Origin of the sequence: Amycolatopsis iheyensis (assembly GCF_024703995.1) — a bacterium.
Taxonomy (GTDB): domain Bacteria; phylum Actinomycetota; class Actinomycetes; order Mycobacteriales; family Pseudonocardiaceae; genus Amycolatopsis; species Amycolatopsis iheyensis.
In genome coordinates, this window is record NZ_JAMXQV010000002.1 from 1 (window position 1) to 57671 (window position 57671).

Annotated in this window: 47 protein-coding genes, 1 pseudogene and 1 riboswitch (1 of these 49 running past the window's edge); of the genes and pseudogenes, 32 read left to right on the forward strand and 16 right to left on the reverse strand. The window is 72.3% G+C overall.

The annotated features are described in order from the left end of the window. The first annotated feature begins 286 nt into the window (after nt 1-286). Nucleotides 287-1282 (forward strand): L-glyceraldehyde 3-phosphate reductase, encoded by a 996-nt coding sequence (gene mgrA / locus M8542_RS03775; protein ID WP_257918574.1) that lies wholly within the window; start codon nt 287-289, stop codon nt 1280-1282. On the opposite strand, the gene M8542_RS03780 is transcribed toward mgrA, so the two are convergent. After that, the gene (locus tag M8542_RS03780; protein WP_257918575.1) at nt 1279-2409 is read right to left on the reverse strand and encodes a cellulose-binding domain-containing protein; all 1131 of its coding nucleotides are present in this window, start codon (nt 2407-2409) and stop codon (nt 1279-1281) included. The two genes, mgrA and M8542_RS03780, sit on opposite strands and share 4 nt — an antisense overlap. A gap of 420 nt (nt 2410-2829) precedes the next feature. On the opposite strand from M8542_RS03780, the gene M8542_RS03785 reads away from it, so the two are divergent. From M8542_RS03785 to M8542_RS03810, 6 genes are all read left to right on the forward strand, one after another. After that, entirely contained in the window at nt 2830-4326 is a 1497-nt protein-coding gene (locus M8542_RS03785) for a cellulase family glycosylhydrolase (protein ID WP_257918576.1), read from the forward strand. Between the two features lie 115 nt (nt 4327-4441). Further along, complete coding sequence (locus M8542_RS03790; RefSeq protein ID WP_257918577.1) at nt 4442-5905, forward strand: hypothetical protein; 1464 nt, start codon at nt 4442-4444, stop codon at nt 5903-5905. 29 nt (nt 5906-5934) lie between these two features. After that, nucleotides 5935-6720 (forward strand): AfsA-related hotdog domain-containing protein, encoded by a 786-nt coding sequence (locus M8542_RS03795; protein WP_257918578.1) that lies wholly within the window; start codon nt 5935-5937, stop codon nt 6718-6720. Between the two features lie 33 nt (nt 6721-6753). Next, on the forward strand, nt 6754-7560 hold the full coding sequence (locus M8542_RS03800) for a carboxymuconolactone decarboxylase family protein (RefSeq protein ID WP_257918579.1): 807 nt from the start codon (nt 6754-6756) through the stop codon (nt 7558-7560). Next, nucleotides 7557-8258: an HAD family hydrolase gene (locus M8542_RS03805; RefSeq protein ID WP_257918580.1), complete on the forward strand. Its 702-nt coding sequence runs from the start codon at nt 7557-7559 to the stop codon at nt 8256-8258. The genes M8542_RS03800 and M8542_RS03805 overlap by 4 nt, the downstream gene beginning before the upstream one ends. A gap of 26 nt (nt 8259-8284) precedes the next feature. Beyond that, nucleotides 8285-9286: a zinc-dependent alcohol dehydrogenase family protein gene (locus M8542_RS03810; protein WP_257918581.1), complete on the forward strand. Its 1002-nt coding sequence runs from the start codon at nt 8285-8287 to the stop codon at nt 9284-9286. Nucleotides 9287-9555: 269 nt separating this feature from the next. On the opposite strand, the gene M8542_RS03815 is transcribed toward M8542_RS03810, so the two are convergent. Next, complete coding sequence (locus tag M8542_RS03815) at nt 9556-12252, reverse strand: cellulose binding domain-containing protein (protein WP_308210236.1); 2697 nt, start codon at nt 12250-12252, stop codon at nt 9556-9558. Between the two features lie 243 nt (nt 12253-12495). Between M8542_RS03815 and M8542_RS03820 the strand changes: the two genes are divergently transcribed. Beyond that, nucleotides 12496-13881: a sugar porter family MFS transporter gene (locus tag M8542_RS03820; RefSeq protein WP_257918582.1), complete on the forward strand. Its 1386-nt coding sequence runs from the start codon at nt 12496-12498 to the stop codon at nt 13879-13881. 8 nt (nt 13882-13889) lie between these two features. On the opposite strand, the gene M8542_RS03825 is transcribed toward M8542_RS03820, so the two are convergent. After that, nucleotides 13890-14750: an LLM class F420-dependent oxidoreductase gene (locus tag M8542_RS03825; RefSeq protein WP_257918583.1), complete on the reverse strand. Its 861-nt coding sequence runs from the start codon at nt 14748-14750 to the stop codon at nt 13890-13892. A gap of 153 nt (nt 14751-14903) precedes the next feature. Next, nucleotides 14904-14981: riboswitch (S-adenosyl-L-homocysteine riboswitch) on the forward strand. A gap of 14 nt (nt 14982-14995) precedes the next feature. Here M8542_RS03825 and metH point away from each other — a divergent pair. Then, entirely contained in the window at nt 14996-18628 is a 3633-nt protein-coding gene (metH, locus tag M8542_RS03830; protein WP_257918584.1) for a methionine synthase, read from the forward strand. Here the strand turns inward: metH and M8542_RS03835 are convergent. After that, nucleotides 18610-19770, reverse strand: coding sequence for an FAD-dependent monooxygenase (locus M8542_RS03835; protein ID WP_257918585.1), 1161 nt, complete (start codon nt 19768-19770; stop codon nt 18610-18612). The genes metH and M8542_RS03835 overlap by 19 nt on opposite strands. 198 nt (nt 19771-19968) lie before the next feature. On the opposite strand from M8542_RS03835, the gene M8542_RS03840 reads away from it, so the two are divergent. After that, nucleotides 19969-21849 carry a hypothetical protein gene (locus M8542_RS03840; protein WP_257918586.1) on the forward strand — a complete coding sequence of 627 codons (1881 nt, stop codon included), beginning with the start codon at nt 19969-19971 and terminating at the stop codon, nt 21847-21849. A 1-nt stretch (nt 21850) separates the two neighbouring features. On the opposite strand, the gene M8542_RS03845 is transcribed toward M8542_RS03840, so the two are convergent. Then, nucleotides 21851-23251, reverse strand: coding sequence for a PI-PLC domain-containing protein (locus M8542_RS03845; protein WP_257918587.1), 1401 nt, complete (start codon nt 23249-23251; stop codon nt 21851-21853). A 142-nt stretch (nt 23252-23393) separates the two neighbouring features. On the opposite strand from M8542_RS03845, the gene M8542_RS03850 reads away from it, so the two are divergent. The 8 genes from M8542_RS03850 (at nt 23394) to M8542_RS03885 (ending at nt 34600) form a co-directional block, all read left to right on the forward strand. Then, nucleotides 23394-23825: an LppU/SCO3897 family protein gene (locus tag M8542_RS03850; protein ID WP_257918588.1), complete on the forward strand. Its 432-nt coding sequence runs from the start codon at nt 23394-23396 to the stop codon at nt 23823-23825. Beyond that, entirely contained in the window at nt 23825-24418 is a 594-nt protein-coding gene (locus tag M8542_RS03855) for a hypothetical protein (protein ID WP_257918589.1), read from the forward strand. Before M8542_RS03850 ends, M8542_RS03855 begins: the two co-directional genes overlap by 1 nt. Nucleotides 24419-24602: 184 nt before the next feature. Beyond that, complete coding sequence (locus tag M8542_RS03860) at nt 24603-27176, forward strand: AAA family ATPase (RefSeq protein WP_257918590.1); 2574 nt, start codon at nt 24603-24605, stop codon at nt 27174-27176. Between the two features lie 130 nt (nt 27177-27306). After that, on the forward strand, nt 27307-28467 hold the full coding sequence (locus M8542_RS49825) for a putative sodium/potassium/calcium exchanger (RefSeq protein WP_276585953.1): 1161 nt from the start codon (nt 27307-27309) through the stop codon (nt 28465-28467). A 25-nt stretch (nt 28468-28492) separates the two neighbouring features. Then, the gene (locus M8542_RS03870) at nt 28493-30334 is read left to right on the forward strand and encodes a dynamin family protein (protein ID WP_257918591.1); all 1842 of its coding nucleotides are present in this window, start codon (nt 28493-28495) and stop codon (nt 30332-30334) included. Then, entirely contained in the window at nt 30331-31806 is a 1476-nt protein-coding gene (locus M8542_RS03875) for a dynamin family protein (protein ID WP_257918592.1), read from the forward strand. The genes M8542_RS03870 and M8542_RS03875 overlap by 4 nt, the downstream gene beginning before the upstream one ends. Continuing rightward, a complete protein-coding gene (locus M8542_RS03880; RefSeq protein ID WP_257918593.1) occupies nt 31803-33026 on the forward strand; it encodes a hypothetical protein in 1224 nt (407 codons plus the stop codon). Before M8542_RS03875 ends, M8542_RS03880 begins: the two co-directional genes overlap by 4 nt. A 2-nt stretch (nt 33027-33028) precedes the next feature. Beyond that, nucleotides 33029-34600 carry an Hsp70 family protein gene (locus tag M8542_RS03885; protein WP_257918594.1) on the forward strand — a complete coding sequence of 524 codons (1572 nt, stop codon included), beginning with the start codon at nt 33029-33031 and terminating at the stop codon, nt 34598-34600. Nucleotides 34601-34637: 37 nt separating this feature from the next. Here M8542_RS03885 and M8542_RS03890 read toward each other — a convergent pair whose 3' ends face one another. The 7 genes from M8542_RS03890 to M8542_RS03920 all read right to left on the reverse strand — a co-directional run bounded on the left by M8542_RS03890 (nt 34638) and on the right by M8542_RS03920 (nt 39617). Further along, nucleotides 34638-35018, reverse strand: coding sequence for a response regulator (locus tag M8542_RS03890; protein WP_257918595.1), 381 nt, complete (start codon nt 35016-35018; stop codon nt 34638-34640). Beyond that, entirely contained in the window at nt 35015-36745 is a 1731-nt protein-coding gene (locus M8542_RS03895; protein WP_257918596.1) for a PAS domain-containing sensor histidine kinase, read from the reverse strand. The genes M8542_RS03890 and M8542_RS03895 overlap by 4 nt, the downstream gene beginning before the upstream one ends. Nucleotides 36746-36797: 52 nt before the next feature. After that, a complete protein-coding gene (locus tag M8542_RS03900; protein ID WP_257918597.1) occupies nt 36798-37196 on the reverse strand; it encodes an ATP-binding protein in 399 nt (132 codons plus the stop codon). A 233-nt stretch (nt 37197-37429) separates the two neighbouring features. Beyond that, nucleotides 37430-38077 (reverse strand): response regulator transcription factor, encoded by a 648-nt coding sequence (locus M8542_RS03905; RefSeq protein ID WP_257918598.1) that lies wholly within the window; start codon nt 38075-38077, stop codon nt 37430-37432. A 68-nt stretch (nt 38078-38145) separates the two neighbouring features. Further along, nucleotides 38146-38847, reverse strand: a complete 702-nt coding sequence (locus M8542_RS03910) for an RraA family protein (RefSeq protein ID WP_257918599.1) — start codon at nt 38845-38847, stop codon at nt 38146-38148. Between the two features lie 9 nt (nt 38848-38856). Further along, entirely contained in the window at nt 38857-39186 is a 330-nt protein-coding gene (cutA, locus tag M8542_RS03915) for a divalent-cation tolerance protein CutA (protein WP_257918600.1), read from the reverse strand. Nucleotides 39187-39224: 38 nt separating this feature from the next. Continuing rightward, nucleotides 39225-39617 (reverse strand): STAS domain-containing protein, encoded by a 393-nt coding sequence (locus M8542_RS03920; protein ID WP_257918601.1) that lies wholly within the window; start codon nt 39615-39617, stop codon nt 39225-39227. Between the two features lie 225 nt (nt 39618-39842). Here M8542_RS03920 and M8542_RS03925 point away from each other — a divergent pair, with 225 nt between their 5' ends. From M8542_RS03925 to M8542_RS03940, 4 genes are all read left to right on the forward strand, one after another. Beyond that, entirely contained in the window at nt 39843-40751 is a 909-nt protein-coding gene (locus M8542_RS03925; protein ID WP_257918602.1) for an aminoglycoside phosphotransferase family protein, read from the forward strand. Between the two features lie 43 nt (nt 40752-40794). Next, nucleotides 40795-41103 carry a DUF4326 domain-containing protein gene (locus tag M8542_RS03930; RefSeq protein WP_257918603.1) on the forward strand — a complete coding sequence of 103 codons (309 nt, stop codon included), beginning with the start codon at nt 40795-40797 and terminating at the stop codon, nt 41101-41103. 52 nt (nt 41104-41155) lie between these two features. After that, complete coding sequence (locus tag M8542_RS03935; RefSeq protein ID WP_257918604.1) at nt 41156-43714, forward strand: tetratricopeptide repeat protein; 2559 nt, start codon at nt 41156-41158, stop codon at nt 43712-43714. 126 nt (nt 43715-43840) lie between these two features. Next, on the forward strand, nt 43841-44248 hold the full coding sequence (locus tag M8542_RS03940; protein ID WP_257918605.1) for a hypothetical protein: 408 nt from the start codon (nt 43841-43843) through the stop codon (nt 44246-44248). Here M8542_RS03940 and M8542_RS03945 read toward each other — a convergent pair. Beyond that, on the reverse strand, nt 44243-45688 hold the full coding sequence (locus M8542_RS03945; RefSeq protein WP_257918606.1) for a phenylacetate--CoA ligase family protein: 1446 nt from the start codon (nt 45686-45688) through the stop codon (nt 44243-44245). The genes M8542_RS03940 and M8542_RS03945 overlap by 6 nt on opposite strands. Before the next feature lie 28 nt (nt 45689-45716). On the opposite strand from M8542_RS03945, the gene M8542_RS03950 reads away from it, so the two are divergent. The 9 genes and pseudogenes from M8542_RS03950 to M8542_RS03990 all read left to right on the forward strand — a co-directional run bounded on the left by M8542_RS03950 (nt 45717) and on the right by M8542_RS03990 (nt 54308). After that, entirely contained in the window at nt 45717-46202 is a 486-nt protein-coding gene (locus tag M8542_RS03950) for a MarR family winged helix-turn-helix transcriptional regulator (RefSeq protein ID WP_257918607.1), read from the forward strand. A gap of 182 nt (nt 46203-46384) precedes the next feature. Further along, a complete protein-coding gene (locus tag M8542_RS03955; protein WP_257918608.1) occupies nt 46385-47443 on the forward strand; it encodes a hypothetical protein in 1059 nt (352 codons plus the stop codon). Nucleotides 47444-47547: 104 nt separating this feature from the next. Then, a complete protein-coding gene (locus M8542_RS03960; RefSeq protein ID WP_257918609.1) occupies nt 47548-47853 on the forward strand; it encodes a DUF1883 domain-containing protein in 306 nt (101 codons plus the stop codon). 209 nt (nt 47854-48062) lie between these two features. Continuing rightward, nucleotides 48063-48533, forward strand: a pseudogene (locus tag M8542_RS03965) (MSMEG_6728 family protein); the annotation flags it as partial. A gap of 45 nt (nt 48534-48578) precedes the next feature. Further along, on the forward strand, nt 48579-51113 hold the full coding sequence (locus M8542_RS03970; protein WP_257918610.1) for a glutaminase domain-containing protein: 2535 nt from the start codon (nt 48579-48581) through the stop codon (nt 51111-51113). Between the two features lie 22 nt (nt 51114-51135). Next, nucleotides 51136-52284 carry a type III PLP-dependent enzyme gene (locus M8542_RS03975; RefSeq protein WP_257918611.1) on the forward strand — a complete coding sequence of 383 codons (1149 nt, stop codon included), beginning with the start codon at nt 51136-51138 and terminating at the stop codon, nt 52282-52284. Further along, nucleotides 52277-52636: an adenosylmethionine decarboxylase gene (speD, locus tag M8542_RS03980; RefSeq protein WP_257918612.1), complete on the forward strand. Its 360-nt coding sequence runs from the start codon at nt 52277-52279 to the stop codon at nt 52634-52636. The genes M8542_RS03975 and speD overlap by 8 nt, the downstream gene beginning before the upstream one ends. Beyond that, complete coding sequence (locus tag M8542_RS03985; protein WP_257918613.1) at nt 52636-53505, forward strand: spermidine synthase; 870 nt, start codon at nt 52636-52638, stop codon at nt 53503-53505. Before speD ends, M8542_RS03985 begins: the two co-directional genes overlap by 1 nt. Before the next feature lie 176 nt (nt 53506-53681). After that, nucleotides 53682-54308, forward strand: a complete 627-nt coding sequence (locus M8542_RS03990) for a DUF4360 domain-containing protein (protein ID WP_257918614.1) — start codon at nt 53682-53684, stop codon at nt 54306-54308. A 69-nt stretch (nt 54309-54377) separates the two neighbouring features. Here M8542_RS03990 and M8542_RS03995 read toward each other — a convergent pair whose 3' ends face one another. Both M8542_RS03995 and M8542_RS04000 read right to left on the reverse strand, forming a co-directional pair. Further along, the gene (locus M8542_RS03995) at nt 54378-54809 is read right to left on the reverse strand and encodes a hypothetical protein (RefSeq protein ID WP_257918615.1); all 432 of its coding nucleotides are present in this window, start codon (nt 54807-54809) and stop codon (nt 54378-54380) included. A gap of 269 nt (nt 54810-55078) precedes the next feature. After that, nucleotides 55079-55513 carry a MarR family winged helix-turn-helix transcriptional regulator gene (locus tag M8542_RS04000; RefSeq protein WP_257918616.1) on the reverse strand — a complete coding sequence of 145 codons (435 nt, stop codon included), beginning with the start codon at nt 55511-55513 and terminating at the stop codon, nt 55079-55081. 74 nt (nt 55514-55587) lie between these two features. Between M8542_RS04000 and M8542_RS04005 the strand changes: the two genes are divergently transcribed. Next, nucleotides 55588-57636, forward strand: a complete 2049-nt coding sequence (locus M8542_RS04005) for an MMPL family transporter (protein ID WP_257918617.1) — start codon at nt 55588-55590, stop codon at nt 57634-57636. Here M8542_RS04005 and M8542_RS04010 read toward each other — a convergent pair. Then, on the reverse strand, nt 57617-57671 hold the 3' portion of the coding sequence (locus M8542_RS04010; RefSeq protein WP_257918618.1) for a MerR family transcriptional regulator. 323 nt of this gene lie beyond the right edge of the window; 55 of the gene's 378 nt are visible here — the last part of the coding sequence; the start codon falls outside the window, past its right edge; its stop codon occupies nt 57617-57619. The genes M8542_RS04005 and M8542_RS04010 overlap by 20 nt on opposite strands.

The window sequence follows — 57671 nt, forward strand, 5'->3', positions numbered from 1 at the left end:
GCGCACGCGTGATGGAAGCCTTTGCCGACGTCGATGCCTACCCACATCTTGCCCACGGCCATCCGGCCGGTCCTCCTGTCTTCCCGGATCAACCCGTGGACGACCCGCCTGCATCTCCATAAACAGCGACCGAGCGCAGATTTCAATCAGCGGCCAGGGCGTCCAGAACGACAGGGCGGCCACTCCTCGTAAGCCACCTGACGGGGCAGAAAACCATCAGCCACACCCCATCGCCCTGGGCATCCAGAACATCCCGTCCTGAACACCAACAATCTTATGGAGAACCATGTCGCCTTACGCCGCCGCCGAAGACCGGTACGCGGGCATGCCCTACCGGCGGGCCGGGCGCAGCGGGCTGAAGCTGCCCGCCGTGTCGCTGGGCCTGTGGCACAACTTCGGGGACGACAAGCCCCTCGACGTCCAGCGCGCGGTGCTGCGGCGAGCGTTCGACCTCGGCGTGACGCACTTCGACCTGGCCAACAACTACGGCCCGCCGCCCGGCGCGGCCGAGGCCAACTTCGGCAAGCACTACGCCGCGGACTTCCGCCCGTACCGCGACGAGATCCTGGTGTCGTCGAAGGCCGGCTACCTGATGTGGGACGGCCCCTACGGCGAATGGGGCTCGCGCAAGAACCTCCTGGCCAGCCTGGACCAGAGCCTCGCACGCACCGGACTGGACCACTTCGACGTCTTCTACTCCCACCGCCCGGACCCGGAGACGCCGATCGAGGAGACCATGGGCGCCCTCGACACCGCCGTCCGCTCGGGGAAGGCGTTGTACGCGGGCATCTCGAACTACTCGCCCGAGCAGACGACGGCCGCGCTCGCCGCGCTGAAGGAGCTCGGCACGCCGCTGCTGATCCACCAGCCGTCGTACTCGATCCTGAACCGCTGGGTCGAGGACGGCCTGCAGGACACCCTCGACGAGCACGGCGTCGGCTCGATCGCGTACTCGCCGCTGAGCCAGGGCCTGCTGACCGACCGCTACCTCGACGGCGTCCCCGCCGACTCCCGGGCGGCCGGCGCGAGCCCGTTCCTCACCCGCGAGCGCCTCACCGAGGAGACGCTGGCGACCATCCGCGCGCTGAACGACGTCGCGAAGCGGCGCGGCCAGACGCTGGCGCAGCTGGCCATCGCGTGGGTGCTGCGACGTGGGCGTGTCACGTCCGCGCTGATCGGGGCCAGCAGCGTCGCGCAGCTCGAAAACACCGTCGCGGCGACGAAGAACCTGGAGTTCACCGACGACGAGCTGGCCGAGATCGACCGGATCGTCGCGCGCTAGCAGCCGATCCTCGCGGAGCCCACGGCCACGTCGTCGAACCAGAGCGTGTCGGCGTCGGCGCCGTAGCTCTCCCAGCCGAGGCGCAGGTCGGTCAGCGCCGGGTGCCAGGCCCGGGCGAGCCACTGCTGGTCGACGTCGGCGGTCGGGACGCCGTCGACGACCAGGCCGGGCACCGCTGCCGAACCGAGCCAGGTCCGCAGCGTCCCGGCGGCGCCGTCGATCGCGAACTCGAAGCACGACCACGTTCCGGTCGGCAGCGGGACGCTCTGCGCGACCCCGGCCGGGCTCTGTGCGGGCAGCGTCGCGTCGTCGGACTCGCGGTTCCACTGCAGGGCCCGGTTCTGACCGCCGGCGCGCAGGTCCCGGCCGCCGTCCGCGGTGTCGTGCGAGGCCAGGAACGTGACGTGCGCGGCGGGCAGCGCAGTCGTGTGCCGGACCCAGAACCGGCCGTAGAGCGGGCCCGACGTGGGCAGGCTCGTGCCGAAGAACGCGTGGTTGCAGTACCCGCCCTGGCCGGCGACCTTCACCGAGCGCGTGCCCGAATGCGCGACGGCGGTGTCGACGCTGACCGCGCCCGTGCCCGTGCAGTTCGCCGCGCCGACCGACCAGAGGCCGGCCGGAGTGGCGCCGGTCTGCTGTTCGAAGTCGTCGCAGAGGTCCGCGCTGCCGCACCCCGCGGGCGGCGGCGCGGAGGTCGTCGGGGTCGGCGAGGTCGTGGTCGCCGGGGGAGTGGTGTCCCCGCACGCGACGCCGTTGAGCGCGAAGTCCGTGGGGTCCGGGCCGGTCGAGGTGCCTTGGAGACCGAACGAGACGCTGCCGCCGGCGGGCAGCGAGGCGTTGTAGGGCAGGCTTTCGGCGGTGACCGCGGTGCCGGACTGGCGGACGGTCGCGTTCCAGGCGGACGTGACGGCCTGGGTCCCGGTGTAGTGCCAGGTGAGCGTCCAGGCCGGGAGCGCGGTGGCGCCGTTGGTCACGGTGATCTCGGCGGTGAACCCGGTCTGCCACTGGTTGACCCGGTAGCCGACCGAACAGGCCGGCGCGGCGGCGGCCGGCTCGGCGGCGACGGCCGCGGTCACGGCGGCGGCGGTGAGGCAAAGGGCGGCGAGGGCGCCGGCGAACCTGGTCACAGAGGGCCTCCCGGGACGCGGACAGGGGCGCCGTGGCGGGTGCCACGGCGCCCCTGGGGGTGGCCGCGTTCTGGCGAGGCGACCTGGCATGGGAGCGCTTCCAGCCGCCGGAAAGGTAACCCCGGGATGTCGTCGTTGTAAAGCGCGACCCGGACGCGGCGCCATCCGGTGGTCCGTTTTCCGGCCGGCTCGCGGCCCGGTCCCGCCACTGAACGCTCCTGAACGGCCGAACCCGTTGGGGCGCAGGGCAACAGGTGCTCGCCCTGCGCCACCGGAAGCGGCCGCCGGATGCCGCCGTTGGAGTGGAATCCGGGAAATCGGCCGGGGATCGCGGCGGGGTTTACAGCGCGCGGGACGCGAGGTACATTTCTGCGCTGCTGGGAGCGCTCTCATGATTCGTCCCGCACCAAGGAGAGATCGATGCGTTCCGGACCAGCACTCCTCGGCGCGCTCAGCGCGCTCGCCGTCGTCGGCGCCACCACGGCGTTCACCCTCGGCACGCCTTCGCCCGCCGCGGCGGCGACGGCCTGCGAAGTCGGCTACTCGGTGAACGACTGGGGCAGCGGGTTCACCGCCACCCTGACCCTGAAGAACCTCGGCACGGCCCCGCTGTCGGGCTGGCAGGTCAGCTACGCCTACACCGGCGACCAGCAGCTGCAGCAGGGCTGGAACGGCACGTGGGCGCAGTCGGGCCGGACCGTCACCCTCACCCCGGCGAGCTGGAACGGCACGATCGCCCCGAACTCCGCCGTGTCCGCCGGCGCGAACTTCGGTTACAGCGGCACGAACGCCGCGCCGACGTCGTTCAGCGTGAACGGCGCCCCGTGCGGCGGCAGCACGCCGACGACCACCCCCACGACCCCGACCACCCCGACGACCACCACGACCACGCCACCACCCGGCGACGCGCCCGCGGTGCACGTCTCCGGCAACCACCTGGCCGACACCGCGGGCGCCCGGGTGACGCTGCGTGGGGTCAACCGCTCCGGCGGCGAGTTCGCGTGCGTGCAGGGCAACGGCCTCTTCGACGGGCCGATGGACGCGGCCTCGGTGGCCGCGATCAAGAGCTGGCACGCCAACGTCGTGCGCGTGCCGTTCAACGAGGACTGCTGGCTGGGCCTGCCGAACGTGAAACCGGAGTACGCGGGCGCCACCTACCGCGCCGCCCTGAAGTCCTATGTGGACCTGCTGCACCGGAACGGCCTGATCGCGATCCTCGACCTGCACTGGACCCACGGCGTCTACACGGGCAGCTCTTCGGCGTGCAGTGACGTCAACGCCACCTGCCAGAAGCCGATGACCGGCACCGAGCACTCGGTGGACCTGTGGACCTCCGTCGCGAACACCTTCAAGGGCGACAACGCCACGATCCTCGACCTGTTCAACGAGCCCTACCTCGACCGCGCGGTCTCCGGCTCGGCGCAGGCCTGGACGTGCTGGCGGGACGGCGGCTCCGCGTGCCCCGGCATCGGCTACCCGGTCGCCGGTATGCAGACGCTGGTGAACGCGGTGCGCGCGACCGGCGCCACCAACGTGCTCATGCTCGGCGGGCTCGCCTACGCCAACGACCTGACCGGCTGGCTGCAGTACCAGCCGGCCGACCCGGCGGGCAACCTCGTCGCGTCCTGGCACTCCTACAACTTCAACACCTGCAGCTCGTCTTCGTGCTGGGACAGCCAGCTCGCGCCGGTCGCCGCCGCCGTGCCGCTGGTGGCCGGGGAGATCGGCGAGAACGACTGCGCGAGCGGGTACGTCACCGGCCTGATGGACTGGCTCGACCGGCACCAGGCGTCCTACCTCGGCTGGACCTGGAACACCTGGAACTGCGCCACCGGCCCGGCGCTCGTCTCGGCCTACGACGGGACGCCGACCGCGTTCGGCGCGGGCATCCGGGCGCACTTCCTCGCGGCCGGGTGAGCTCCGGCGGGTGCACCACCGGCGGCGTCCGGCCCGTGACGTCGCGGGCCCCCGCGGTAACGCTGCGGTACTGTCGTCGTGGTGCACCCGTACTCCGGAAGTCGTTGGATGAACGATGAGTCGACAGGTCAAGCCAGGGAGCAAGCCGTACCGTGCACAGCTGCGTGACCGGCTGGCCGCACTGGGCTTCCCCGAAGCGGCGATGCCGGCCAGGGTCGCGGAGAACCTGATCGTCGAGTGCCGGATCCCGCCGCGCACCGCGTGGCGGCTGGCGTCCGAGCTCTCGCTCGACGTCGCGGCGCACCACTACAACGCCGTCACCGGCGACCCCCGCGCGGGCATGCGCGGCACCCGCATCTGGGAGTACGAGCAGTGGCCCGAGCGCGGCGTCCGGCCGACGGTCGCGGCCCTGCGCGTGCTGGCCCAGGTGTACGGCACCGGCTGGAAGTCCCTGCTCGGCCTGCGTGACCTCGAGCAGCTGCCGGCCAAGGACCTCGCCGAGTACCACGCCGAGCCGGAGCAGGCGGCGGCCCCGGTGCTCGCCACGCCGGAACCGCCGTCGCGCCCGGCCCGCACCAGCCCCCGCGACGAAGGCCGGCCGGACGCGGACATCGGGGCCGGCGCCCTCGACGACGCCATCCTGCTGACCAAGACCAACGTCGACGACGTCCAGCTCGACGACCTGTGGTCCGACCTGGACTTCCTCGGCGGCGCCTACACCCGGACCGCCCCGGAGTCGATCCTCGGTCAGCTCGCCGTCATCGAGGAGCGGAGCTCGTCGCTGCTCAAGGGCCGGCAACGCCCGAAGCAGACGCAGGACCTGCTGCTCGTCGGGGCCAAGTGCAGCGCGATGATGGCCTGGATCGCCGGCGACCTCGGCCGGTACTGGCTTTCGCGCGAGCTGAACTCCGCCGCCTGGCTCTACACCCAGTACGCCGACGACTTCCTCGCCCGGCGCTGGGTGCGCACGTCGCAGGCGCGGGTGGCGTTCTGGTCCGGCAACGGCGTCGAGTCGGCGAAGCTGGCCGCCGACGGGCTCAACTACCATGTCGGCGGGCGGCTCACGGACGCGCCGCTGATCCTGGCCGAGGCCCGCGGCTGGTCGTCGGTGCAGGCCGAGCCGCAGGTGCTGGACGCGATCGCGCGCTGGACCAGCATCGAAGACCCGGAGCTCGGCGCCGGCGGCGAGGACCGGTTCTTCAACATCACGAAGGACCGCCGGCACTACATGGCCGGCACGTCGCTGCTTTCGGTCGGCCAGGCGTCCGCGGCCTTGCGCGAGTTCTCGACCGCGCGAGAGGCTTACGAAAAGCTGTCACTGGAAAGCCGCTGGGAGGCCATGGACCCGATGATCCGGATCGACACCGGCCGGGCGCACCTGCGGCTCGACGATCTCGACGGCGCCGCCGCCCAGGTGGAGCCGCTGCTGGCCACCGACGTCGCCAAGCAGCCGGAAATGGTGCGGGCCATGCTGAAAGTGCTGGCCGGCGAGCTGGCCGGGCCACGCTGGCGCGAAGCCGCCACGGCCCGCAACCTCGCGGAAGCCCTGCTGGACGCGCAATCCTCGGCGCGCCGGTGACCGAACCGACCCGGATGGAGGTGCCGAGCGTGGCACCGCACGGTTTCCCACGCCCGGACGCACCCCTCGAAGACCGGCCGCGGCGCCACGTCGTGGTGGTGGCCGACCGGTTCCGCCGGTTCGCCCGCGGCGAGCAGGTGTTCACGGTGTCCGGCCTGCTGGCGCTGCTCGCGACGCCGGGTGCGGAGGAGGCGGCCTGCCACTGGGTGATCCACCCCGGCCAGGGCGTCGACGCGACGGACGGCGACCTGCTCGAAGCCGCCGGCGAGAAGAGCGAGATCGCGGTGTGCCTGGCCGGCCTGGAGGCGTTCCGGCAGGCGCCGGAGCCCCCGTCGGTGGTCCACAAGCAGCGTGCGGAGAACGTCCTGCTGGCGGACGTGCACAGTCCTGCGGCCACGCACTGCCAGGCCGCCCTGCGCATCCACCGGGACAACGAGCTGATCCTCGACCACCACACCGGCGAGCACGTCCAGGGCATCGTGATCGTCGAGGCGATGCGCCAGATCTGCATCGCGCAGTTCGAGACCGCGGTCCGGCCCGGCCTGGGCCCGGCGGCCTACGCGGGGGTGTGGAAGCGGATCGACCTGTCCTTCCAGGACTTCCTGTTCCCGCTGCCGGCGACGGTCGAGTCACGCATCGAAGAGTCCGACTTCGCCCGCGAGAGCCACCTGAAGTTCCGCGCGACCACGGCGGTGCGCCAGCAGGGGTGCACGGTCGCCACCGCCGTCATCGAGTACTCGATGATCGCCCAGGGGCGCATCGACGCCCTCGAACGCCGCAAAGCCGACCAGGCCACCCGAGCCTGCCTCGGCTGAGCCGGCGACCACCGGAAGGGATACGAAACCACGATGTCCGACGAGCAGGACCGCTCCGCGTCCTTCGCCCAGGGACTCACCCTCATCCAGCAGCTCGGCGGCGCGGACCGGCCGGCCGTGCTGGACCTGTTCGAGAGCATCGGCGAAGCCGAGTTCGGGAAGGAGTGCGTCGGGTTCATCTACGGCGACGTCTACCACCGCCCCGGCCTCGCGCTCGCCGACCGGCAGCTGGCGACGGTCGGGGCGCTCATCGCGCTCGGCTACGCCGGCTCCCAGCTGCAGTTCCACGCCAAGGCCGCGCTCAACGTCGGCTGCACCCGGCGGCAGCTGGTGGAGACGGCCATCCAGATCAGCTCGTTCGCCGGGTTCCCCGCCACGCTCAACGCGCTGGGCGAGCTCAAGGCGCTGTTCGAGAGCCTGCCCGACGAGGAGCCGGCGGCGGAGGAGCCCGCCGACCTGCCGTGGGCCGGCATCGAGGACCGCTACGAGCGCGGCCTGGCCGCGATGAAGGCCGTCGACGGCGAGGCGGGGGAGAAGGTCGCCGCCGCGCTGCGGGACATCGCGCCGGACCTGGCCACCTACATCGTCGAGTTCACCTTCGGCGAGCTCTACACGCGGCCGCACCTGAGCCTGCGCCACCGCGAGATCGTCACGATCGCCGCCTGCGTCGCGCTCGGCACCGCGCTGCCGCAGCTGAAGGTGCACATCCACGGGCTGCTCAACGTCGGCGGCACCGAGAAGGAGGTCGTCGAGACCATCCTGCACCTGGCGTTCTACTGCGGCTTCCCGGCCGCGCTCAACGCCATCGGCGCCGCGCGGGAAGTGTTCGCGCAGCGGTGACGGCGCTGAAGAAGCTGCGCGTGGTCGCGCTCGACTGCGACGGCGTGCTCATCGACGACACCTACCTGGCCATGATCGCCCGGTTCGTCACCGACCACGGCGGGGTCTACGACGCCGCGGCCGAGCGGGACGTGATCGGGCTGCGCGACATCGTCGTCGCCGAGAAGGTCACCCGGCTCTGCGGCCTCGACCAGCCGGCCGAGGAGACCCTGAAGCAGCTGTGGGCCGCGCGGCAGGAGTACCTGGCGCAGCACCCCATCCGGGTCGCCGAAGGCGTGCGTGAGTGCCTCGAGGCGCTGGGCGAGCTGCCGGTCCGGCTGGTCTGCTACGGCGGGCGGACCCGCGAGCACACCTTCGACCGCCACCTCGGCGACCTCGTGGACCTGCTCGACCCCGAGGTCCCGTACGTGAGCATCAACGAGCACCGGCCCGGCGTCGAGCACATCACCCGGACCGTGCTCGGGGCCGGGTTCGACGAGATCGTCTTCGTCGACGACGTCAGCCGGGTCGCCGAAGACGCCTGCGCGCACGGCGCCGGGTTCATCGGCTTCCCGGCGAGCCCGGCACACGCGCGGCAGCGCGAGTTCATGGCCGGGTTCGGCGTCACGCACTTCGCGACGTCCCCGGCCGGACTGACGCCCGGACTTCTGGAGATCGTCGACGCGGAGCTGGCGACTTCGACACACTGGCCGGGTTGAGGAGTACCCGCACCCTTGGAGCCGCTGTGAAGAGTTTTTCCCTGCCCCGTCCCGGCGCCGGGCTCGTCCTGGGCGAGCGCGACACCCCCGAACCCGGCCCCGGCGAGGTCCTGGTCCGGCTGCGTGGGTGGGCGGTCAACGCGCGTGACCTGATGATCCTCAAGGGCTTCTACCCGAAGCCGGTCAAGCCCGACGTCGTCCCGCTCTCCGACGGCGCGGGCGAGGTCGTCGCGCTCGGCGACGGCGTGCGCGCGTGGTCGGTCGGCGACCGCGTGGCCGCGACGTACTTCCCGGACTGGCTGTCGGGGCCGGGCACGCCGGAGAAGACCGCGGACGACCTCGGGGGCACGCTCGACGGGGTGCTCGCCGAGTACGCCGTGTTCGCCGAAGACGCCCTGGTCGCCGTGCCCGCCCACCTCGACTACGCCGAGGCCGCGACGCTGCCCAGCGCCGGTGTCACCGCGTGGCGGGCGGTCGTCGAGGAGGGCCGGCTCGTCCCCGGCCAGAGCGTGCTCACCCTGGGCAGCGGCGGTCTGTCGACCTTCGCCCTGCAGTTCGCCGCGCTCGGCGGCGCCCACGTGATCTCGACGTCGAGTTCGGACGAGAAGCTCGCGAAGCTGCGTGAACTCGGCGCGGCCGAGACGCTCAACCACGCGAGCACCCCGGAGTGGGGCGCGGCGGTGGCCGAGCTGACCGGCGGCGGCGTCGACCACGTCGTCGACGTCGGCGGGGGCGGCACGATCGGGCAGTCGATGCTCGCCGCGCGCTACGGCGGGCACGTCAGCGTCGCCGGCGTCCTCACCCACGAGGGTGCCGCCGATCCGGTACTGGTGCTCGTCAAGCAGCTCACCCTGCGTGGGCTCACCAACGCCTCGCGCGAGACGTTCCAGGCGATGAACCGCGCCATCGAGCGATCGGGCCTGCGCCCGGTAATCGACCGCCGGTTCGCCTTCGAAGAGGTCGCCGACGCCCTCAAGCACCTGGAGTCGGGGACCCACATCGGCAAGGTCGTGCTGGAGTCGGCGTGACCGGCTGCCGCCCCCGGGTAACTTTTGCCACCCCGGCTGGGTAGATCCGGCACCCCGAAACGACGTTTTTCCTGTTCAGCAGGGGTGTGTCCAGCGGAAAAAGTCGCCTTTTCACAGGAATGGCGGCGACCGGGGCCCAACCGGGAGAGTGATAGTCAACGGGACATCGCCCGAGCAGGCTGCGGCTGCTCGGGTCGACGGCCCGCACTGGGGGCGCGGGGAGGGGGTTTCAACCGCCTGGGGGTGGGTTGAAACCCCCTTCGCCCGTCTCAAGCGGGCGAACAGGCCCGCCCGTTCAGCGCAACGGAAGCAGGCGCGTCGTTCGCCGCCCCGGCACTGCCGGTGAAGCCGAACTCCACGCTCCCGCCGGCCGCGATCGTGGCGTTCCAGCCCGCGTCCACCGCCGACACCGCCGCGCCGGTCTGCGTCACCCCCGCGTTCCACGCCTGCGTCACCCGCTGGCCGTTCGCGAAGGACCAGGTCACCGTCCAGCCCGTGACCGGCGCGCTCCCGGCGTTCCCGATCTTCACCGCGGCCTGGAAGCCGCCCTGCCACCGGCCGGTCACCGTGTACGCCGCCGTGCACGACGCCGAGGGCGCCGGAGTGGTCGTCGTGACCGGAGTGGTGGTTGTCGTGGTCGTGGGCGGCGGGGGAGTGCCGCCCGACTCGCCCACGATGACGCCCCGGCCGTTCGTGCCCACGTACACCCGGCCGTACACCCGCGGATCGCCGCTCAGCGCCGCCCCGATGTTCCCGTACTGGTGCCGGTCGTCGTTGATCCGCGTCCACGACCCGCCCGCGTCGTCCGACCGGAAGATCCCGCGCACCCCGCCGATCTTCGCGATCGTGTATAACGCCGCATACGCGCGGCCAGGGGCGGCTTTGCCGAACCCGATGTTGTCGGCCTCGGTCACGTTCGCCAGCTTCGTGAAGGACGCTCCGGAGTCGGTCGAATGCCAGAGGCCGTACGCCGTGCCGGAGCCGCCGGCCAGCCAGACGTCACCGGACGCGCCGGGCAGCGCCTTGAAGTGCGCCGAACCGCTCGGCAGCCCGGTGCCCGCGGTCGCGGTGAACGTCGCGCCGCCGTCGGTGCTGACGTAGAACCGGCCCGCCGCGAACCCGTAGAACCGCTTCGGGTCGACGCGGTCGGCCTCGACGACCGCGCCGGCCGGGATGCCGCTCGACGTCGTCCACGAGGAGCCGAAGCCCACGGAGTAGCTGACGGCGGCACCGTCCGGGCTCCACACGAACCGGCTGCCGTCCGCGGCCGCGGCGACCGTCCCGCCGCTCGCGCCGCCGGCGGGTTCCGCGCCCTGGAACCAGTTCTTGCCGCCGTCGGTGGAGAAAGCGACCCGGTTGTCGTTCGGCCGGGCGGAGCGGTCCAGCGTGCCGACACGCACGATCGTCGCCGGGTTCAGCTCGGCGTAGTCGAGGCTGGTGGTGGTCGTGAACACCGGCGAGGTGAACATCGTCGCCGGGACGGCGTCCAGGCTGTCGTGCCGGAACCCGCCGATGTCGCCGAGACCGGAGAGCAGCGGCGCGCCCGACGGCGGGCTGATCAGGTCCAGGACCGCGGTCTCCTCGAGGCCGCCGACGACCGGCTTGACGGTGATCTTCCCGCCGCTGTCCCACTTCGTGAGGTCCGAGGTGCCGTAGATCGTCGCACCGGTGCCGTAGAGCAGGTGGTTCGAGTCGAACGGGTCGATCTCGGCCGACTCGGTCATCCAGCCCAGCTTCGGCGACGGCACCGGGGGCGCGGCCTGGACGCCGAAGTCCAGCCACGGCACCGAGGAGATGTCCTGGGTGTAGCGCAGCGAACGGTCGGGGTAGCTCGTCCAGTCCCAGATCCGGGTCCAGGTGGCGCCGCCGTCGGTGCTGCGGAAGAAGATGACGTCCGGCCACCACGACACCTGCGTCGCCACCATCAGCGTGTCCGGGTGCTGCCGGTCGACGGTCAGGCCGCTGTAGCCGAAGTAGTCGTCGGCGGAGCCGGAGGGGATCGGGCTGATCCGCGTCCACGCGCCGGTCTTCGTCGCGTACTTCCAGACGTCGCCCTTCGCGCCGTCGTACGGGCCGCCGGTGTCGCTGGTCGCGAGGTAGAGGTAGCCGCCGACCGGGTCGAGGACGCCCTTGTGGGCCAGGAAGCCGGTGGGCTGGCCGGCCAGGCGCGCCCACGTCGTGCCGCCGTCGGTGCTGCGGTAGACGGTGTTCGCCTGGTCCGCGACACCGACGTAGATCGTCTGCGTGGTGCTGCCGCGGGTGCCGGTCGACGGGTCGAACGTCACCCAGGTGACGCCTTCGTTGTCGCTGGAATAGCCCGATGGGTCGCTCGGGTCGGGCGCGTACGTGCCCGGGTTGGGGAAGGCGGTCACCTTCGCCCAGGTGACGCCGGAGTCCGTGCTGCGCCAGAGCCCGTTGCCGCTCGGCGCGCCGAGGTAGAGGACGCTGTCGCGGTTGGGGTCGATCGCGAGCCGTTCGCCCATGCCGCGGCCGGGCATGTTGCCGCCGAGCTTGAACGGCAGCGCCGCGGCCTGCCAGGTGGCGCCGCGGTCGGCCGAGCGCAGGATCGCGCCGGTGTTCGGGTCCCAGCTGTTGGTGTACATCCCGGCCGCGGCGTAGACGCGGTCCGGGTCGACCGGGTCGGTGGCCAGGCTGACGACACCGTTGTGCCCCCAGTCGGCCCAGCCGACGGCGTCCAGCAGGGGGAGCCAGCGGCCGGTCGCGGGGTTCCAGCGGTACGCGCCGCCGATGTCGGTGCGCGCGTAGACGAGGCCGGGCTCGGTCTGGTTGAACACGATGCCCGGGACGAACCCGCCGCCGCCGATCTCCGCGTTGCGCCACGTGGTGGCCGCCGCGGCGGCGGGGGCCGCGGGTGCGTCGACGGTGACCGCGACGGCAAACGGCGCCACGAGGGCGAGGGTGCTCGCGAGCAGTCGTCTCGGTGAGCGGGAACGCGTGCTGCGCACGGTGGCCTCCACAGGTCGGTCTCGACGTTCTGGGAGCGCTTCCAGAGGCAACCTAATCCAGGGGTCGGACCAGGTCAAACACTTCGACGATTTCGCAAAACCGTTGTACGGCAAGCAGTGTCACATATGTGAACGTCAATCACGTTTCTGAATTGTTACCAACAACTGTCTTGCCCGGCTTTTTGCGGCGTGTGAGTGTGGTGCCGCTGGCTGGACTGGACCTACGAAAGAGGCGACCCGGCAATGACGCAGACAGCCCCGGCGCGGCACATCAGCCGGACCACCTTGTACTTCTTCGGCGCCCTCGGCGGAATCCTCTTCGGGTACGACCTCGGCGTGATTTCCGGGGTGCTCCCGTTCATCGGGAAACTGTGGGCGCTGACCAGCTGGGACAAGGGCGTGATCACCGCCAGCCTGTCGGTCGGCGCGATCGTCGGCGCCCTGTTGTCCAGTCGCACCAACGAAGCCCTCGGCCGCCGCCGCACCATCATGGTCGCCGCGGCCATCGTCATCGTGGGCACGCTCGCGGCGACGTTCTCGCCGACGTTCGCGCTGCTGGTCGTTTCGCGGCTGGTCATCGGCCTCGGCATCGGCCTTTCCTCCTCGACCGTGCCGACGTATTTGTCCGAACTGGCGCCGGCCCGGTTGCGCGGCGCGATGGGCGCGCTGAACCAGATCTTCATCGTGCTCGGCATCCTGATCGCGTTCCTGGTCAGCTACTGGCTCGGCCCGATCTCGGCGTGGCGCTGGATGTTCGCGGGCGCGATCGTCCCCGCGGTGGTCCTGCTGCTCGGGCTGGTGTTCCTGCCGGAGACGCCGCGCTGGCTGGTGAAGAACGGCCAGGAGGCGGAGGCCCGCCGGGTCCTGGCGAGCGCGCACGGTTCCAACGTCGACCTCGACGAAGAGATCGCGACGATCAACGAGGTCATCCGCCTGGACACCGAAGAGAAGCCGCGCATCCGCGACCTGTTCTCCGGCTTCGTGCGGCCGATGCTGGTGGTCGCGCTGCTGCTCGCGATCGGCCAGCAGTTCAGCGGCGTCAACGCGATCAACGCCTACTTCCCGACGATGCTGATCGGCCTCGGCTTCGCCACGCAGGCGGCGCTGCTGTCCGGCGTGCTGCTCGGGGTGACGAAGTTCCTGTTCACCGCGTGGGTCGTGTTCGTGGTGGACCGCTGGGGCCGCAAGCCGCTGCTGCTGATCGGCAACGTGATCATGGTGATCACGCTCGTGGCGGCCGGGCTCGTGGTGCTGAACGTCCACGACACCGGGCTGCGCGGCATCCTGATGCTGGTGATGATGGTGCTCTACCTGGTGGGCTACGAGCTCGGCTGGGGCGCGGTCGTCTGGGTGATGATGTCCGAGGTCTTCCCGCTGAAGTTCCGCGCGGCGGGCATGGGCGTCAGCAGCGTGGTGCTGTGGGCCGCGACGGGCATCGTGAGCGCGGTGTTCCCGATCATCTCCGACCCGAAGTCTCTGGGCATCGGCGGTTCGATGTTCCTGTTCGCCGGGATCAACGTGGTGCTGTTCGTGCTCACCAAGTGGCTGGTCCCGGAGACCAAGGGCCGTTCGCTGGAGCAGATCGAACTCGACCTGCGGGCCCGCCAGGGCGTCGCGGCCAAGGGCTGAGTCGCGGGTCAGTGGGCGGCTGCCGGGGCGAGGCCGACTTTCCCCGCCAGCCGCCCGATCCAGGCTTCGACTTCTTCCGGCGAGCGGTCCGGCAGCCCGAAGATCACCTCGGTCACGCCGAGGGAGTCCAGGTGGGCCAGCCGTTCCGGGTCCGGACGCTCGCCGAGTGCGCAGATCCGCGGCACGTCGATGCGGCCCTCGGCCCGCCAGATCTCCTTGAGCAGGGCGACATGCCCGTCGAGGTCGCTGTCGGCCGGGGTCGTGAGCCAGCCGTCGGTGTGCCGGGCGATCCAGCGGAACGTCTTCTCCGACGGGCCCGCGCCGAGCAGCACCGGGATGTGCGCCTGGACCGGCTTCGGCCACGCCCAGCTCGGCCCGAACGAGACGAACTCGCCGTCGTAGGAAGCTTCTTCGGATGTCCACAGTGCACTCATCGCTTCGAGGTACTCGCGCAGCGCGGTGCGGCGGCGGTTGCCGGGGACGCCGTGGTCGGTCAGCTCGTCGACGTTCCAGCCGAAGCCGGTGCCGAGGGTGACCCGGCCGCCGGAGAGGTGGTCGAGGCTCGCGATCGTCTTGGCGAGCGTGATCGGGTCGCTCTCGACCGGCAGGGCCACCGCCGTCGACAGCCGGATCCGCGAGGTGACTGCGGCCGCTGTGGCCAGCGCGACCCACGGGTCGAGCGTGCGGCTGTAGCGGTCGTCGGGCAGCGAGGCGTCGCCGGTCCGCGGGTGCGGGGACTCGCGCTTGACCGGGATGTGGGTGTGCTCGGGCACGTAGAAGGTGGCGAAGCCGGCCTCTTCGGCGGCCCGGGCCGCGGCCGCCGGGGTGATGCCGCGGTCGCTGGTGAAGAGCACGATTCCGTAGTCCACGCCGGGAGCGTATTAGAACGTGTTTCAGTATTCAAGCTCGCCGCCTGGTGACTCCGGGTAGTCAGTCCACAGTGGATAGAGGCGTCCCAGAATGTGGGAGGGGACGCCGGGGCGGGATGGTGGAGGGTGCCCGGTTTCCAGTACCCTTGACCACAGGTCGAGAGGCGCTGCAACGGACCGCCGGTCCGCCACGCTCGATCGGATCCATCAGACCAAGGGCGCCTCCCGGATGAGGGAGGCTGCCGATGAACCCCAGCGAGTCCGACGCGACCCAGCGCCTGCGCGCACTGCTCGACCAGCGCGTCGCGGTGCTCGACGGCGCCTGGGGCACCATGCTGCAGGGCGCCGGGCTGACCCCGGCCGACTACCGCGGCGACCGCTTCGGCGAGCACACCCACGACGTCACCGGCGACCCCGACCTGCTCAACCTCACCCGCCCCGACGTCATCCTCGACGTCCACCGCCAGTACCTCGCGGCCGGCGCGGACATCACCACCACCAACACCTTCACCGCCACGAGCATCGGCCAGGCCGACTACGGGCTGCAGGGCCACGTCCACGAGATGAACGTCCGCGGCGCGCAGCTCGCCCGCCAGGCCGCCGACGAGTTCGGCGACCGGTTCGTCGCCGGGTCCATCGGCCCGCTCAACGTCACCCTCAGCCTGTCGCCCAAGGTCGACGACCCCGCCTACCGCGCCGTCACGTTCGAGCAGGTCAAGGCGGCCTACGCGGAGCAGATCGCCGGCCTCGTCGAAGGCGGCGTCGACCTGCTGATGGTCGAGACGATCTTCGACACGCTCAACTGCAAGGCCGCCATCGCCGCCGCGCGGGACGTCGCCCCGCAGCTGCCGCTGTGGATCTCCGTCACCATCGTCGACCTGAGTGGCCGGACGCTCTCGGGCCAGACGGTCGAGGCGTTCTGGAGCTCGATCGAGCACGCGAAGCCGCTGGTCGTCGGCGTGAACTGCTCGCTGGGTGCGGAAGAGATGCGCCCGCACGTCGAGGAGCTCTCCCGGATTGCGAATTCCTACGTCGCCTGTCACCCGAACGCCGGCCTGCCGAACGCTTTCGGCGGCTACGACCAGACCCCGGACGAGACCGCCGGGCTGATCGGCGGGTTCGCCCGCGAAGGCCTGGTCAACCTGGTCGGCGGCTGCTGCGGCACCAGCCCGGCGCACATCGAGAAGATCGCCGCCGCCGCGAAGGGCGTCACTCCCCGTGAGGTGCCCGCGCCGCGCACCCACACCCGGTTCAGCGGGCTCGAGCCGTTCGGCATCGGCGCCGACACCGGGTTCGTGATGATCGGCGAGCGCACCAACGTCACCGGCTCCAAGCGGTTCCGCCGGCTCATCGAGTCCGGCGACCACCAGGGCGCCGTCGACGTCGCGCTGGAGCAGGTCCGCGGCGGGGCCAACCTGCTCGACGTCAACATGGACGCCGACCTGCTGGAGTCCGAGGAGGCGATGACGACCTTCCTCAACCTCATCGCCACCGAGCCCGAGGTGGCCCGGATCCCGGTGATGGTCGACAGCTCCAAGTGGAGCGTGCTCGAAGCCGGCCTGCGCTGCCTGCAGGGCAAGGGCGTGGTCAACTCGATCAGCCTCAAGGAGGGCGAGGAGCCCTTCCTCGCGCAGGCCCGCACGATCCGCAACTACGGCGCCGGCGTCGTCGTGATGGCCTTCGACGAGCAAGGCCAGGCCGACACCGCCGACCGCAAGGTCGAGATCTGCGCCCGCGCCTACGACCTGCTCACGCAGAAGGCCGGCTTCGCGGGCGAGGACATCATCTTCGACCCGAACGTGCTCGCCGTCGCCACCGGCATCGCCGAGCACAACGGCTACGCGAAGGCGTTCATCGAAGCGCTGCCGAGGATCAAGGAACGCTGCCCCGGGGTGCACATCAGCGGCGGCATCTCGAACCTGTCGTTCTCCTTCCGCGGCAACGACGTCGTCCGCGAGGCCATGCACTCGGCGTTCCTGTTCCACGCCGTGCAGGTCGGCCTCGACATGGGCATCGTCAACGCCGGTCAGCTCGCGGTCTACCAGGACATCCCGAAGGACCTGCTCGAGCTGGTCGAGGACGTGCTCTTCGACCGCCGCGAAGACGCGACCGACCGGCTGGTGAGCTTCGCCGAGAACGTCAAGGGCAGCGGCACCAAGCGCGTCGTCGACCTGTCCTGGCGCGAAGGCTCGGTCGGGGAGCGGCTGTCCCACGCGCTGGTGCACGGCATCGTCGACTTCATCGAGGACGACACCGAAGAAGCGCGGCAGCAGATGGCGCGGCCCCTCGACGTGATCGAGGGTCCGCTGATGGACGGCATGAAGATCGTCGGCGACCTGTTCGGCTCCGGCAAGATGTTCCTGCCGCAGGTGGTCAAGAGCGCCCGCGTGATGAAGCGGTCCGTCGCCTACCTCGAACCCTTCATGGAGGAGGAGAAGGAGAAGGCGCGCCAGGAGGGCCGGCTGGCCTCGAGCGGCGGCCAGGGCAAGGTCGTGCTCGCCACGGTGAAGGGCGACGTCCACGACATCGGCAAGAACATCGTCGGGGTCGTGCTCGGCTGCAACAACTACGAGGTGATCGACCTCGGCGTGATGGTGCCGGCCGGGAAGATCCTCGACACCGCGGTCACCGAAGGCGCCGACGCGGTCGGGCTGTCGGGGCTGATCACGCCGTCGCTCGACGAGATGGTCGCCGTCGCCGCCGAGATGCAGCGGCGCGGGCTGAAGCTGCCGCTGCTGATCGGTGGCGCCACGACGTCACGCCAGCACACCGCGGTCAAGATCGCGCCGGCCTACGACAACACCACCGTGCACGTGCTCGACGCGTCGCGGGTGGTCGGCGTGGTGTCCGACCTGCTGGACCCGGACCGCTCGATCGCGCTGGGCGAGAAGAACCGGGCCGACCAGGAGACGCTGCGCGAACAGCACGCGAGCAAGCAGCGCAGCCCGATGCTGACCCTCGCCCAGGCCCGCGCTAACCCGGAGAAGGTGTCCTTCGACGGCCTGCCGACCCCGGCGTTCACCGGCCGGCGCGTCGTCGAGCCGAGCATCGCCGAGCTGCGCGAGATGATCGACTGGCAGTTCCTGTTCCTCGCCTGGGAGCTCAAGGGCAAGTACCCGGCCATCCTCGAGCAGCCGGTCGCCCGCGAGCTGTTCGACGACGCGAACACCCTGCTCGACGAGATCATCGCGAACGGCAGCTTCACCGCGAAGGGCGCGTACGCGTTCTGGCCGGCGCACAGCGATGGCGACGACATCCTGCTCGAAGGCGACTACGCGCACGTCGCCTTCCCGATGCTGCGGCAGCAGACGGCGAAGCCGCTGGACCGCGCGAACCGCTGCCTGGCCGACTACATCGCCCCGGTGGGCGATCACCTCGGCGGCTTCGCGGTGGCGATCCACGGCGCCGAAGCACTGGCCGGGAAGTACGAGGCCGAGCACGACGACTACCGGGCGATCATGGTCAAGGCGCTGGCCGACCGGCTCGCCGAGGCCTTCGCCGAGCACATCCACCTCAAGGCCCGCCGCGACTGGTTCGAGCCGGACGCCGAGCCGCTGCTGGAAGATCTGCACGCGGAACGCTTCCGCGGCATCCGCCCGGCGCTGGGCTACCCGGCCAGCCCCGACCACAGCCAGAAGCGCGAGCTGTTCGAGCTGCTGGCGTCCGACGAGCTGGGGATGGCGCTGACCGAGTCGTACGCGATGACGCCGGCGGCCGCCGTGTCCGGGCTGATCTTCGCGCACCCGGACTCCCGCTACTTCACCGTCGGGCGCCTCGGCCGCGACCAGATCGAGGACTACGCGCGGCGCAAGGGCGTCGAGCGGGCCGAGGTCGAGCAGTGGCTGCGGCCGAACCTCGCCTACGAACCCGAGGCGTAGTCCTTCAGCTCGATGTCCGTGGCGAACTTGTCGGTCGCCTTGAGCATCATGCCGAGCAGGAAGCGGGACTTGAACGTCCAGTCCCGCAGCTTGATCCGCAGGCGGGACGGCGGCGCGAGGAACGGGCCCGCGCTGCCGCGCTGGGAGATCTTCGCGTAGCCGCGGAACTGCTCTTCGTAGCGGGCGAAGGCGAGGCGGTGGTCCCCGTTCGCGGCCAGCAGCTCGCCGGCGAGCACGTACGCGCCGACGACGGCCAGGCCGGTGCCGAAGCCACCGAGGGTGTTGCCGTAGGCGGCGTCGCCGAGCAGCACGACGCGGCCGCGGGAGTAGTGGTCGATGGTGACGCGGGCGAGCGAGTCGAGGTAGAACTCGCGGGCGTCGGGGAGCTTCTCGATCAGCTCGGGCACCCGCCAGCCGGCGTCGCGGTAAGCGGCGGCCAGCAGCTTCCGCTGTGTGTCGGTGTCAGTGCGGTCGTAGTCCAGCTCCGGTGAGGCGAAGACGAAGAAACCCGACGCTTTCGGGCCGCCGACCGCGACCATGCGGCCGGGCTCGTTGTACATGACGGCGTCCTGGCCCTCGGCGACCTGCTCGCCGAGCTCGGCCAGTGCGTAGTAGTGGCCGAGGAAGTTGACGTAGTCGGCCTCGGGGCCGAAGGCCAGCCGCCGGACGTTCGAGTGGATGCCGTCGGCGCCGACGACGAGGTCGAACCGGCGCGGCCGGGCGTTGGCGAACGTGACGTCGACGCCGTCGGGCGTCTCGGTCAGCGACGTGATCGTGTCACCGAAGAGGTACTCGCAGTTCTCGGCGGTGCGTTCGTACAGGAGGTCGGCCAGGTCGCCGCGGCGGATCTCGATGTCCCCGCCGGTGAACTCGCCGGGGATCACCGCCTGCGCCCGGCCCTCGGCGTCGATGATGGTCTGGTCGGTCCCGCCGGTCTGGCGGCGGATCACCTCGTCGAGGATGCCCATGCGCTCGAGCACCTTCCGGTGGGTGGTGCCCTTGAAGTCGACGGCCTGGCCGCCGGGACGGACGCCGGGGTGGCGCTCGACGACGGTGACGGTGCAGCCGTACCGGGCGAGCCAGAGGGCGAGGGCGGGGCCGGCGATGCTGGCGCCGGAGATCAGGACCTTGAGGTTCTTCATGCCGTGAAGCTTCGCGACCGGCGCTTACCGATCCCTGGCGAAGCGCTGACGGCCGCCGTCAGCGACTGTCGCGAGTGGACCGCGCGCGGTCGGTGACGGCGGAAAATCCCTGGCCGGAAACCCTGGTCACGGCCGGTTTTCCGACATTGACCGCGCCCGGTCACGCGGGCACCATTTGCCGGGGGAGAGGGGGCGGGGATGCTGGAGAGCGAAACGCGCCCGGCGGCCACCGCGCTCGGTGAGCTGCTGCGCAACGGGGAGCGCGCGCTCGAGGCCGACGGCGACCTGCGTGCCGGCCGCGAGTGGTTCGACCGGGCCTACCGGTTGGCCGAGGCCGAAGGCGACGGCATCGCGATGGCGCGCGCCGCGCTGGGCATGGGCGGGCTGTGGGTCCACGAGCACCGCAGCGCGCCCGCGGCGGCCTTGCTGCAAGCGCGGTTGCGCAGCGCACGCGAGGCCGTCGACCCGGGATCGTCGCCGGCCCTGCGGCTCAAGGCCCGGCTCGCGGGCGAGGCCGACTACGTCGCGGGGGAGAGCCAGGCGATCCTGGCGGTCCTGGAAGAGGCCAAGCGCGCGGGCGACCCGGTCGCCTGGGCCGAGGCCGCCAGCCTCGCCCACCACTGCCTGCTCGGCCCCGACCACGGCGGCCAGCGGCGCGCGCTCGCGCAGGAGCTGATCACCGAAGGCTTCCGCACCGGGCGGCGCAGTGACCTGCTGATGGGCCTGCTCTGGCGCACGGTCGACCACTTCCTCGACGGCGACCCGCACGCCCAGCGCGGGCTGGCCGACCTGCGCGGCCTGCTGGCCGAACGCGACCACCTCGCGGTCGGGTTCGTGCTGGACGCGATCGACGTCATGCTCACCGTCCGCGCCGGCCGCTTCGACGACGCCGAAGCACGCGCGGCGGCCTGCGCGCGGCGGGGCGAGCAGGCCGGGGACGCCGACGCGACGGGCTGGTACACCGCCCAGCTCGGGGCGATCCGCTGGTACCAGGGCCGGGTCGCGGAGCTGCTGCCGGTGCTGCGCGAGACGGTCCATTCACCGACGCTCAGCGCGGTGGACAACGCGCTGATCGCGGGGCTGGCCGTGGCCGCCGCGGCGGCCGGCGACGAGCGCGAGGCCGCCGGCGCGCTCGCCCGGCTGCGTGGCCGGGACCTGGCGCTGCTGCCGCGCTCGAGCAGCTGGCTCGTGTCGATGTACGGGATCGTCGAGACGGCCTACCTGCTCTCCGACGTCGACTCGGCGCTCGCCGCGTACGCCCTGCTGACGCCGTTCGCGCGGCTGCCGATGACGGCCAGTCTCGGCGTCGCGTGCTTCGGCTCGGTGCAGCACGCGCTGGGCGTGGCCATGCTGACCGCGGGCGAGACCGGCCGCGCCACCGAGCACTTCCGGGCGGCCGTGCGCGACAACCTCGCGCTGGCCCACTGGCCGGCCGCGGCGCTTTCGCGGGCCCGGCTCGCGCAGGCCTTGGGCCCCGCTTCGGCCGAAGCCGGGCGTGAGCTGGCCGCGGCGACGCGCGAGGCCGAGCAGCTCGGGATGGTGCTGCCCGCCTTCGCCGCCCGCGTCGAGGACCGCCGCGTGACGTGCCGTCGCGAGGGCAGCCACTGGCGCTTCGCCCTGGACGGGCGGTCCGCGGTGGTCGAGCACAGCGTCGGAATGGGCTACCTCGCGACGCTGCTGGACAACCCGGGCCACGAGCTGACGGCCGTCGAGCTGGCGCACGGGGTCCTCGCCGAGGCGACGTCCGCGCAGCCGGTGCTCGACCCGGCCGCGACCAGCCACTACCGGCGCTGGCTCGCGAACCTCGAGGCCGAGCTCGACGAGCACGAGGCCAACCACGACACCGGCCGGGCGGAGAAGGTCCGCACCGAACGCGACTGGCTGCTCGGCGAGCTGTCGGCCGCCGCGGGACTCGCCGGCCGCGTCCGCGAGTTCGCGGGCGCGGAGGAGAAGGCGCGGATCGCCGTCGGCAAGGCGATCCGCCGTGCGCTGACCCGGATCGCGGCCGCCGACGCGGTGATCGGCGACGTCCTGCGCGACGGCGTCCACACCGGTGCCCGCTGCAGCTACCAGCCCTGAGTCACTCGACCGCGCCGGACAGCAGGTTCTGGTACCAGGCGTCGTACGGGTGGTTCGTCGCCGGGTAGTTCGCGAGCGGGCTGGTCGCCTCGCTCGCGGAGTCGAAGTCCCAGCCCCGCACCAGCTTGCCCGACTGCCGCGCGGCGGTGATGAACGCGGACTGCGTCGCGGGCGCCCCGTAGAACAGCGCGCCCTGCTGCAGTTCCGCGCTGTCGCCCTGCTGGAACTCGTCGAAGGCCACCTGCCGGTAGCGGATCCGGTCGCCGGTGAGGCTCGCGGTGTCCGCGCGCAGCGTGTTCGACGGCGTCGGGCCGTCCGCGCCCGTCCACACCTTCACGCGCCGGGCGCCGTTCGTGGCGGTGTCCTTGGCGAAGCGCGCGTCCGATGTCTTCGCGTTGCCGGTCCACGAGACCGCGGTGGCCGACAGCGTGCCGGTCCACGCCCAGTTCTGAGCGTTGCTCTGGCTCTTGTGGATCTCGCGCAGGTGCGTGCCGTCGGTGAAGGCGACCGTCGGCAGCACGCCGTTGTCGTACTGCTTGCTGGCCTGCCAGGTGATCTCGCCGTCCGCGCCGAGCTTGCCGACGTGCGACCAGAGCGTGGTGGCGCTCTGCGACTGGTGCACCTCGACGAGGTCGCCGTTGTCGTTCAGGGCGACCGCCGGCGTCTGCCCGCTGTCGTACTTCCCGTGCCGGAGCCAGGTGATCCGGCCGTCGGCGCCGTAGGTCCCGGTCCAGTACCAGAGCGCGCCGCCGCCGGAGTCGTGCACCTCGACGAGCTGGCCGCGGCCGTTGAGCGCGACGGCCGGGTGGGCGCCGACGTCGCGCTTGTACTCGCTGCGGCTGCCGCCGTCGCCGGAGAGCAGGGGCAGCACGCGCCCGCGCAGCGCGTCCACGGTCGGCGAGCCCGCCGGGTAGTCCTGCGCGCGCAGCAGCCGGGTGCCGAACACCGACTCCAGCTCCTGGTTGACCGCGGTCAGGTTGCCGGCCGCGAAGTTCGCGTTGTCGGTCAGGTCGTCCTTCAGGTCGAGCATGACGACGATCGGCGCGGCCGAGGGGTGCGCCGCGGACCAGGTGTTCACCACCGACAGCCAGTCGCGCAGGTTGTTCGACGCCGGGTTGCCGCCGCTGTGGTCGACCGCGTTGCCGGGGGAGTCGTGCCCGACGCCGTAGTCGTGGTTCGTCGCGTACCCGTTGTCGTGCACGTCCAGCTCGATGAACCGGACGCCGTGGTCGAGCTGGTAGGAGAGCGACTTCTTGGCGCCGTCGACGTCGCCCGAATAGCTGTTGTGCGTGGCGCGGAAGACCGAGCCGGTGAACGGCGGGCTCGCGGCCTCGGCCGTCCCGCCGGTGAGCAGCGCGGCGGTGGTGAGCGCTGAGACGGCCAGTGCGGGCAGACGGGTCATCCTCGGGTCCTCACGTCGGGAACGGGCCGCCGATCATCCTGGCCGCCCGGAGCCTTCGCTGTCTCGAATTCCGGGTGGAACGTCGTGGAACGGCCGTGGAACGCCAAGGAAGGGACAGCAGGACGTCGAGGGAGGAACCACCGTGACCTACGCAGGAGGACCCCAGTACCCCGATCCGGCCCGGCCGGTGCCGCCGCGGGCCGGGCCGCCCGGCCCGGCCCAGCCCCCGGCCGCCGCGCCGAAGAAGGGGAAACGGCGCCAGAAGATCGTGCTCACCGTGTTCCTGATCGTCGTGGCCGGGATCCTCGCCCTGGTCTGGGCGCTGAGCCGGGACAACGGCGAGAACGCCCAAGTCGGGAACTGCGTCACCGAAAGCGGCGAGAACTACGTGAAGATCGTCGACTGCGGGGCGGCGAACGCGACCCTGAAGGTCGTCGGGCGGGTCGAGGACAAAACGCAGATCGAAGCCCAGGTCAGCGCCTGCAACGGATATCCGGACGCGGATTCGGTGTTCTGGGAGGGCAAGGAAGGGCAGACCGGCGTCGTGCTCTGCCTGGCGAAGACCGGCAAGTAGTGGCCGCGCGGAAGTTCTCGTTCACCGGCTCCGGCGAGCTGCGGGTCTCCAGCGGCGGGCGCACGCTCGCCGCGGCGGGCGACGTGATCGTGATCGGTGACCGGGTCTTCCGGCTGGCCGAGGTGGACCGGGTCGCCTACCACGCGGCGGCCCGGGCGCACCAGGCCAGCTACGCGCTGGGCCTGGCCCGCGGCCCGGTGCGCAGCCGGTTCGTGTTCGACGCCTTCCGCCGCGGCAGCGAGCTCGAAGAGGCACGCGAGACCTGGCGCCGGCTGGTCGAACTGGTGGAAGCCGCGGCCTGTCCGCGGATCGCGCGGGCCGCGGTCGACACGATCACCGCCGGCGCCACCGCGCGGTTCGGCCGGCACCCGCGGATCGTCGCCGACGCCGAGGGCCTGCGGCGGTGGTGCGCGCCGAAGGTGCCGTGGGCCGCGGTGCTCGGCGCGGACCTGCACGCCGGGCAGGTCCGCGTGTGGACCGGCGGCCCGGAGCCGGCCTTGGCCACCGGCATGGCCGGCTGGAACGCCGTCGTCCTGCCGCGGGTCGCCGGAATGATGGTCGGCCGCGAAAAAGAATCACCGGGAAGCCATTGATCACGATTTCCGCGGAAGGACCGGAAAATGCTCACGGAATCGGAGATCGACTGTCCGTTGTGTCGCATTCGCCGGACCGTTTGGCGATTTATGCCAAATCGCGGCGCGGATTCGGTACTCGGCCGGGTCCGGCGTGGTCATTATCCGATGAACGGGTGAGCAGGGGGCAGGGGAGGCAGTGGGTGTGGCGAACGACTGGCCGCTGGTCGGCCGCGAACAGGACCTGGCGTTCGCGCGCCGGGCGCTGGCCGACGCGGAGGTGTGCGGGCTGCTGCTGACCGGCCGGGCCGGCGCCGGCAAGACGCGGCTGGCCAAGGTGCTGCTGGCCGAGCTGGCCGACGGCGGCGCGCGCACGCACTGGGTGCGCGCGATGTCGTCGGCCTCGACGATCCCGTTCGGCGCCTTCGCCCACCTCCTGCCCGGCAGCGCGGACGGCACGGCCGACCGCGCCCACCGGCTCAACCAGGTGGCCGGCCACCTGACCCGCGGCGCGGAGGGCCGGCGGCTGGTGCTGTGCGTCGACGACGCGCACCTGCTCGACGACCTGTCCGCGACCCTGGTGCACCAGCTGGCCGCGACCGCGTCGGCGTTCGTGATCGTCATCGCGCCGCACGGGGTGAGCGTGCCCGACCCGGTGTTCGCGATGTGGAAGGACCGCGTCGCCGAACGGCTGGACGTCCGCGAGCTCACCCGGCCGCAGACCACCGAGCTGATCACCGCGGCCCTCGGCGGCCGGCTCGACGACGGCGCCGAGCACCGGCTCTGGCACCTGACCCTGGGCAATCCGCTGTTTCTGCGCGAGCTGGTGCAGGGCGGGCTCGACAGCGGATCGCTCTCGGGCGCGGACGGCGTGTGGCGCTGGAGCGGCACGCTCACCGCCACCCCGCGCCTGGTCGAGCTGATCGAGACCCGCACCGACCGGGTCGACGCCGACGAGCGGCGGCTGCTGGAGCTGCTGGCCTTCGGGGAGCCGCTGGGCAGCGAGCCGCTGGTGCGCCTCGGCGCCGGGCGCGTCCTGGCCTCGATGGAGCAGGCCGGGCTGGTGGTGTCCGAACGCACCGGGCGGCGGCTCGACGTCCGGCTCGCGCACCCGCTCTACGCCGAGGTGATCCGGCGCCGGACGTCCCCGCTGCGCCAGCGCGACACCTACCGGATCCTCGCCCAGACCCTGGACCTCACCGGCGCACGCCGCGCCGAGGACAAGCCGCGGCTGGTGCGCTGGCGGCTGGCGGCCGGGTTGCCGACCGATCCGCAGCTGGTCCGGGCCGCCGCCGAGACGTTGCTGCGCAAGGACTTCCCGCAGGCCGAGCAGCTGGCCGCGGAGGCGGTCCGGCTCAGCGGCGGGTTCGGGGCGAAGTTCCTGCTGGCCCAGGTCCGCGTCGCGGGCGGCCGGCCCGCCGACGCCGACGCGCTGCTGGCCGAGCTCGCGGGCGAGACGGTGTCGGACGCGCAGCACGCCCGTGTCGCGGCGACGCGGGCGCGGAACCTGGCGTTCGGCCTGGACCGGTTCGCCGACGCCGACGCGGTGCTGGACACCGCGGAGACGGCGGTGTCGGGACCACAGGACGACCTCGTGACCGCGCGGGCGGCGTTGCGCGCGGCGGCGGGAGCGTCCCGCGAAGCGCTCGAACTGCTCGGGCCGGTGCTGGACCGCAACCGGCGCGGTGACGCGCTGCGGCTGGCGGCGCTGGTCGTCGCGGCCGGGGCGCTGGCTTCGTCCGGGCGGACGGAGGCGTGCCTCGGCGTCGTCGAGGAGGGGCTGGCGATCGCGTCGCGGATCGCCGACGGTTCGGCGCCCGGGGCGCGGGTCCGGCTGGAACACGCGCGGATCGTCGCGCTGTGCCGGGCGGGCCGGCTGGAGGAGGCAGAGGACCGGGCCGGGGACGACTACCGGGACGCCGTCCGGGACCGCTGGGGCCCGGCGGTGGCCGGCGCGGCGGCGTCGCTCGGGACGGTCGCGCTGGCGTACGGCAACGTCCGGGGCGCGGTCCGCTGGCTGCGGGAGGCGTTGGCCGCGGACGCGCACGACCAGCCGTACGAGTTCCGGCCCGCGGTCGCCGCGGCCCTGGTCCGGGCGACGGCGATGAGCGGCCGCGTCACCGAGCCGTCGGGTGACTGGGACGGCGCGTGGGTGGCGGCGGCCCGCGGCGAGCTGTCCCGGGCGGCGTCCCTGGCCGCCTCGGCGGCCGCCGCCGCGGAAGCGGCCGGCCGGCTCGCGGTCGCCGCCGAGATCCGCCACGACCTGGTGCGCTTCGGCGTCGCCTCCCCGGATCCCGGTTTCGAAGGTGGACCGCTGGCCGAGCTGTACGCCGCGCACGCGCGGGCGCTGGCCGCCACGGACGCCGACGCACTGGACGCCGTCGCGTCGTCGTTCGCCGACCTGGGCGCGCGGCTGCTGGCGGCGGAAGCGGCAGCCCAGGCCTCCCGAGCCCACCGGGCGGCGGGCCTCAACGGCAGCGCGGCGACGTCGGCGCAGCGGGCCCGGGCGTGGCTCGCGTCCTGTGAGGACGCCGCGACGCCGGCGCTGGCGTTGCTGGACACCCCACTCGACCTGACGGTGCGGGAGCTGGAGATCGCGCGTCTGGTGGCGACGGGGCTGACGAGCCGGGCGGTGGCGGACCGGCTGGTGGTGTCGGTGCGGACGGTCGACAACGTGCTGCACGGCGTCTACGCGAAGCTGGGTATTTCCGGGCGGCGTGAACTGGCTTCGGTGGTAGGTCCGCTCGTGTCGGGGAGTAGTCCCGGAGACGGCCCATAGGTAGATCGTCTCGGTTCGGGGCGGTAAGCCGAGTACCCCGCTACTCATGACCCGGGCGGCCCGCGGCCCAAGACTGGATGACAACGGAGGGGCACGGGCTTCACCGAAGCGAAGGTCAGGAGTGCACAGGATGACGACTTCATCGGGCGACGTTTTCCAGAACGAGCAGGGCTCGGGCGGCTCGGGCGGGAACCAGTTCAACGAGCAGGCTTCCACGGGTGGGCGTGGGGACATCTTCCAGAACGAGCAGGGCTCGGGGGGTTCCGGTGGGAACCAGTTCAACGAGCAGGCTTCGACCGGCGGCGGTGGCGGGGACATCTTCCAGAACCAGCAGGGCTCGGGTGGCCACGGTGGGAACCAGTTCAACGAGCAGGCCTCGACCGGCGGCTCGGGCAACATCTTCCAGAACGAGCAGGGTTCCGGTGGGCACGGGGGCAACCAGTTCAACGAGCAGGCGTCCACGGGCGGCCGCGGCGGCGACATCTTCCAGAACGAGCAAGGTTCGGGTCGCGGGGGCAACCAGTTCAACGAGCAGGCGTCGGCCGGTCACCACGGTGACGTGTTCCAGAACGAGCAGGGCTCGGGCGGCTCGGGTGGCAACCAGTTCAACGAACAGGCCTCGACCGGCGGCCGCGGTGTGGGAGACATCTTCCAGAACGAGCAGGGTTCCGGTGGCCACGGCGGCAACCAGTTCAACGAGCAGGCTTCGACGGGCGGCCGCGGCGGCGACATCTTCCAGAACCAGCAGGGTTCTGGCGGTCACGGTGGGAACCAGTTCAACGAGCAGGCTTCGACGGGTGGCCGCGGCGGCGACATCTTCCAGAACCAGCAGGGTTCCGGCGGGCACGGGGGCAATCAGTTCAACGAGCAGGCGTCCACGGGCGGCTCGGGCAGCATCTTCCAGAACGAGCAGGGTTCCGGTGGCCACGGCGGGAACCAGTTCAACGAGCAGGCCTCGACCGGCGGCCACGGGAACATCTTCCAGAACGAACAGGGCCAAGGCCACGGCGGGAACCAGTTCAACGAGCAGGCCTCGACCGGCGGCCACGGGAACATCTTCCAGAACGAGCAGGGTTCCGGTGGCCACGGCGGCAACCAGTTCAACGAGCAGGCCTCCACGGGCGGCCACGGCAACATCTTCCAGAACGAGCAGGCCGGCGGCCACCACGGCGGAAACCAGTTCAACGAGCAGGCGTCCACCGAGCACCACGAGCACGAGCACCACCGCGCCGAGGAGCACCACCACGACCACGGCGCCGAGCACCACCACCACGACGTCGACCACTACTGAGCCGGCGTAGGAAAAGGGAGCGGTCATGCAGGAGCCGAGTGGCGGGGGGCGGATCGCCCTCGACACCCTCGACCTCGCCGTCAAGGGAGCGAAGGCCTACGGGCGGGACGACCTCGTCCAGCGCCTCACCGACGCCCGGCGCCTGCTGTCCGAGCCCGACGTCACCGTCTACGTGGTAGGGGAGTTCAAGCAGGGCAAGAGCTCGCTCATCAACGCCCTGCTGACCGCGAAGATCTGCCCGGTCGACGACGACATCGCGACCGCGGTGCCGACGGTCGTCCGGTTCGCGCCGGAGTCCGGGGCTCTGGCGACCTACGAGCCGGCCGATCCGTCGTCGCCGCCGTGGACCGAGCGGATCTCGCTCGAAGACCTCCCCGCCCACGTCAGCGAAGCCGGGAACCCCGGCAACCTGAGGAAGCTCAAGTCCGTGACCGCGTCGATCAGCCGCCAGCTGCTTTCCGGTGGGCTGGTGCTGGTCGACACGCCCGGCGTCGGCGGGCTCGGCTCGCTGCACAACGCCGTCACCGTCAGCTCGCTGCCGCGTGCGCACGCCGTCCTCTTCCTCTCCGACGCCTCCCAGGAGCTCACCGGCGCCGAGCTGCGGTTCCTCCGGACGGTCAAAGAGCTCTGCCCGACCGTCTTCTGCGTCCTCACCAAGATCGACCTCTACCCGCAGTGGCGCCGCATCCTCGAACTCAACGCCGGCCACCTCGAAGCGTGCGGCATCAGCATCGACACCGTCGCCGTCTCCTCCGAGCTGCGCACCGTCGCCGCCCGGTCGGCCGACCAGGAGATGAACGTCGAATCCGGCTTCCCGCAGCTGGTCAAGCGCCTGCAGGGGGTCGTCGGGGACGCCGAGCGGTCCGCGCTCAACGCCGTCGGGCTGCACGTCGGGTCCGCCGTCGGGCAGCTGCACGCCACCCTGCGGGCCCGCCGCACCTCGCTCGCGCACCCCGAGCAGTCCGCCGCGCTCATCGAGGAGCTCGGCCGGGTCAACGACCGCGTCGACGCGCTGCGCAGCCAGTCCGCGAAGTGGCAGCAGCTGCTCTTCGACGGCTTCGCCGACATTTCGTCCGATGTGGACTACGACCTGCGCGCCCGCTCCCGCGGCGTGCTGCACGAAGCCGAAGAGGCCATCGAAGAGGGTGACCCCGCCAAGAACTGGGAAGAGTTCGAGAAGTGGCTGCGCCAGCGCCTGGCCAACGAGACGCTGGAGAACTACACCGAGTTCGTCAAGCACGCCCGCGGGCTCGCCACGCGCGTCGCGGAGCACTTCGAGCTCGCCGAATCCCAGGCCGTGCTGCCGCGCGAGGTCCAGGCGCCCGTGAAAGTGGTCGAGGAGATCGACATCGACTCCTCCTTCACCGGCGTCAAGACCCGCGGCACCACCGGGATGGCCGCGTTCCAGAAGGCCTACAGCGGCTTCCTGATGTTCTCGATGCTGACGAAGATGGCCGCGCTGGCCATCCCGACCCCGTTCGGCATCGCCGCCGGCCTGCTCATGGGCCGCTCCGGCTTCCTCGACGAACGCAAGCGGCAGCTGGAAAAGCGCCGCTCGCTGGCCAAGACCGCGGTCCGCCGGTTCGTCGACGAGTTCAACCTGCAGGTCGGCAAGGACTCGCGCGACGCGATGCGGACCGTCCAACGAGAACTCCGCGACGCCTACAGCGCGCGCGTCGAAGAACTTCAGCGCTCCCTGACCGAAGCGCTGGCCGCCGCGAAGAAGGCCGTCGTCGACGACGAGGCCGAGGTCGGCGAGCTCAAGCGGCTGGAGGCCGACATCGACGCCCTCGAAGTGCTCGGCCGCCGCGCCGACGAGCTCACCCTGCGCAGTGCCCCGAAGCCGGTCCCGGCGGTGACGCGATGACCAGCCTCCACCTCCAGGTCCGCGGGTTCGTCGCCCGCGCGTGCGCCGGGTACGCGGGCACGCCCGCCGAGCCGCGGCTGCGGCAGATCGCCGGCCGGCTGGCCGAACCGCTGCGCGTCGCGATCGCCGGGCGCGTCAAGGCCGGCAAGTCCACCCTCCTCAACGCCCTCGTCGGCCAGGAGCTCGCGGCGACCGACGCGGGGGAGTGCACCCGCGTCGTCACCTGGTACCGCAACGGCCCGACCTACCGGATCATGCTGCACCCGGTCCGGGGCATGCCGCGCCAGCTGCCGTTCGGGCGGCTGTCCGGCACCCTCGGCCTCGAGCTCGGCATGGCGCCCGACGACGTCGAGCGGCTCGTCGTCGACTGGCCGTCGCCCGCGCTGCGCGTGATGACGCTGATCGACACGCCCGGGCTGGGTTCGGCGCGGGCGGCGGTCTCCGAGCGCACCGAGGTGGCGCTGGTGCCCGAGGGCGAGGGCGTCGGCACCGCGGACGCGGTGATCTACCTGATGCGGCATGTGCACGGCGACGGCGTCCGGTTCCTGGACGCCTTCCACGACGACCCGGCCCAGCGGCGCCCGGTCAACACCATCGGCGTGCTGTCGCGCGCCGACGAGGTCGGGCACGCCCGGGCCGACGCGCTGGACTCGGCGGCGAAGATCGCCCTCCGCTACGCCCGCGATCCGCGGGTGCGGGGGCTCTGCCAGACGGTCGTCCCGGTGGCCGGCCTGCTGGCCAGCTCGGCCGCGGCGCTGAAGGAGTCCGAGTACCGCGCGTTCCGGATCCTGGCCGCCGCACCCGAAGCGGAAACCGGCAGGCTGCTCACGTCGGCCGACCGGTTCGCCCGCGGTGCGTCCGAAGTGGACGTTCCGGCGGGTGAGCGCGCCGAGCTGCTGGGCCGCTACGGCCTCTTCGGCGTCCGGCTGGCGGTCGAGCTGACCCGCGGCGGCCACGTGACCGGCGCGCGGGCGCTGTCCGGCGAGCTGCTGGCCCGCAGTGGCCTGCACGGGCTGCGGTCGCTGCTGACCACGCAGTTCGCGGCGCGGGCGGACGTGCTCAAGGCGCGGTCCGCGCTGCAGGCGGCGGAGCTGGTGCTGCGCGCCTACCCGGACCGCACCGGCGGGCTGCTGCACGAGTGGGAGCGCATCGTCGCCGGGGCGCACGAGTTCGCCGAGATCCAGCTGATCGACTCGATCCGGCTCGGCGTCGTGCTGTTCACCTCCGACGAGGCCGGCGACGCGGAACGGCTGCTCGGCGCGGCCGGGGTGGACGTGCCGAGCCGGCTGGGCCTGCCGGCGGACGCGGGCCGCGCCGCGATCCGGCAGGCGCTCGGCACGCAGCTGCTGAGGTGGCAGCGGCGCGCCGAGCACCCCGCGTCCCCGCGGGACGTCCGCGACGCCGCCCGCGTCCTGGTCCGCACCTGCGAGGGCATCCTGCTCAGCGAAGCCCGGGCGGAGGTCCTGTCGTGAACGACGTGCCGAAGAAGATCAAGCGGGCGGCCCAGGCCGCCGCCGGCGCCGTCGCGTCGGAGGTCGCCGGGAACCTGCTCACCCCCGGGTCGCCGGGCGCGCCGCCCCCGCCCCCGCCTCAGCCGGAACCGGCCGCCGCGGAGACCCCGCACGAGTACGTGCCCGAGGTCGAGAGCAGCACCGTCACCCGCGGCGAGGACGGCCACGTCGAGGCGCAGACCGGCACGGTCTGGCACCCGGAGACGACCGACGGCCTGCCGCTGAAGGAGCTGCCCACCGTCGAGGAGTTCGAGACGATCGAAGTCCGCGAAGACGAGTTCGGCAACTTCGTCATCGACGCGACCGAGCGGTTCGTGGTGCACAACAACGGCCACGACGAGGTGTACACCGACCACCAGCACATCGTGGTGCCCGGAGACGGCACGCCGGGCGACACGGACATCGACATCGTGCAGGACGCCGACGTCGTCATCCACGAAAACCCGGACGGCACGATCACCGTCGAGCACCAGGGCTCGCTGACCTACGAACTCACCCCGGACGCGCCGGGCCACGGCGACATCGAGATCTTCCAGGAGGAGACGGTCATCCTCGACGAGGCCGAAACCGGCCCGCCCGGGATCGACGTCGGGGTGACCGTGGACCAGCAGGCCCGGGCCGACGACCCGTTCGGCGAGCCGGCCGGGCCGACCATCCACCAGACCGAGGTGATCGCCGACAAGGGCCGCGGCGCCACGGTGACCGCGCAGGTCACCGCGCCGGCGCCCTCGCTGCCCGGGACGCCGTCGCCGCCGGTGGTGACATTCAGCCGTCAGCCGTCCACAGTGGACACGCCGCCGCCGGCGCCGGTCGCGGTCGAGACGACGACGCTGGCCGCGTCGAACTCGCTCGCCGAGCACCCGGTGGTCAAGCACAGCTTCGCCACCCAGCCCGAGCCGGCGCACCACGACGCGGGTGAGGTCACCGGCAGCCACGCGCACCCGGTGGCGGAGAAACCCCCGTTCGAGCCACCGCTGCACCCCGAGCCGGCGCCGGAACACGTCCCGGAAGCCGGCCACCACCCGGACGTTCCGCCGGTGGAGCTGCCGGAGACCGCTCCACCGGTGGAACCACCACCGGAGCACGAAGCGCACCACGAGCACCTCGAAGACCCGGAACCCGAACCGGTTCCGGTGGAGCACCGGAGCATTGACCACGCGCACACCGCCGGCGGAGGCTGACAATGGGCTACGGACTGGGCATCGACCTCGGCACGACCTTCACGGCCGCCGCCGTCGACAGTGCCGGCCACGTCGAAATGGTGTCCCTCGGCGACCGCACCGCGGCCATCCCGTCGGTGGTGCTGCTGCGGGCCGACGGGAGCGTGCTGGTCGGGGACGCGGCGAGCCGGCGGGCGGCGGTCGAGCCGGACCGCGTGGCGCGGGAGTTCAAACGGCGCCTCGGCGACCCGACGCCGGTGCTGCTCGGCGGCGCGCCGCACTCGGTGGCGTCGCTGATGGCGCACCTGCTCGGCCACGTGGTGCGGACGGTCGCCGGGCAGCAGGGCGGCCGGCCGGACCGGATCACGCTGACCCACCCGGCGAACTGGGGTCCGTACAAGCGGGAGCTGTTCGCGCAGGTGCCGCGGCTGACCGGGATCGACCGCGTCGGCCTGATCACCGAGCCGGAGGCCGCGGCGGCGCACTACGCGGCGCAGGAACGGCTGGAGGACGGCGCCGTCGTCGCGGTGTACGACCTCGGCGGCGGCACCTTCGACGCGACCGTGCTGCGCAAGCGCGGCGGCGGGTTCGAGATCCTCGGCAGCCCGGAAGGCATCGAGGGGCTGGGCGGGGTCGACTTCGACGAGGCCGTGTTCGGGCACGTCGACCGCGCGCTGGACGGGAAGCTGTCGGAGATCGACCCGGACGACGCGGGCGCGGTGGCCGCGGTCGTGCGGCTGCGGCAGGAATGCGTGCTGGCGAAGGAAGCCCTCTCGGCCGACACCGAGACGGCCGTGCCGGTGCTGCTGCCCTCGGTGCAGACCGAGGTGCGGCTGACGCGTGGTGAGTTCGAGGAGATGATCCGCCCCTCGATCACCGCGACGATCGGCTCGCTGCACCGGGCGCTGCGCTCGGCGAACCTGCGCCCGGCCGACCTGGGCGCGGTGCTGCTGGTCGGCGGCTCGTCGCGGATTCCCCTGGTGTCACAGCTGGTCTCGGCCGAGCTCGGCCGCCCGACGGCGGTGGACATCCACCCGAAGTACGGCGTCGCGCTCGGGGCGGCGGCGCTGGCGTCGGGCCGGTCGGGACTGGTGCAGGCAACGCGTTCGCAGCCGGCGATCCAGCCGGTGCCGCCCCCGCCGACCCGGGACGTCGCGCGCGTGCCCGCGCCGCGTGAGGAGACCCGCGCGATGGCGGCACCGGGCTTCGGCGCGGGCGCGCCCCCGCCGGCGCTGGGCCGTGGCAAAGCGACCGCGGGTCCCGGCCGGAGAGCTTCGCGTCGCGGAGTGGTGGTCGGGCTGTGCGCGGTGGCGGTGGTGGCGATCGGCGGCGTGGCGGTGGCGGTGAGCAGCTCCGGCGGTTCACCCGGCTCGACACCACCGGCGTCGACGTCGGCCACGGAGACGCCGACGTTGGTGACGCTGCCGTCGCCGTCGGCTCCCGAGACGACGGCGCCGGTGGTGCCGGCGCACACGAACCCCCCGGCGCCGACGCATCGCAAGACCCCGCCGAGAACGACCACGCCGACCAGGACGACCACGCCGACGACGACCACGACCCCGACGACCACGACGAGCGCGAAGCCGACCACCTGAGGCCGGAGGGGGGTACGCCTGCCTCCACCAGCGGGCTTCAGGAAGGCGGCTGCCCGCCCAGCCGCCGGACGGCTTCGACGATCGCCGTGTTCGGCGCGCCCTTCACCAGGTACTCGGTGACGCCGGCCGCGGTGAGGCCGGCGATCGAGGCCCGGTCGGCGTAGGCCGAGAAGGCCAGGATGGCGGTGCCCGGGCTGCGCTGCGCGATCTCCCGCGCCGCGCGGGCGCCGCCGCCACCCGGCATCCGCACGTCGAGCACCGCGACCGCCGGCCGGTGCTGCTCGGCGAGCCGGATCGCCTCGTCCGCGTCGACGGCGACCGCGACCACGGCGATGTCCGGCTGCTCGTCCAGGACCTCCTTGAGGACGGCGCGGATCAGCTCGTCGTCGTCGGAGATCAGCACCCGCAGCTCGGTCACGGCTCGAACCCCGGCACGTCGGGCAGCATCGGCAGCCAGAACTCCACCACCGTGCCGCGGCCGGGCGTGCTGGTCACCGACAGCCAGCCGTGCGCGGCTTCGGCCCGCTCTCGCATCTCGACCAGCCCGAAGTGGCCCGCGCCCGTGTCGTCCGCGGCCATCCCGGCGCCGTCGTCGGTGATCCGCACCGACGTCCCGTTGTCCACTGTGGACATATCGAGGTCGACCCGGGTCGCGCGGGCGTGCTTGTGGACGTTCGCCAGCGCCTCCTGGCAGATCCGGTACACGGTGATCGCCGCCTCCGGCGACGGCTCGTCGGTGAGGCCGTCCCGCACCGAGTGCGCCAGGCCCCAGCGGCCCGCGACCTCTTCGACGTACCCGGACACCGCCTCCACCAGGCCGTGCCGGTCGAGCTCCGGCGGCCGCAGCCGGGACACCAGGCCGCGGAGCCTGCCGATCGCGGCCTGCACCGACTCGTCGAGCCCGGCGACGGCCGCGGCGTGCGGCGCGGGCAGCCGGGACGCCAGCAGCTGCAACCGCATGCCGACGGCCACCATGGACTGGATCGACTCGTCGTGGACGTCCCAGGCGATCCGGCGGCGCTCCACCTCCTGGGCGTCGACGAGGTGGCCGACGAGCCGCCGGCGTTCGCGCAGGGCCTGCTCGGCGTTGCGGCGCTCGGTCATGTCGCGGGTCACCTTCCCGAAGCCCTTCAGCTGCCGTTGTTCGTCGAACAACGCCGTGATCACGACGTTCGCCCAGAAGCGGCTGCCGTCCTTGCGCAGCCGCCACCCCTCGTCCTCGAGCCGCCCTTCGTCGACCGCGATTTCGAGCTCCCATTGCGGTTTCCCGGCCGCGACGTCCTCCGGCGGGTAGAACATCGAAAAGTGCTGTCCGATGATCTCCGCCGCCGACCAGCCCTTGATCCGCTCCGCGCCCGCGTTCCAGCTCGAGATGCGCCCGCCGGGGTCGAGCATGAAGATGCCGTAGTCCTGCACGCTCTGCACCAGCAGCCGGAACCGCTCTTCGCTCTCCCGCAACGCCTCCTCGGCGTTGCGGCGCTCGGTCAGGTCCCGGGTGACCTTCCCGAAGCCCTGCAGCCGCCCCTGTTCGTCGAACAACGCGGTGATCACGACGTTCGCCCAGAAGCGGCTGCCGTCCTTGCGGACGCGCCACCCCTCGTCCTCGACGCTCCCTCGCGCGACCGCGATCTCGAGCTCCCGCTCCGGCTTGCCCGCCGCGACGTCCTCCGGCGGGTAGAACGCGGAAAAGTGCTGCCCGATGATCTCCGCCGCCGGCCAGCCCTTGATCCGCTCCGCGCCGGCGTTCCAGCTGGCGATCCGGCCGCCGGAGTCGAGCAGGAAGATCGCGTAGTCCCGGACGCTCTGCACCAGCAGCCGGAACGGGGACTCGGCTTCCGACGTGAGGTCGCGCGTGACCGTTTCGAACCCCAGCAGGCCGTTGCGCTCGTCGAACCGGGCGGTGACCACGACGTTCGCCCAGAACCGCGACCCGTCCGGCCGCACCTGCCAGCCCTCGTCCTCGACGCGTCCCCGCGCGGCCGCGACCGCCAGCCGCTCCGCCGCGCCCGCACCGGGCGGCGACAGCACCGAGTAGTGCCGTCCGGCCAGCTCCGCCGCCGACCACCCGGTGATCCGCTCGGCTCGCGCGTCGCAGCTCGTCACGCGGCCTTCCGGATCCAGCGTCACGGTCCCGTGGTCCTCCATGCGGCAACTGTGCCGGATGTGCGCCCGGCCGGCACGACGTGCCGTGCGCGGCTCAGCCGGCCAGCTCGGCGGACGGGGCGGACAGCGCACACCAGACCACCTTTCCCGTGCCGTGGCGTTCGGTTCCCCAGGCGAGTGACAGCCGTTCGACGAGCGCCAGACCCCAGCCGCCGTCGGCGCCGGGCGGGCGCCGCACGGGCGGCGCCGGGTCGTCGTCGAAGACCTCGACGCGGACATGCCCGGCCCCGACGCTGAGCCGGAGCACCGGGCGGCCGCCACCGTGGCGGAGGGCGTTGGTCGCCAGCTCGGTGACGACCAGCAGCGCATCCTCGACGGCGGCGCCGGAGGCCCAGGCGGTCAGGGTGAGCCGCGCGAACCTGCGCACGAGGGCGAGCCCGCTCAGCGGGTCGGTGAGGGCGCACTCCGCGGTGAGCGGCGCCGGGATGTCCACGAGCTCAAGGGTGCGCGTCGGCGTCCGGGCGCACGAGATGCAAAACGCGGCCTCGCGGCTGGTGCAGGTGCATCAGGCGATGAGGCCTTCTCGTCTGGCGAGGGCGACGGCTTCGAGTTTCGGGCGTGCGCCGAGCTTCTCCGGCACCCGCCGCCCACCGCCGGCGTGCCGAAGTCCATCACCGCGCTCAGCCGGCCTTCCCGGCAGGCGGCCTCGCGGCTGATGCAGGTGCGTCAGGCGATGAGGCCTTCCCGCCGGGCAAGCGCGACGGCTTCGAGTTTCGAGCGTGCGCCGAGCTTCTCCAGCACCCGCTGTACGTGGTTGCGTGTGGTGTTGCGGGAGACGCCGAGGCGGCGGCCGATCTCGTCGGTGGTGGCGCCCTCGGCGAGCAGGTCGAGGGTTTCGCGCTCCCGCGCGGTCAGCTCCGCGCCGCGGGCGGGCGACCGGCCGGTGAGCCGGTCGAACACGGCCGGCAGCAGCTCGGGGTCGAAGACCACGCCACCGGCGGCCACGTCGCGCACCGCCGACTCCAGCACGCCGAGCTGGGACGTCTTGAGCAGCAGCCCCGCCCCGCCGGCCTTGGCCACCTGCACGGCGACCGCCGGGGTCGCGTCCCCGGTCAGCACCAGCACCCGCGCGCCGTCCTGGCCGAGCGCGGCGATGACCCCGAGGGCGTCGCCGTCGGGGAGGCGCCGGTCCAGCAGCACGACGTCCGGGTCGTGCGCGCGGGCGTCGGCGACCGCCTCCGCCCGGGAGCGGGCGCGGCCGACCACGGTGATCCCCTCGGCGCGCTCGAGCGCGAGCTGCAACGCCTCGGCCACCATGTCGTGGTCCTCCACCAGGAGGACGCGGATGGGGCTCGGGGCTTCGGCGCTGCTCACGGGGTTCCCTCGCTGGAGGAGTCGCTGACGACCCATCGTAGGCGCTCGGCGGGTTTCCCACCCGGGCGTCACTCCTCGATGGCGCCGCCGACGGCCCGCAGGTGCGCCCGGAAGGTCAGGCTCGGGTCCGACTCGCGCGCGGCGAGGAAGTCACCGAAGCGCACCTGGTCGCGCAGCGGCTCGCCGGCCCGGATCCGGTCGGCCTGACGGCGTTCGGTGTCGCGGATGCCCTCGGCGAGCGCGAAGAGCTCCTCCGCGCGGGCCAGCGGGACGAACAGGACGCCGTCGTCGTCGCCGAGCACGAGGTCGCCCGGCCCGATCCGCCAGGTCCCGACGATCGCTTCGGCCAGCCCGCCGTCGACGCGCGGGCCGAGGCTGAGCGGACCGGTCGGCAGCGAGCCGAGACTGAACACCGGCAGCCCGATCGCGCGGATGTCGGCGGTGTCGCGGTGCAGGCCCCAGATCACCACCCCGGCCAGCCCGGCCGAACGGGCTTCGAGCACCACGAGGTCGCCGACGCAGCTTTCGTCGAGCCGGCCGCCGTTGTCGACCACCAGGACGCCGCCCGGGGTGGCGTCTTCGAAGGCCTCGAGGAAGACATCGACGCTGCCGACGTGCCGGGCCGGGACGGCGGGCCCGAACACGCGCGTGCCGGGCACGACCGCCCGGGTGGGCGCGGGCGCGCAGCGCACCGGGAGGCCGGCGCGGATGCAGGCGTCGGCGAGGTGGGCGGTGGTCAGTGCGTCGAAGCGGGCGCTGAGGTCGGTCATGCTCCGAAGCTAACCACCGTTCGTGGTTTCGGCGGTCACCCAGGCCAGGTATTCGGCACTCCCGCCGACGATCGGGGTGGCGATGACCTCCGGCAGGTCGTAGCCGTGCCGCTGCCGCAGCCGTTCGCTCAGCGCGGCGACCAGCCCGGCGGTTGTCTTGATCTCGACGCGCCACTCCTGGTCGGTGCGCACCTCGCCTTCCCACCGATAGACGCTGGTGACCGGCCCGACAACCTGGGCGCAGGCCCCGAGCCGCGCCTCGATCGCATCCGCGGCCAGTTCCCGGGCCGCGGCTTCGGAGTCGGTCGTGGACGTCACGATCACGTGCTCAGCCGCCATGATGGCGAGGCTACCGGCGGCGCGGCGCAGCGCGGCTCTCAGCCGACCGGCCGGACCTTGGGCACGCCGTCGAAGTCCGCCGGCAGCAACGCGAACAGCCGCCGCACGGCGCGGGAGCGGCCGGGCCGCACGGTGAGGTGCGCGCCGGTGGCGTCGGCGAGGAGCTGGGCCCGCAGCAGCGAGTTCAGCCCCGCGACGGAGCAGAACGTGACGCCGGACAGGTCGATCACCACCTCTTCGACACCGGTGCCGATGCGGGCCTGCAGGACTTCGTCGAGCCGCCGGGCGGTGTTCAGGTCCACTTCACCGGCTACGCGGAGGACGACCGTGTGCCCGGCGGGGCTGGAGACGCGCACCGTCATGCGGCCGTGGGTGTTGATCCAGTCGGTGGCGGTGAGCTCGTGGTCGGCCGAGCGAGGTTGGGGAACCATCGCGGCACACCCTTTCATCGGGCTGCGGGGGCAAGCCGGATGTGGCGGTACTGGAAACGGCGAGGAGCCGGCCAAGACGCACAACGTCCGGCAGCGGCTGACGGCTCAACCGTGAACCTCCAGCATAGTGCATTTGCACTAGCTGAACCACCAGGCGTAATTCGATCGACAGATCGGGCGCGGGCCGGTGTGCTGGTCCACGTGTCCACCGAGGTGAGGGGTGTCTTGGACCGGTCTTCCGACGAAGCGACGATCACGACGGCGGTGGTCCGGCGGCTGCTGGCGGCCCAGTTCCCGAAGTGGGCCGGGCTGCCGCTGGCACCGGCGCCCGCGCAGGGCGTCGACAACGCGACCTTCCGGCTGGGGCCGGACCTGGCGGTGCGGCTGCCCCGGTACGCGCGGTGGGCGGGGCAGGTGGCGCGGGAGCAGGAGTGGCTGCCGAAGCTGGCCCCGCACCTGCCGTTGCCGATCTCGGAGCCGCTGGCCGAAGGCCGGCCGGGGGAGGGCTACCCGTTCCCGTGGTCGGTGCTGCGCTGGCTGCCGGGCGAGCGGGTCGACCCCGACCGCCTCACGGACCCGGCGGCGGAGCTGGCCGGGTTCTTCGGCGCGTTGTGGCGGGCGGACGCCACGGGCGGCCCGCCACCCCAGTGGAGCAACGCCTTCCGCGGCGTTTCCCCGACCGACGAGCGTGATTCGGCGATCGCCCCGCCGCGGCTGAGCGCGCGGATCGAGCGCGTGGCCGACCTGATCGACGTCGACGCGGTGCTGGCGATGTGGGAGTCGGCCCGCGCGGCCCCGCCGTGGCCGGGCCCGCCGGTGTGGATCCACGGCGACCCGGCGCCGGGAAACCTGCTGTGCCGGGAGGGCCGGCTGAGCGCGGTGATCGACTTCGGCACGCTGGCGGTGGGCGACCCGGCGTGCGACCTCATCGTGGCGTGGTCGGTGCTCTCCGCCGAGGGGCGGGCGGAGTTCCGGAAGGCGCTGGACATCGACGACGCGACGTGGGCGCGCGGGCGCGTGTGGGGGTTGATGGAGGTGCTGCCGCGCAGGGACGCGTTGACGGGACCGGACGCGGCGCACGCCCGGCGGCGGCTGGACGAGCTGGTGGCCGACTTCCGGGCCGCGGGAGGTTAGTCCCACCTGGCGCCCTCGTGGCGGGACGGCCAGGCTGGGCGGCATGCCCACCACCGTCGTCAACCTGAAGGGCCACCGCGACGACCCGGACTACGCCGACGTCGTCTACGTCGGGCGGCCCATGCACCGCGGGGGCTGGCACCTCGCCGGCTCGAAGCTCGCCAGCCCGTTCCGGCCCGGCCCCGACGGCACCCGCGAAGAGGTCCTGGCGAAGTACCGCGAACACCTGCTCTCCCGGCCGGACCTGCTCGCGCTCCTGCCTGACCTGCGCGGGAAACGGCTCGGGTGCTGGTGCGTGCCCGAGCTGTGCCACGCCCAGGTGATCGCCGACGTCGCGGATCACGGGCCGTAACGAAACGCACCCCCTCCGCGAGTAACCTGGCGACACGAGGGGGTGATGGCCGGTGCCCGCGCGAAGACTCGGCGGTTTCGACCAAGCCGAACTGCCGGAGGCTCACCGGATCAGGTGGTGGTTCGCGGCGGTGACGGCGGGGCTGCTCGCGGTCAGCATGGCCGTGGTGCCGTACCTGCCGTTCTTCCAGACGTGGACGTTCGTCCGCGATCCGAAGGTCGCCAGCGTCATCACCTGGACCGTCCTGCAGACCTCCGTCGTCGTGGTGTCCGCGGTCCTCACGCTCTACTTCGTCGGCAAGGCCCGGCTCGAAGCCGCCGCCTTCCGCGCGAACCAGATCGACATCCGGCTCTTCGCCGACGAACGCCCCGACACGAGCCACGACCGGGAAATCGACTCCGCCGTCGAGCTGACGGCGACCTTCAAGCGGATCCTCAACGAATCCCGGCTCTACACCCCGACCCCGGTGCCGGGCGCGGGCAGCTCGTACGACTTCATCCAGATCGTCGAGCACGCCGGCGACGCCGCGGACGGCTGGTGGAAGGCCGCCACGAAGCTGATCCGGCTAGCCCAGCCACCCGCCGCGTTCACCGTCACCGGCACCGTCCGGCCGGGCAACGCCGCCGGGCGCTACCAGCTGATCCTGGAGCTCGTGCGCGTCCCGCGCTTCGCCGCCAGCCCGCTGGTGATCGAGGACGAGAACTGGCCGCGCGTGCTGCACCGCGCCGCGAACGCCGTCGCCGCGCTCGTCATCCCGCGCAGCGCCTACGTCCGGACGAACATCCACTGGGCCGCCTGGCGCGACGCGAAGATCCCGTACGAGCTGTTCGACGCCTACCAGCGCGCCAACCACTTCATCATCCACCGGCGCTACGACGAAGCCCTCGCCGAGTACTACCGCGCGGTCAGCCTCGACCCGTCGAACGTCTACATCAGACTCGAGATCGCCGCCCTGCAGGAGCAGCTCGACCTGCACCTCGACGCGCTCGCGACGTACGACGACGTGATCACCCTGTGCAGCCGGGGCCACCCGGCGCTCGCGCGGTGGTGGATCGGGCCGGACTTCGCGCGCCAGCCACGCCACGCCGGCCGAGGCCGCGCCGTCGCCCTGCTGATCGCCCGCTACCGGCACGCGCTCGTGCTCGGCCACGGCGACTCCGTGGCCGGCTCCTGGTGGGTGCGGCGCACGACCGCCGGCGTCCCGGACGACGCGCGGGCGCTGCGCCGCGCCGAGCTGCGGGCCGCGCTGGAGCTGCGGTTCCGCCGGTACGTCGACCTCGACGTGCGGGTGCGGCCGTACGCGATCCCGCCGGAAAAGCGGCTCGAACTGCACCGCCGCGTGCTGAAGGTGCCGGTGCCGGAGCTCGTCGTCCAGCACGCGACCCCGGAGCAGCTGGCCGAGTACAACCAGCGCGCCGCCGAGATGCGGTCGTATTTCTGCGCGCTTTCGCAGTACGAAATCGAGCGGCTGATCGCGGACTACCGCCGGTTCGGCCGGCGCTGGCGCAGCAGCTGGCGGCAGCTGACGAACCGCGCACTGGACCTGTCCCTGGTCTGGGCCGTGGTGCGGCGGGCGATGGCGGACGTCGAGCCGGTCACCGGCGCGGTTCCGGAGCCCCAGCCGGCCTACCCGGGCAGCCGGGTGCGGCTGGCCGACGTCTGCCCGGACCGGCGCTGGCCGCCGGACCCGCAAGCGCTCGACGACACCGTCGAAGCGGCGGGACCCCGCGACTCGTGGGAAGAGTGCTACAACGCGGCGAGCGTGTACGCCGTCGCGATGCTCGAAGTCGGCCCGCGCGGCGAACGCGACCTGCGTGACCGCGCGCGCAACCCGCGTCTGCTCGGCGAAGCGCGCGACGAGGTGGCCCGCCGCGCGGTCCGCGAGCTCTACCACGCCGCGACGATCAGCCACAGCGGGCGGCTGCCGGAGCGCCGTTCGTGGGTGATGGGGGAGGACCCCGACCTGGCCGCGCTGCGCGGGCACGAACTGTTCCGGGTCTTCGAGATGGTCACCTTCTCCCCGGACCGCGCGGCGCCGTTGCGGCCGCAGCGGGCGCACGTCTGGGAGCAGGTCAGCTACGTCCGGCAGCTCGTCGCGGAGATCGCCGGCTGCCGCGCGCACTTCTGGCGGACCCGGGCGGCCGAGCCGCACCCCGACAGCCGCACCCTCGACCGCTGGCGCGCGGCCGACCGCGACGCGTGGCGCAAGCTCGCCGAGCTCGCCCGCGGCAAGCAGGACTGGTACACGCGCTACCAGGCGATCTGCGCGTTCCGCACGTGGTCGGCCGACTCGGCCTACCCCGGCTCGATCGCGGGTTTCCCGCAGTACTGCGAGGAACGGCTGCACGCCCAGCTCCGCGGCGCGGCTGGTCCGCGCGGGAAGGCGGGCCTGGACGCGAACATCGTGGTCCGCGAGTACGTCCGGCTGTGCGACCAGCGCCTCGACCAGCTGGTGGCCGACATCGCCGAGCTGGAGCCGGCCACGGCCGCCGACTTCACGGCGTGCGCGGACTTGTGGACGGCGCTGTGCTCGTGGTTCGACGACGACATCGCGGACGGCTCGTCGGCCGACGAGCGGCGCGAGCGGTTCCGCAAGCTGCTGCGGCCCTAGTGCGAGAGTGGGTACTCTTGCCGGTGGCCGCGATCCCGGTGCGGCAAAGACGGGCGATCGAGTGCCGGACACCGGGAGTTTCCGGCACTCGCGCCCGTACCAAACCCCGGCCCTAGGCTGGGTCGCGTGCGAACCAGGCTGCGAAAACTGCGCGCGGGCGACCGGGACTACACCTGGCGGGCGACCATCGGCTCCGTCCGCGGCGACGGCGTCGACGTCCACCGGTGCGTCCGGGTCCGCGTGTGGGGCGCGGGCAAGAACGGCCGGGCCCTGGAGGCCGACCTGCTTTCGAAGGCGACGAGCGTGGGGTGGACCCCGGCGGACACCGACGGTTCGTACCCGGCCGCCGGCGACGTCCGGCGGCTCGTCGACCACGCGCTGGCCCTCGGCTGGGACCCCGGCCTCCGCGGCGGGACCTTCCGGCTCACCGAGGCGCACGGCGTGGAGCTCCCGGACTTCCTGCTCACCGACCGCGTCCGCGACCCGGCCGCGCCGGACCCGACCGAGCGCGTGAACCGGGCCGCCGGCCTATGAGCGCCGCGTGTAGCGGTGCTTCACCCCGACCGGGAAGTACTCGGGATCGCCCGCCGGGCGCAGCTCGACGTCCGGCAGCTGGCGCTCGGCCGGGACGTAGTGCGCGAACTCGCTGTTGAGCCGCAGCAGCTCGGCGCGCACGGATTCGGCGATCAGGCCCGCGTCGGCGGTCGCACCGGGCGCTGTCTCGACCGTGATGCGCAGCCGGCGGTCGCGGTCGGCGTCCTCCACCGACTCGATCACGAACTTGCCCGTCACCGTGTCGCTGATGCCGGGCTGCTCCAGCCCGACCGTGACGTTCTCCGGGTAGACGTTCGCGCCGAAGAACGACACCGTGAACAGCGAGCGGCCGAAGACGTACACGAACGGCAGCGCCGGCCCCAGCGGCGGCGTGAAGCCGTGGCGGGCGCAGAAGTCCAGCAGCTCGGCGTGCGGCAGGAGGCCGCCGTCGTCGGCGATGTGGTAGCGGATCAACGGAATCCCGCCGTCGCCGGTGAAGACGAGGGTGCCTTCGTGGACCTCGAAGAACCGGCTCGCCGGGTCGTACTGCACGAGCGTGGGGAGCCTGGCGTCGCCGAAGACTTCGCGCGCGAGGTCCGGGTGACCGGCCAGGAACCGGCGGATGCCCGCCGACGTCGGGGTTTCCGTGCCGAGCACACCCGCGTCGGCGGTGCCGTAGAGCGACGCGACCGCGCGGACCGGGTCGGCGATCCCGGCGCGTTTCGCGACCAGCTCACGCCACTGTTCGCTGAAGACTTCGCCCGCCAGCACGAGCTTGATCGCATAAGCGGACCAGTCGACGCCTTCGGCCACCCCGGTGTCGACGACGTCCTTGACGAACGGCGGGTAGCCCAGCAGCACGACCTGCTCGAAGTGCGGCGCGAGCTCCGGCAGCACACGCAGGATTTCGGCCTTGTTGTTGCCGGGCGCCACGACGGTGATCGGGCAGCCCTTCGCGGCGAGGTGCCGCACGCAGGCGGTGGTGAACAGCCCGCCGACCCAGGTGCCCAGTGGGAAGCAGACGACGGCGAGGGTGCGCTTGCGGTCGGCTTCGAACGCGTTCACCAGCACCTGTTCGAACCGGCGCGCGACGTGCAGCTCGTCTTCGAGCGCGCGCGGCCAGATGGTGGGCCGGCCGCTGGAGCCGGACGAGACGGCGATCATGTCGAGCTCGTCGAACGTGCCGCCGCGACACAGCTCGGGCAGCGGGTACTTGCGGTGGTAGCTGTCCTTGTCGACGAGCGGCAGCCGCCGGAAGTCGGCCATCGTCTCGACGTCGCCGGGCGCGATCCCGTGCTCCCCGAGGAACTTCCGGTACGCGGGCACGGTTTCCGCGGTGCGGTGGAAGAGATCCAGGACGTGGCGCTCGCCGGTGTCGCCGGGTGGGCCGAAGAAGGTGTCGAACGCCTGCCGCACGCGGGTCTGCCGGCCGAGGTCCATGATCGGAGCATAGCCGCCGGGGCGTGTCATGATGGGCGGCGTGAGCACCTCCGTGCAGCAGGCCACCGCCCCGCCGTTGACCCTCTACCTGGTCAAACGGCTGGAGCTGGCGGTGCGCGCACTGCTCGACGACGCGCTGCGGCCGCTCGGGCTGACGACGCTGCAGTACACGGCGCTGACGGTGCTCGAAGCCAGCGGCGCGCTGTCGTCGGCGCAACTGGCCCGGCGGTCGTTCCTGCGGCCGCAGACGATGCACGAGATGGTGCTGGCGCTGGAGAAGCGCGGGCTGATCGCGCGGACGCCGAAGCCGGGCAACCGCCGCGTCCTGCTGGCCGGCTTGACGGACGCGGGCCGCGCACTGCTGGCCGGCTGCGCGCCGGCGGTCGGCGAGGTGGAGGACGCGCTGCTGGCCGACCTCAGCCCGGGCCAGCGCGCGACGTTCCGTGAGGGACTACAGCACGGCGTCGTGGCCCTGGGCGCGCTGTCGGACCAGCGCCGCTCTCAGGAAGCCTGATTTGCTGGGGTCCCGGCGACTGGGGGATCCCGCTCCGCCGAGTGGAGTCTTTACTCAGGCTTGCTGACACCAAAGCACTAGGCCGGTCGAGTGGAACGCGCGCGTGACGCGTAGCGCGCGAGTGGCGAGGGCCGTTGAGGGGTACGTCCCAGACCTGCTCTCGCATCTGGAGGTGCGCCGACGTGACCGGGGCCCGCGACGTGGACGGCGCAGCCGCCGTCACACGTCGGCTGCTGGTGCTGGCCGGGGCCGTGGCGGGCCTTTGGCTGGTGTCGTGGCTGGTGTCCGGACACGCCGAAGCGGCGCCTCGCGAGCCGATCGGTGGGGTTGTTGATGTCGTTCGTGCGGTCGATCCGGGGGCCGGGCGTGTTTCGGAGCGGGTGACTGGGCCGGTTTTGCGCCCTTCGAAACCTGTTTCCGTGCCTGTGCCGCGGGTAGCGGGTCCGGTGGTTGAGCCGGTGGGGCGAGTGGTCGCGAGGGTGGTTGAGCCGGTGTCGCGGGTGACACCCCCGATTGTTGCGCCGGTGGGCCGGATTGTGGCGAAGCCGGTGTCCCGGGTAGCGGCCTCGGCCGTTGAACCGGTGGGGCGGATCGTGGCAACCGTGGCCGAACCGGTTTCGCGGGTGGTGCGGTCCGTGGGCCCGATCGTCGAGCCGGTGGGCCGGCTGGCAAGCCCGATCATCGAGCCGATCGGCCGGATCGCCGCGACGGTGACGAAACCCGTCGCCTCGGTGCTCGAGCCCGTCCGGCAAGCCATTGCGCCCGTGCTCGATCCGGTGGTCGGCCCTGTCGGCGACGTCGTGCCGCCCACGACCCGACCAGCCCAGGAACCCGTCGTCGCGCCGGTGACGAAGACCGCCGAACCACCCGCGCGCCACCCCGCCCAGCCGGCAGCGACCAACCGAGCGACATCCGAGCCCACCCGGCAACTCGCCGTGGCACCCCCGACCCACCTCGCCGCACCGGGGCAAGCCCGGACCGTGCGGGAAATCCTGCGAACCAAGGCAAAGAGCGGCAACCCGGTCGCCCAGCGGCGTCCGGCGCCGCGGCCGTTCGAGTCGCCCTCGCCGGCTCCGCCCGCTCCGGCGCCGCTCGACTTCACCGCCGGTGCCGGGCCCACCATCCCGCCCGGCTGCCTGCCCGCCGACCACGAGCCCGGCGCCGCCCGGGCCCGCCTCCGGTCGCACGGGGACTTCCCGCCGCTGACGCGGCCCTGCGAACCGGGCACCGGCCCCGGCTGAGGTCCGTCCCGATCTTCTCCTCCGTCGTGCGCACCGCGGCGCGTTCCGCGCTGCCCGCGACCGCAGCACCCGAACACAAACCCACGCGTGGAAGAGGGACGAGAATGGATGCGAGCGTGTTCGACCTCGGGAAAGTGCGAAGAGACGCGGTGGTCACCGTCCGCCTGGACGCGATGGCCAACGTCAGGCTCCTGACGGAGGTCAACTTCCAGGCTTACCGGCGCCGGCAGTACTACCGGATGCACGGCGGGGTGGCCACCGCACCGATGTTCAAGATCCACATTCCGGCGAACGCCCACTGGTTCCTGGTGCTCGACGTCGAGGGGCTGGAAAACCTGCCCCTGCGGCCGCGGGTGTCCGTCGAGCCGGAGCCGGCCGTCATGGCTCGTGGACGCACCGGCCCCCGGTGAAGGTCAGCACGGCCTTCGAGGCCCCGATTTCGCGTCCGGGGCCGTCGAAGGAACCGGATCGGCACGGTGCCCGGGGCGGATCTCACCCGTGTCGTCGAGGTGGCCGACGTGCGCGGAACCCGCCGTTCAGGCGGTGATCGCCGCGCCCCGGCGATCCGCTGCGCGGGGAAGAACGGTGGCACGTCTTCCCCGCGCGGCGCGGGGTAACCCTGCGCGCCCTGGTGATCCCGGACTACGGCCGGCGACACCACCCGGCGGCCAAGATGTGGACCGGCTACGAGGAAGCCCTGACCCGCTACGGCCTCGAGGTGTGCGCGGTCTGGTGCGCGCTGGGCGCGGCGGACACGTGCGCGGTGAAGCTGGGGGAGGAGTACACGCGGTCGGTCGGCGGGGAACCCGTGCGGACGCAGGCCGAGCTCGCCGCCGCCCGTGAGCTGCCGCCCTGGCTGGGGGACGCCGCCGTGCACCGCAGTCACCAGTCCGCGCTGGTGCGGAAGGACCCGGACCACTACGCGGCCCGGTTTCCGGGCGTGCCGGCCGACCTGCCGTACGGGTGGCCGCCGTCGGACCGCCCTCGCCGCGCGGCCGGAAAACCGCACCGGACCTGCGGTCCCGGTGGTCCGCAAGAGCAGCACCGCACCGACCAACGGCGGATTTACAACGTTGTACCAACGATGTAAAAGTTGTCCCGCACCGGCTCGCACGCGCCGTGGAAGGGGCCGTCGATGTCCTCCCTGGAACTGAACCGCCGTGACCTGCTCCGGCTCGCCGGGGCCACCTCCGCCGCCGTCGCCGCCGCGCTGTGGCTGCCCGGCACGGCCGCCGCCGCGGGCACCTTCAGCCCGATCCGGCCGCCCGCCACCCCGCTGATCGTCCGCTCGCCCTACCTCTCCACCTGGCAGCCCGCCGACGACCTGCCCGGCACCTGGGCGAGCTTCTGGACCGGGCACATCACCGCCCTCTGCGGCCTCGCGAGGATCGACGGCGCCGCGTACGTCTTCGCCGGTCAACCCGCGCTCCCGGCCGGGCCCGCGCTCACCCCGATGACCCAGGTCAGCCTGCAGGTCACCGGCACCCGCTCGATCTACGTCCTCACCGGCGGCGGCGTCAACCTCACCGTCACGTTCTTCTCGCCCGTCGACCCGGCGAACCTGCAGCGCCAGTGCGTCCCCTTCGGCTACGTGACGCTCCAGGCCGCCAGCGCCGACGGCCGCGCGCACACCGTCGACCTGCACTTCGACACCTCCGCCGAGTGGGTGCACGGCAACACCGCCACCCCGGTCACCTGGACCCGGCAGCAGTCGGCCGGCTTCACGCTCCTGAGCTGCACCCCGGCGAGCCCGGGCGTGCTCCAGGAGAACGGCGACCAGGCGAGCTGGGGCTCGCTCGTGCTCGCCGCCCCGACGGCCGGGACCACCTGGCAGATCGGGCAGGACACCGCCGTGCGTGCCGCCTCGGCGAGCCAAGGCGCCCTGAACAACACCAGTGACTCCGCCCAGCCGCGCGCGATCGACGACCGCTGGCCGGTGCTCGCCTTCAACACCGACCTCGGCACGATCCCGGCCGGCGGCAGCTCAGCGCCCTTCACCCTCTCGATCGGGCACGTCCGCACCCCGGCCGTGCGCTACCTCGGCACCCCGCTGAACCCCTGGTGGACGCACTACTGGGGCAGCTGGCCGGACATGGCCGTCTGGTTCGCGAACGACCACGCCGCCGCGCTGTCGGCCGCGGCTGCGATCGACCGGCGCCTGCACGACGACGCCGTCGCCGCGGCGGGCGGCGGCAGCACCGGCGAGCACTACGCGGCGATCTGCGCGCTGGCACTGCGGCAAGCCTTCGGCGGCACCGAGCTGGTCGACCGCGGCGGCTCGCCGTGGGGCTTCCTCAAGGAGATCTCCTCCAGCGGCAACATGTCCACAGTGGACGTCATCTACCCGGCGTTCCCCGGCTACCTGTACCTGGCCCCGGACTACCTGCGGCTGATCCTCGAACCCGTGCTCGACTACGCCGAGCACGGCGGGTGGCCGATGCCGTTCTCCGAGCACGACGTCGGCGCGCACTACCCCGACGCGGCCGGGCACAACGACGGCAACGAGGAGAGCATGCCGGTCGAGGAGTCGGCCAACATGCTGATCATGGCCGCCGCCCTGGTGCAGCGGCTCCCGGCGGCCGACGCCGCCGCCTTCGCGAACACCCACTACCGGATCCTGCGGCAGTGGGCCGAGTACCTGATCGGCGCCACCCTCGACCCGGGCTTCCAGAACCAGACCGACGACTTCACCGGCTTCATCGCCCACAGCGCCAACCTCGCGCTGAAGGGCATCATCGGCGTCGGCGCGATGGGCGTCATCGCCACCGCGACCGGGAACACCGCCGACGCGCAGCGGTACCGCTCGACCTCCCGCGGCTACATCAGCCAGTGGGTCACCCTCGCCGAAGACGGCCAGCACCTCAAGCTCGCCTACGACCAGCCCGGCACGTGGAGCCTGAAGTACAACGGCTTCGCCGACCGCGTGCTCGGCCTGGACCTGGTCCCGCTCGGCGTCGCCGCGCAGGAGGCCGCCTGGTACCAGGGCCGCGCGGGCGCGCACGGCGTCCTGCTCGACCCGCGCAACAACTACACGAAGGCCGACTGGGAGCTGTGGACCGCGGCGTGGCTCACCGACCAGCCGAACATCCGGAACACCCTGGTCGAAGGCGTGTACAGCTACGCGAACAGCACTCCGCAGCGGGTGCCGTTCAGCGACTGGTACGTCGTCGCCGACGCCACCCAGCGTGGCTTCCAGGCCCGCCCGGTCGCCGGCGGCTACCTGGCCCTGCTGACCCGCCCGGCGGCCTCGACGACCCTCTGGCGGAAGCTGCAGAACCAGCGCTCGGGCAAGGTCCTCGCCGTGTCGGACATGTCGCTGGCCGACACCGCCGAGGTCACCCAGTGGTCGGACAACGGCACCGCCGACCACCTCTGGGCGGTGGTCGACAACGGTGACGGCACGGTCCGGATCGTCAACCGCAACAGCGGCAAGGTCCTCGCCGTGCACGACCAGAGCCTCGACAACGGCGCGCACGTGCAGCAGTTCCAGGACAACGGCACGCCGGACCACAACTGGCGGATCGTCGACGCCGGTGGTGGCTGGTCGAAGCTGGTCAACGTGCGCAGCGGCAAGGTGATGGCCGTCGACCAGCAGTCCACGGCGGATGGCGCCCAGGTGACCCAGTGGGACGACAACGGCACACCGGACCACCTGTGGCGGTTCGCCTGACGCCGTTTGCGACACTGGCCCGGTGTGCGCCGACTACCACCGGATCCGCCGGTTCCTCGAGGAGCGGGACCCGCCGACCCCGTGTCTGGTCGTGGACACCGACGTCGTCGCGGCCCGCGCGGCCGAGTTCCGCGTGGCCTTCCCCGGCGCGCTGATCCGCTACGCCGTCAAGGCCAACCCGGCGCCCCCGGTGCTCGACGCGCTGGTGGCGGCCGGGCTCGGCTTCGACGTCGCCGGGCCCGCCGAGGTCGCGCTGTGCCTCGAGCGCGGCGCCGATCCGGCCGACCTCGCCTACGGCAACCCGATCAAGAAGCCCCGGGACATCGCCTACGCCTACGAGCGTGGTGTCCGCGAGTTCACTTCGGACGCCGCCGACGACGTCGACCACCTGGGCCGGCACGCGCCCGGCTCCGCCGTGTCGATCCGCGTGGTGCTCGAAGCGCCGGACTCGGTGACGCCGTTCGGCCGGAAGTTCGGCTGCGAGCCCGCCGAGGCCCTGGACCTGGTGCTGCGCGCGGCCGCGGGCGGCCTGCGGCCCGGCATCGCCTTTCACGTCGGCTCGCAGCAACCCGACCTCGCCGCCTGGGAGATCGGCATCGCCACCGCGGCGAAGCTGTTCGCCGAAGCCGCCGCGCAGGGCGTCACGCTGACGCGGCTCAACCTGGGCGGCGGGTTCGCGACCGCGCACCGGACCGCCGTCCCGTCGTTGACGTCGTACGCCGCGAAGATCGCGTCGGCGCTCGCCACGCACTTCCCGGGGGAGCGCCCCGAGCTGATGCTGGAGCCGGGCCGGGTGCTCGTCGCCGACGCGGGCCTGCTGCGCACCGAGGTCGTGCTGGTCGCGCCGCGCGGCGAGCGGCGGTGGGTGTACCTCGACATCGGCCGCTACAACGGGCTCGCCGAGGCCGAGAACGAGGCGATCGCCTACCGGTTCGAGCCGGTCGAGCCGCACGCCGGACCGAGCAGGCCGGTCGTGCTGGCCGGTCCGACCTGCGACGGCGACGACGTCCTCTACCAGCGGACGCCCTACGAGCTGCCGCTTTCGCTGCGGACCGGCGACCGGCTCGACCTGCCCGGCACCGGGGCCTACACCGCCAGCTACGCCTCGGTCGGGTTCAACGGCATCGAGCCGCTGCGCACCTGCTGCGTCGGGAGGTGGGGGGATGACTGAGGTCGGCCGGTTCACCGGACGGCACGTCCTGGCCGAGCTGCACGGCGTCGACCCGGGCCTGCTCGACGACGCCGCGCGGCTGGGCGAGCTGCTGCGGGCGGCGGTGACGGAGGCGGGCGCGACGGTCGTCGACGTCGTGGCCAAGCGGTTCGTGCCGCAGGGCGCCACGGTGATCGCGCTGCTCGCAGAGTCGCACGCGTCCGTGCACACCTATCCCGAGCACGGGTCGCTCTTCGCGGACGTCTTCACCTGCGGCGAGCGTGCCGACCCCGAGCATGCGCTGCGGCTGCTGGCGAAGTCGCTGGACGCCGCTTCGGTTCACCTGTCCGTCCTGCACCGGGGAGAACGCTGATGCCCACGATCCACGAGCCGGTCGGCGCCGGCCTCACTCGCGTCTGGGCGGTCGACGACGTCGTGTTCGACGCGCGGACGCCGTTCCAGCAGGTGCTGATCGGCAAGACCGCGCAGGGGATTTCGCTGTTCTGCGACGGGGAACGGCAGAGCACCGAGGCGAGCCAGCTCGTCTACCACGAGGCGCTGATGGTGCCCGCGCTCCTGCTGGCCGACCGGGTCGAACGGGTCCTGATCATCGGTTCGAGCGAAGGGGTCGCCTCCCAGCTGGCCCTCGACGCGGGCGCGTCGCACGTCGACCACGTCGACATCGACGAGCAGGCGGTGCGGGCCTGCGCCGAGCACCTGCCCTACGGCTACACGACCGCCGACCTCGATCGGGCCGGCGGCCCGATCCGGGTGTCCTTTGAGGACGGCTGGGCGTTCCTCGCCGCGGCCGAAAACCGGGGCGAGCGCTACGACGTCGTCGTGATCGACCTGCCCGACGAGAACGCCGACCCGGCCGCGCAGCACAACCGCTTGTACGGCACGGACTTCCTCGGCCGCTGCGCGCGGCTGCTGGCGCCCGGCGGGGTCGTGACCTGCCAGGCGGGCTGCCCGACGCTCTGGCGGAACGAGACGCTGCGCGCGTCGTGGCAGCGGTTCCGGGAGGTGTTCGGCACGGTGCTGTACTTCGGCTCCGACGAGCACGAATGGGCTTTCCTGTCCGGCCGCGCGGACGTCGTGGCCGACCCGGGCGCGCTGGTCGCGCGGCGGTTCGCGGAGCGGGGGAGCCGGGCGGCGACGCTCGACGCGGCGGCGCTGCTCGGCGGCGCCACCCCGCCGTATTCGCTCCGGCACGATACTGGTCCGAACCAGTTTTGCGGCTGATTCTTCGAATACGTCAACTGTTGCACAGCTGAAATAGCGGGAAATGGATTTCCCGCACTCCGGGTTGTCGTGTTACTCCGTTCAGTGGCCGTCGAAAAGGTTGCGATCGCGCTACGATCCGTTCCGCGCGCGATCATCGTGATCAAAAGGCACCGTGGCCCATTTGGAGGAGCGTCATGCTCGGTATGTTGGTCGTAGCCGGAATGATTCTGTCCGCCCTCGCCGCACCCGTCGATTCCCCGGCGACGTCGGCTCCGACCGAACGGATCACGCTCGACATCAAGACCATCAACGGCTCGGGCTGCCCGGCCGGCACGGCCACCGCGTCGGCCGACGTCGCTTCGGACAACACGTCGTTCACGGTGCACTACACGAACTTCACCGCCAAGGCCGGCGGTGGCGCGTCCGCGCTCGACGCCCGGAAGAACTGCCAGATCAACGTGCTCGTCCACGTGCCGCAAGGGTTCACCTACGCGATCGCGCAGGCGGAGTACCGCGGGTTCGCGCACATCGAGAGCGGGGCGAGCGCGCTGGAGCAGGCCAACTACTACTTCGCCGGCACGTCGCCGACCGCCCGGGTGCGGCACACCTTCCCCGGCCCGTTCCACGGCGTGTGGCGAGCGGTGGACACCACCGACGTGGCGGAGCTGGTGTTCGCGCCGTGCGGTGAGGACCGCAACCTGAACATCAATGCGGAACTGCGCGCGGACGCGGGCAGCTCGGCCGGCGGGAGTTACATCGAAATGGATTCCGAACACGCGAGCGTCGACACGATTTACCACTTCGCGTGGCAGACGTGCTGATTCGGCGGTAATTCGGGCGCACGGCCCGCTCACCGGAATCCGTCCCGGTGAGCGGGCCGTTCGCGTGGCTCAGACGTGGGTGACGAGCAGGGTGACGCCCGCTTCGCCGCCGCAGTCGACGAAGACCGGGCCGACGCCGTTGCCGATGTGCTGCGCCACCGTCGCCTTGGCGACGAAGTGGTCCGGACCGGCGTCGACGATCCGGATGTTCTCCAGCGCCGGGTGCTCCGGGAAGCCGCCGAGCACGGACTTCAACCCGGTGCCGCCGCCGCAGTTCCCGGTGATGGTCACTTCCTGGCCGCGCCGCGAAGTGGGGTTCGGGCTCACCTGGACGGTGGCCCGCGCCCCCTTCGGCGGCTCCTGGTGGTTCGCGGTCATGGTCCCCTCCGTGGTCCCCGGTTCCGCCGACGCGCCGCCGGCGATCCCGATGCTCGCCGCTGTGACCAGTCCGGCCGCGAGGGCCAGACCGAGCACCGCGCGGGTGGACTTGCTGCTGCGCATGGTGATCTCCTCCCTTGACCCGGGTTTGGCCGGATCTGCCCAGTCAGTCGCCGGGAGGGGTGCGCCAGGTTTTCCGCAGCGTGGAGTGAGACGTGGATCACACGAGAGTGATCGGCTCAGGGGGCGACGGGTGGCCGTTCGGCTTCCGCGGCCGGCGTCAGCGTGCATCGTCGCTCGAACCGCTCCATCAGGACGGTTGCGATCAGGAGGGCCACTGGGGTGCTCACCGCGATCCACATGTCTGAAGAGCTACCCAGCCCCGTGCGCTCTCAACCGCCGGCCGACAGCCGGGTGATCAAGTCCAGCAGGCCGGTGCGGAAAGCGTCGTCGTCGCCGAGGACGCCGAGCAGCGCGGGTTCCTCGCGCACCGCCCGTTCGTGGACGGCCCGGCCGCGCGCGGTCAGCTTGGCCAGGTGCCGGCGCGCGTCGCGAGGATCAGCCGTCCGGGTGACGAAACCCGCCTTGGCGAGGCGGTCGACCGTGCGGCTCATCGTCTGGTCGGTTACCTGGCAGCGCTGGGCCAGCGTCCGCTGGGGGAGTGGCCCGTCGCGCAGCGTGTGCAGTGCGATCAGCCCCGCGTGGGTGAGGCCCATGCCGTCGAGCACCGCCGCCCAGCGGTGCTCCACCAGCCGGGCGGCCACGGCGAGCAGCCGGCCCGTCGGCCAGCTGCTCAGGTCGGGTTCGGGGGTTGTGCTCACCGTCACTCCGGGTCGTCGTGCAGAATGTTCAGCTTGCTGAACAATTGGGCGTGTTCGCGCTCGAAAGGACCTTAGCGACCATGAACGACAAGCCGCGCCGCCTCCGCTGGCTGATCCCCGCCCTCCTGGTGATCGCCTGGCTCGCGCTGGGCGGGTTCGGCGGCCCGTTCGCCGGGAAGCTCAGCGAGGTCGCCAAGAACGACAACGCCGCCTTCCTGCCGCAGTTGGCCGAAGCGACCGAGGTCGCCGACGAGCAGAAGGCGTTCACCCCACGCCAGGTCCTGCCCGCGACCGTCGTCGCCGAACGCCCGGCCGGCCTCACCGCGGAAGACCGCCGCTTCCTCGACGACAAGGCGCGCGAGCTGGCGGGCGTGCCGGGGGTGGTCGGCCCGCTCGGGAAGCCGCAGGACGCGCCGCGCGACGACCAGGCCGTGCAGCTGGCCGTCCCGATCCTCGCCGACGGCAACCCCGGCGACGTCGTCAAGGAGGTCCGCGCGAAGCTCACCGGCGCGCCGCCCGGGCTCACCGTGCTGGTCACCGGCCCGGCCGGGCAGATCGCCGACCTGGTGCAGGCGTTCGGCGGCATCGACGGCATCCTGCTGCTCGTCGCCGGCGGCGTGGTCGCGCTCATCCTCATCGTCGTCTACCGCAGCCCGCTGCTGCCGTTCCTGGTGCTGCTCTCGGCGGTGTTCGCGCTCGGGCTCGCCAGCCTGGTCGTCTACCTGCTGGCGAAGCACGACGTCCTCGCGCTCAACGGCCAGAGCCAGGGCATCCTGTCCATCCTCGTGTTCGGCGCGGCGACCGACTACGCCCTGCTGACCGTCGCGAGGTTCCGCGAACAGCTGCGCGACACCCCGAGCCGGTTCGACGCGCTGAAACTCGCCTGGCGCGCGACGCTCGAACCGATCGGCGCGTCGGCGGGCACCGTGATCCTCGGCGTGCTGTGCCTGCTCTTCAGCGACCTCAACTCGAACAAGGGCCTCGGCCCGGTCGCGGCGATCGGCATCGGCGCCGCGCTGCTGGCGTCGACGACGTTCCTGCCGGCCGTGCTGGCCCTCTGCGGCCGCGGCGCGTTCTGGCCGTTCAAGCCCGCGCTCGGGTCGCCGCACCCCGAGACGTCCGGCGTCTGGGGCCGGGTGGCGCGCCTGGTCGGGCGCCGGCCGCGGGCGGTCTGGGTCGTGACGGCCCTGGTGCTCGGCGTCGGCGTCGCGTTCCTGCCGCAGCTCAAGGCGTCCGGCACCGCGCAGTCCGACGTCTTCCTGACCCAGGTCGAATCCGGGACCGGGCAGGAGATCCTCGGCCGGCACTTCCCGGGCGGGCTCGGCGCGCCCGCGATCACCATCGCCGACGCGGACGCCGTGCCCGCGGTGCTGGCGGCGTCCAAAGTGGACGGAATCGCGGAGTCGGTGCCGCTGCCCAAGGTCGTGAACGGCCGGGTGCAGGTCCTGTCCGTCCTGACCGACCCGGCGGACTCCGAAGCGGCCGTCGCGACGGTCGGCCGGCTGCGCGAAGCCGTGCACGCCATCCCCGGCGCCGACGCGAAAGTCGGTGGCCCGACGGCGATCCAGCTCGACACGCAGCAGACGTCGGAGCACGACCGCGCGCTGATCATCCCGATCGTGCTGCTGGTCATCTTCCTGGTGCTGGCCATGCTGCTGCGGTCGTTGCTCGCGCCGCTGCTGCTGATCGCGACGGTGGTGCTGTCGTTCGCCGCGACGATGGGTGTGTCGGCCCTGGTGTTCAACCACCTGCTGGACTTCCCCGGCGCGGACCCGGTGGTGCCGCTGTTCGGGTTCGTCTTCCTGGTGGCGCTGGGGATCGACTACAACATCTTCCTGATGACCCGCGTCCGCGAGGAGGCACTGACCCGCGGCACGCGCGATGGGACGCTGCGCGGGCTGTCGCTGACCGGCGGGGTGATCACCTCGGCCGGTGTCGTGCTCGCCGCGACGTTCTCCGCGCTGGCGGTGATCCCGATCCTGTTCCTCGCGCAAATCGCGTTCATCGTCGCCTTCGGCGTCCTGCTGGACACCTTCCTGGTGCGGTCGCTGCTGGTGCCGGCGCTGACCGTCGACGTCGGGCGGCACGTCTGGTGGCCGTCCAAGCTGGCTAGGAAATCGCCTGCTTGAAGTCCGGGCACTCGACCAGCGGCACGTGGTCGCAG

What these genes read in the sequence shown, in the direction of transcription:
- M8542_RS03985 (WP_257918613.1), top strand. Translation starts at nt 52,636, where the DNA reads ATGCCCACGATCCACGAGCCGGTCGGCGCCGGCCTCACTCGCGTCTGG.
- M8542_RS49825 (WP_276585953.1), top strand. Translation starts at nt 27,307, where the DNA reads ATGACGACTTCATCGGGCGACGTTTTCCAGAACGAGCAGGGCTCGGGC.
- M8542_RS03920 (WP_257918601.1), bottom strand. Translation starts at nt 39,617, where the DNA reads ATGGTTCCCCAACCTCGCTCGGCCGACCACGAGCTCACCGCCACCGAC.
- M8542_RS03995 (WP_257918615.1), bottom strand. Translation starts at nt 54,809, where the DNA reads ATGCGCAGCAGCAAGTCCACCCGCGCGGTGCTCGGTCTGGCCCTCGCG.
- M8542_RS03990 (WP_257918614.1), top strand. Translation starts at nt 53,682, where the DNA reads ATGCTCGGTATGTTGGTCGTAGCCGGAATGATTCTGTCCGCCCTCGCC.
- M8542_RS03840 (WP_257918586.1), top strand. Translation starts at nt 19,969, where the DNA reads ATGCTGGAGAGCGAAACGCGCCCGGCGGCCACCGCGCTCGGTGAGCTG.
- M8542_RS03785 (WP_257918576.1), top strand. Translation starts at nt 2,830, where the DNA reads ATGCGTTCCGGACCAGCACTCCTCGGCGCGCTCAGCGCGCTCGCCGTC.
- M8542_RS03800 (WP_257918579.1), top strand. Translation starts at nt 6,754, where the DNA reads ATGTCCGACGAGCAGGACCGCTCCGCGTCCTTCGCCCAGGGACTCACC.
- M8542_RS04005 (WP_257918617.1), top strand. Translation starts at nt 55,588, where the DNA reads ATGAACGACAAGCCGCGCCGCCTCCGCTGGCTGATCCCCGCCCTCCTG.
- M8542_RS03930 (WP_257918603.1), top strand. Translation starts at nt 40,795, where the DNA reads ATGCCCACCACCGTCGTCAACCTGAAGGGCCACCGCGACGACCCGGAC.
- M8542_RS03895 (WP_257918596.1), bottom strand. Translation starts at nt 36,745, where the DNA reads ATGGAGGACCACGGGACCGTGACGCTGGATCCGGAAGGCCGCGTGACG.
- M8542_RS03875 (WP_257918592.1), top strand. Translation starts at nt 30,331, where the DNA reads ATGACCAGCCTCCACCTCCAGGTCCGCGGGTTCGTCGCCCGCGCGTGC.
- M8542_RS03845 (WP_257918587.1), bottom strand. Translation starts at nt 23,251, where the DNA reads ATGACCCGTCTGCCCGCACTGGCCGTCTCAGCGCTCACCACCGCCGCG.
- M8542_RS03870 (WP_257918591.1), top strand. Translation starts at nt 28,493, where the DNA reads ATGCAGGAGCCGAGTGGCGGGGGGCGGATCGCCCTCGACACCCTCGAC.
- M8542_RS03820 (WP_257918582.1), top strand. Translation starts at nt 12,496, where the DNA reads ATGACGCAGACAGCCCCGGCGCGGCACATCAGCCGGACCACCTTGTAC.
- cutA (WP_257918600.1), bottom strand. Translation starts at nt 39,186, where the DNA reads ATGGCGGCTGAGCACGTGATCGTGACGTCCACGACCGACTCCGAAGCC.
- speD (WP_257918612.1), top strand. Translation starts at nt 52,277, where the DNA reads ATGACTGAGGTCGGCCGGTTCACCGGACGGCACGTCCTGGCCGAGCTG.
- M8542_RS03950 (WP_257918607.1), top strand. Translation starts at nt 45,717, where the DNA reads ATGATGGGCGGCGTGAGCACCTCCGTGCAGCAGGCCACCGCCCCGCCG.
- M8542_RS03910 (WP_257918599.1), bottom strand. Translation starts at nt 38,847, where the DNA reads ATGACCGACCTCAGCGCCCGCTTCGACGCACTGACCACCGCCCACCTC.
- M8542_RS03945 (WP_257918606.1), bottom strand. Translation starts at nt 45,688, where the DNA reads ATGGACCTCGGCCGGCAGACCCGCGTGCGGCAGGCGTTCGACACCTTC.
- M8542_RS03960 (WP_257918609.1), top strand. Translation starts at nt 47,548, where the DNA reads ATGGATGCGAGCGTGTTCGACCTCGGGAAAGTGCGAAGAGACGCGGTG.
- M8542_RS03835 (WP_257918585.1), bottom strand. Translation starts at nt 19,770, where the DNA reads ATGAAGAACCTCAAGGTCCTGATCTCCGGCGCCAGCATCGCCGGCCCC.
- metH (WP_257918584.1), top strand. Translation starts at nt 14,996, where the DNA reads ATGAACCCCAGCGAGTCCGACGCGACCCAGCGCCTGCGCGCACTGCTC.
- M8542_RS03790 (WP_257918577.1), top strand. Translation starts at nt 4,442, where the DNA reads ATGAGTCGACAGGTCAAGCCAGGGAGCAAGCCGTACCGTGCACAGCTG.
- mgrA (WP_257918574.1), top strand. Translation starts at nt 287, where the DNA reads ATGTCGCCTTACGCCGCCGCCGAAGACCGGTACGCGGGCATGCCCTAC.
- M8542_RS03970 (WP_257918610.1), top strand. Translation starts at nt 48,579, where the DNA reads ATGTCCTCCCTGGAACTGAACCGCCGTGACCTGCTCCGGCTCGCCGGG.
- M8542_RS03885 (WP_257918594.1), top strand. Translation starts at nt 33,029, where the DNA reads ATGGGCTACGGACTGGGCATCGACCTCGGCACGACCTTCACGGCCGCC.